Source organism: Citrobacter sp. Cc139, assembly GCF_030334645.1.
Classification (GTDB): domain Bacteria; phylum Pseudomonadota; class Gammaproteobacteria; order Enterobacterales; family Enterobacteriaceae; genus Citrobacter; species Citrobacter werkmanii.
Window position 1 is genome coordinate 401,935 of record NZ_JAOWDM010000069.1, and the last position, 49,679, is coordinate 451,613.

Sequence of the window (49,679 nt, forward strand, 5' to 3'; positions counted from 1 at the left end):
GAGCGCTTCGTCGATAGCGTTATCTACCACCTCGAATACCATGTGGTGCAGACCGGTGCCGTCATCCGTGTCGCCGATATACATACCCGGGCGCTTACGCACCGCATCCAGCCCTTTCAGGACTTTGATACTGGAGGAGTCATAAGAATTCGACATCAACGTTTCTCGCTCATTTTATCTTGGGTTAATCCGTTATTTTACCCTTTTCCACGGTAAACATCTTCGAATTTTCATCGGACATGTCTATAACGTGTTCAGCGCTGATTGCGCTGACAAAGACCTGAGATTGCGTGGCTTTTAAGCGGCTGGCCAGCAGCCCGCGACGCGCATCATCCAGTTCAGAGGCAAAATCATCTATCAGGTACAGGCAGCGCCGTCCGCTTTCACGGGTCAGGAACTCCCCTTGCGCCAGACGTAAGGCGCACATTAGCAGTTTTAGCTGCCCACGCGACAACGTGTCTTCTACCGGCGCACCGTCGGCACGAATGCGGAAATCCGCCTTATGCGGGCCGTGTGCGGTGTAGGTCAACATGCGATCGCGTTCAAAACTGCGTTCCAGCACCTCGGCATAATCTGTCTCTTTCTCCCAACCACGCTGGAAAGAGAACGAGAGAGAAAACTCGGGAAGAAACTGCTGGCAGGTATCCGCCATATCCTGCGCGATACCCGCGCTGTACTCCGCGCGCCAGGTGCTGATTTGTTCCGCCAGCGGAATAAGTTCTCTATCCCACGGGCGCAGTTGCTCATAACGACTCACCTGGCGCAGTGCCGCATTGCGCTGCTTGAGCAGTCGCTTCAGGTTGCTCCAGGCGGTGAAAAATCCGGCTTCATTGTGAAAGCATCCCCAGTCAAGAAATGCTCTTCTGTATTTGGGGCCGCCGTTGAGTAAAGTAAACCCCTCTGGCGTGATCAGCTGCATCGGCATCAGGTGCGCCAGTTCAGCGACCTTGTGCCCGTCAGTGCCGTCAATGCGCACTTTGCTGTCGCCCAGTTTGTCTTTCGTCAGACCAATCGATGTCTCGCGCTCTTCTCCCTGTAATCGTCCGTGTAAAACAAACGACTCCTGCTCGTGGCGAATCACGCGGCCAATCTGCAAACTGCGAAACGCCCGGCCATGGCCGAGCGTATAGATGGCTTCCAGCACACTGGTTTTGCCGCTGCCGTTCGCGCCAACCAGGAAGTTAAAGCCGGGGGATAAAGCGAGATCCGCATTTTCAATATTGCGGAAATCTTTGATTAGCAGTCGGGATAGCGACATATCAACTCATAACCAGGGCGTTATCGTCGCAGTTAGTCTGGTTACGGCCAGCGCACAGCAACCGGAGCGTACTGAAGTACGTGAGGATTGCTCGCTGCGCTCGCCCTTCGGGCCGTCCATAGGACGTCCAAAATACTTCGTATTTTGTGCGAGCACTGCCCGGAACCAGAATAACAAGTAAGATAGCCCGATATTCTTTACAAGCGCATAGGCATGACGACATAGGCTGCGGATTGGCTGGCCGCATCTTCAATCTGTACGCTCGATACGGAATCGGTCAGCAAAATACGCACGTTCTCGCACTTCAGCGCGTTCAGAACGTCAAGCACGTAGCTCACGTTAAAACCGATTTCCAGTTCTGTACCAGGATAGGAGACATCCAGAATTTCTTCTGCTTCTTCCTGCTCCGGGTTGTTGGCGGTGATTTTGAGCTGATTTTCGCTGACATACAGACGCACGCCGCGGAATTTCTCGTTTGAAAGAATTGCCGCACGGGCAAACGCCTGTTTAAGGATATCGCAACCGGCTTCCAGATGTTTGTCCGGATTCTTCGGCAATACGCGGCGATAATCCGGGAAACGGCCATCAACCAGCTTGGAGGTGAAGATGAAATCGCCCACGTGCGCACGAATGTTGTTGCTGCCAATCTGCACGCGCAGCGGGTTGTCACCGCCGTCGAGCATACGCATCAGTTCAATCACGCCTTTACGCGGTACGATCACCGAATGGCTGGGCAACGGCTGACCGACAGGCATTGAACAAACCGCCAGACGGTGACCGTCGGTCGCCACGGTACGCAGCTCTTCCCCTTCGGTTTCAAACAGCATGCCGTTTAAGTAGTAACGCACGTCCTGATGCGCCATCGAAAACTGCGTGGCTTCAATCAGGCGCTTCATCGTGGCCTGCGGCAGGGTGAATTCGACTTCGCTCTGCCAGTCATCCAGATTAGGGAAGTCGGCGGCAGGCAGCGTGGACAGCGAGAAACGGCTGCGACCAGAGCGTACCAGCATGCGGTCGCCTTCCAGTTGAACGGCAATTTCCGCGCCTTCCGGCAATCCGCGGCAAATGTCGAAGAATTTACGCGCCGGAACGGTAGTAGCACCAGGTTCATGAGGCTGGATCAACGCCACGCGCGCCACCATCTCCATTTCGAGATCGGTACCGGTCAGAGAAAGCGCACCGTCAGCGACCTGCAGCAGCAGGTTTCCGAGGATCGGCAGTGTAGGACGTCCACCCAGCGGGCCGCTGACCTGCTGAAGCGGTTTTAATAAATGTTCACGTTCAACGGTAAATTTCATAGCGTCACGAAGATAATGTTCTGATTAAATTGGAGAAATCTTCTTTAATATCATGGCTTTCTTCACGCAACTGCTCAATCTTGCGGCAGGCATGAAGCACGGTAGTATGGTCACGCCCACCAAACGCGTCGCCAATTTCCGGCAGACTGTGGTTAGTGAGCTCTTTTGCCAGCGCCATCGCCATCTGGCGCGGACGAGCTACCGAGCGAGATCGACGCTTTGACAGCAGATCCGCAATTTTGATTTTGTAATACTCCGCCACCGTCTTCTGAATATTGTCGATGGTGACCAGCTTTTCCTGCAAAGCCAGCAGATCGCGCAGCGCTTCGCGCACGAAATCGATGGTAATCGCCCGGCCGGTAAAATTGGCGTTGGCGATCACGCGGTTCAGTGCGCCTTCCAGTTCACGCACGTTAGAGCGTAGACGCTTGGCAATAAAGAACGCCACTTCACCTGGCAGACGAATGTCGTTTTCGTCAGCTTTTTTCATCAGGATCGCCACGCGGGTTTCCAGCTCAGGCGGTTCGATCGCAACAGTCAGCCCCCAGCCAAAGCGGGATTTCAGTCGATCTTCAACGCCATTGATCTCCTTCGGATAACGATCCGACGTCAGGATGATCTGCTGATTACCTTCCAGCAGGGCGTTGAAGGTGTGGAAGAATTCTTCCTGCGAGCGCTCTTTGTTGGCAAAGAACTGGATGTCATCGATCAGCAGCGCGTCGACGGAGCGGTAGTAGCGTTTAAACTCTTCGATCGCATTGTTTTGCAGAGCTTTAACCATGTCCTGCACAAAACGCTCGGAGTGCATATACACCACTTTCGCGTTCGGTTTACGCGCCATAATGCCGTTACCGACAGCATGCAACAGGTGGGTTTTACCCAGACCCGTACCACCATAAAGGAATAACGGATTGTAGGCGCCGCCAGGGTTGTCCGCCACCTGACGTGCCGCCGCGCGCGCCAGTTGGTTAGATTTACCTTCAACGAAATTATCAAACGTATGTTTGACGTTGACGTTAGAGCGGTAGGTAGGTTCTGCCGGAGCCGGGACGTTGTCCCAGCCTGGACGCGCCGCCGGAGCAGCACGTTGCGGTTGTACTTGTTGCGCCACATGGGCAGGCGCGACAACGTTGTTCACCGGCGTCTTCAGCGTTTGCGTGACGGGTTTAGTTCCGACCTCAAAACGCAGCTGTGGGGCATCCGCTCCGCAGAAGTTATTTAGTAATCCATTAATATTATTAAGGTATTTGTCCCTTACCCAATCGAGCACAAAACGGTTTGGCGCATACAAAGCCAGCGTGTTATCGCTCAGTTCCGCCTGCAACGGGCGTATCCACATACTGAATTCTGTGGCTGGTAACTCATCCTGCAATCGGGCAAGACACTGCTGCCAAAGCGAAAGTGACACGGCGGACTCCACTCGAACAAAAGTCGATAAATGACAAAGGCTGAAACATTCATGATTGTTGACGCACATCGACAAGACCCTATGCAAAGGGTGACGTGCGAATTGCTATCTGCAATTTTACCCGATCAGGATCCATTGAAACGATCGGGACCGCGGATCATAGCGTAAACTGAGAAAGAGATCTTCTGTTTCTCACAGATTCTTCCCGATTTATCCACAGGATGATCCTGAATCGGCTAAGTGTAAACGATCCTGGAGAAGTGCTGCAGGTTTTAGCGCGCATATTGAAAAAATTAATGAGTAAAGATGCTTTACTGCTTAAACGATCTAATAAAGATCCCGGGCGATCCTTGCGCTTTATCCACCAGCCCGTATAATTCTTACCCCCAGCGAGTAACGGTCGCCTTACGGCGTCAACGCTGCCTGTTTTTCACACAAAACCTTGTGGAAAAAAGCGGGAAATAAGGAAAGAGAATTGACTCCGGAGTGTACAATTATTACAATCCGGCCTCTTTAATCACCCACACTGTGGCGTAAGTCGTTCGAAACTCGTTCGGGTATACGCAAAAGTCAGTGAATTTATTCAAGTTTAGGTAGAAATCGCCATGAAACGCACTTTTCAACCGTCTGTACTGAAGCGCAACCGTTCTCACGGCTTCCGTGCTCGTATGGCTAATAAAAATGGTCGTCAGGTTCTGGCACGTCGTCGTGCTAAAGGCCGTTCTCGTCTGACCGTTTCTAAGTAATAAAAGCTAGCCCCTGAGTGGTTAAGCTCGCATTTCCCAGGGAGTTACGTTTGTTAACTCCCACTCATTTCACATTCGTCTTCCAGCAGCCACAACGGGCTGGCACGCCGCAAATCACCATCCTCGGCCGCCTGAATTCGCTGGGGCATCCCCGTATCGGTCTTACCGTCGCCAAGAAAAATGTTAAACGTGCGCATGAACGCAATCGGATTAAACGTCTGACGCGTGAAAGCTTCCGTTTACGTCAGCACGAACTTCCCGCAATGGATTTCGTGGTGGTGGCGAAAAAAGGGGTTGCTGACCTCGATAACCGTGCTCTCTCGGAAGCGTTGGAAAAATTATGGCGTCGCCATTGTCGCCTGGCTCGCGGGTCCTGATAGCCCTCATTCGGGTCTATCAACGCCTGATCAGTCCGCTGCTTGGGCCGCATTGCCGTTTCACTCCAACCTGTTCGAGCTACGGAATTGAGGCATTGCGCAGGTTTGGAGTGATAAAAGGCAGTTGGTTGACGGTGAAACGCGTATTAAAATGCCACCCTTTACACCCTGGTGGTGACGATCCCGTCCCGCCCGGACCATTTGATACCAGAGAACACTAACGATGGATTCGCAACGCAATCTTTTAGTCATCGCTTTGCTGTTCGTGTCTTTCATGATCTGGCAAGCCTGGGAGCAGGATAAAAACCCGCAACCTCAGGCCCAACAGACCACGCAGACAACGACCACCGCAGCGGGTAGCGCCGCAGACCAGGGCGTACCGGCCAGTGGCCAGGGGAAACTGATTACGGTTAAAACTGACGTGCTTGATCTGACCATCAACACCCGTGGTGGTGATGTGGAACAGGCTTCGCTGCCAGCTTACCCGAAAGAACTTGGTTCTACCGAACCGTTCCAGTTACTGGAAACCACGCCACAGTTCATCTACCAGGCACAGAGTGGCCTGACAGGTCGTGACGGCCCGGATAACCCGGCTAACGGCCCACGTCCGCTGTACAACGTCGAAAAAGACGCATTTGTACTGGCAGACGGTCAGAACGAACTGCAGATCCCGATGACCTATACTGACGCAGCGGGTAACACGTTCACTAAAACGTTTGTCCTCAAGCGTGGTGAATATGCTGTCAACGTTAACTACAGCGTGCAGAACGCCGGCGAGAAACCGCTGGAAATCTCCACCTTTGGTCAGCTGAAGCAATCCATCAATCTGCCATCTCATCGCGACACCGGTAGCAGCAACTTTGCGCTGCACACCTTCCGTGGCGCGGCGTACTCCACGCCGGATGAGAAGTATGAGAAATACAAATTCGACACCATTGCTGAAAACGAAAACCTGAACGTCAACGCTAAAGACGGTTGGGTCGCAATGCTGCAACAGTATTTCGCAACGGCATGGGTTCCGCGTAACGACGGCACCAACAACTTCTACACCGCTAACCTGGGTAACGGCATTGCCGCTATCGGCTATAAATCTCAGCCGGTACTGGTACAGCCAGGCCAGACTGGCGCGATGACCAGCACCCTGTGGGTCGGCCCGGAAATTCAGGACAAAATGGCGGCCGTTGCACCGCACCTGGATCTGACCGTGGATTACGGCTGGTTGTGGTTCATCTCTCAGCCGCTGTTTAAACTGCTGAAGTGGATCCATAGCTTCCTGGGTAACTGGGGCTTCTCCATCATCGTTATCACCTTTATCGTTCGTGGCATCATGTACCCGCTGACCAAAGCGCAGTACACCTCCATGGCGAAGATGCGTATGCTGCAGCCGAAGATTCAGGCTATGCGTGAGCGTCTGGGCGATGACAAACAGCGTCAGAGCCAGGAAATGATGGCCCTGTACAAAGCTGAGAAGGTTAACCCGCTGGGCGGCTGCTTCCCGCTGATCATCCAGATGCCAATCTTCCTGGCGTTGTACTACATGCTGATGGGCTCCATTGAACTGCGTCATGCGCCGTTCGCGCTGTGGATCCATGACCTGTCTGCACAGGACCCGTACTACATTCTGCCGATCCTGATGGGCGTGACGATGTTCTTCATTCAGAAGATGTCTCCGACCACCGTGACCGACCCGATGCAGCAGAAGATCATGACCTTTATGCCGGTCATCTTCACCGTGTTCTTCCTGTGGTTCCCGTCAGGTCTGGTGCTGTACTATATCGTCAGCAACCTGGTAACCATTATTCAGCAGCAGCTGATTTACCGTGGTCTGGAGAAGCGTGGGCTGCATAGCCGCGAGAAGAAAAACTCCTGATTCGGTGTAGGCCGGATTAGGCGAAACCGCCATCCGGCAAACGGAACATAACGTAAAGGGCGGTCATTAGACCGCCTTTTTTATTGCATCACAAAGAGACATATCATGAGCCATAACGACACCATCGTCGCTCAGGCCACCCCTCCGGGACGTGGTGGCGTGGGTATCCTGCGTATCTCCGGCCTGAAAGCGCGCGAGGTCGCAGAAACCGTGCTGGGCAAACTGCCAAAACCGCGTTATGCCGATTATCTGCCGTTTAAAGACACGGATGGCAGCGCGCTGGATCAAGGCATTGCCCTGTGGTTTCCCGGCCCAAACTCCTTTACCGGTGAAGACGTTTTAGAGCTGCAGGGTCACGGCGGTCCGGTGATTCTCGATCTGCTGCTCAAACGTATTCTGACCATTCCCGGGCTGCGCATTGCCAGACCCGGTGAATTCTCCGAGCGCGCATTTCTCAATGATAAGCTCGATTTAGCCCAGGCCGAGGCGATTGCCGACCTGATCGATGCCAGCTCGGAGCAAGCAGCTCGCTCGGCGCTGAACTCGTTGCAGGGCGCTTTTTCCGCACGGGTAAATCATCTTGTGGAAGCGCTCACTCACCTGCGCATCTACGTGGAAGCGGCGATTGATTTCCCGGATGAAGAAATCGACTTCCTGTCTGACGGCAAGATTGAAGCGCAGCTCAATAGCGTTATCAGCGATCTTGATGCCGTACGTGCCGAAGCGCGTCAGGGCAGCCTGCTGCGCGAAGGGATGAAGGTGGTGATTGCTGGTCGCCCGAACGCCGGGAAATCAAGCCTGCTAAACGCGCTGGCAGGCCGCGAAGCCGCCATTGTCACCGACATCGCCGGCACCACCCGCGACGTACTGCGTGAGCATATCCATATCGACGGCATGCCGCTGCACATTATCGACACCGCCGGTCTGCGCGATGCCAGCGATGAAGTGGAACGCATTGGGATCGAACGCGCATGGCAGGAAATCGAACAGGCCGATCGCGTACTGTTTATGGTTGATGGCACCACCACCGACGCCGTGGACCCGGCTGACATCTGGCCCGACTTTATTGCCCGTCTGCCCGCCAAACTGCCTATTACCGTGGTGCGTAACAAAGCGGATATTACCGGTGAAACGCTGGGCCTGAGTGAAGTAAATAGTCACTCACTGGTGCGCCTCTCCGCACGTACCGGTGAAGGCGTTGACGTGCTGCGCAACCATCTCAAGCAGAGCATGGGCTTTGAAACCAATATGGAAGGCGGCTTCCTGGCGCGTCGTCGTCACCTGCAGGCGCTGGCAGAAGCGGCGGAGCATCTCGAGCAGGGCAAAGCCCAACTGCTCGGAGCATGGGCCGGGGAATTGCTGGCAGAGGAGCTACGTCTGGCTCAGCAAAACCTCAGTGAGATTACCGGTGAATTTACCTCCGACGATCTGCTGGGACGGATTTTCTCCAGCTTCTGTATTGGTAAGTAACGTGTGTTGCCCGGTGGCGCGATGCCTACCGGGCCTACAGGCCCCGTCGTCTGGAGAAGGTGTTTACACTCCCGTCCTGCAACAATAATTTCCCATGAGGAAAATACTGTTGTCCAAATGGCAACTCGTGCAGTTGACTCTCTGCCCGTATCCTTAGCGCCACATTCCTTATGAGGTCGCTATGACACGCTTTCTAATCTGTAGTTTTGCCCTGGTTCTACTTTATCCCGCCGGTATTGATATGTATCTGGTGGGACTGCCTCGCATTGCGGCCGATCTACAGGCCAGCGAGGCGCAACTGCATATCGCGTTTTCGGTTTATCTGGCGGGAATGGCGACGGCGATGCTTTTCGCCGGAAAAGTCGCCGACCAGTCAGGACGTAAACCGGTCGCCATAGTCGGCGCCCTCATCTTTATTTTCGCCTCTGCGCTGTGTTCATTTGCCGAGAGCGGGACGCCATTCCTGGTAGGCCGTTTTATTCAGGGCGTGGGCGCAGGCTGCTGCTATGTGGTGGCCTTCGCTATTCTGCGCGATACGCTCGACGATCGCCGCCGGGCAAAAGTGCTGTCGCTGTTGAACGGAATCACCTGTATCGTACCGGTGCTGGCTCCGGTGATGGGGCATCTGATTATGCTCAAATACCCGTGGCAAAGCCTGTTCTACACGATGATCGGTATGGGTGTGGTCGTATGCCTGCTGTCGGTATTTATCCTGCGAGAATCGCGCCCAGCAACGCTAATGGCGACGACGGAAAAGAACCACACGACCGAATCGCTGGTGAACCGTTTTTTCTTAAGCCGCCTGGCCATTACCACCCTCAGCGTGTCGGTGATTCTGACCTTCGTGAATACCTCTCCGGTGTTGCTAATGGAAGTGATGGGCTTCGACCGTGGTGAGTATGCCACGACGATGGCCATGACCGCAGGTATCAGTATGGCGGTCTCTTTCTCGACGCCGTTCGCCCTCAGCGTTTTCAAGCCTCGCGTTCTGATGCTGACCTCTCAGGTACTGTTTCTGTCTGCAGGCGTGGTGTTAACTCTCGCCAGCTCGCATACGGTGACGCTGTTTGGGCTGACCTTAATCTGCGCCGGGTTCTCGGTTGGTTTTGGTGTCGCCATGAGTCAGGCGCTGGGGCCGTTCTCGCTGCGGGCAGGGGTTGCCAGCTCGGCGTTAGGTATTGCGCAGGTTTGTGGCTCATCGTTATGGATTTGGCTGGCAGCGGTCCTCGGCCTTGATGCGCTGAATATGCTGATCGGGATTCTGATTGGCTGTAGCATAGTGAGTATCATGCTGATTATCACTGTTGCCCCCAACCGGTCCGCGCCAACTCATGAAGAAATCCCTCAGCAGTCTCGATCTTAATTTGTTGCTGTGCCTGCAGTTATTGATGCAGGAACGCAGCGTTACCAAGACCGCCAAACGGATGAACGTCACACCGTCGGCGGTCAGTAAGTCGCTGTCGAAACTGCGGACCTGGTTTGACGACCCGTTGTTTGTAAACACCCCGCTGGGACTTACGCCGACGCCGTTAATGGTCAGCATGGAGCAGAATCTGGCAGAGTGGATGCAGATGAGCAATCAATTGCTGGATAAGCCGCACCATGAGGCTCCGCGCGGGTTGAAGTTTGATCTGGTGGCCGAAACGCCGCTGGTAATGATCATGTTCAACGCCCTCTCCCGGCAGATCTATCAGCGTTATCCCCAGGCGACAATCAAAATACGCAACTGGGACTATGATTCGCTGGATGCTATTATTCGCGGCGAGGTGGATATCGGCTTCACCGGTCGCGAAAGCCATCCGCGTTCGCGAGAACTGCTGAGCCTACTGCCGTTGTCGATCGACCATGAAGTGTTGTTTTCCGATCTCCCTTGCGTCTGGCTACGTGAAGATCATCCGGCATTGCAGGAAGAGTGGAGTCTGGACACATTTCTGCGCTATCCCCACATCAGTATTAGCTGGGAGCAAAGCGATACCTGGGCGCTGGACGATGTGCTTCAGGAGATGGGGCGCACACGCAATATCGCGTTATGCCTGCCAGGTTTTGAGCAGTCGCTGTTTATGGCCGCCCAGCCGGATCATGCGCTGATAGCCACCGCGCCGGTCTATTGTCAGCGTTATAACCAACTCCACCAGCTTCCACTAGTGGCGCGTCCTATGCCATTTGATGCTGCACAGTTAGAGAAAATGCGCGTACCGTTCACTCTCCTTTGGCATAAACGTAACAGCCATAATCCGAAGATCGTCTGGCTGAAAGACACGATCAAGGCGTTGTATCGCGATATGTCCTGACGATCCGCCGCCGGAGTGTTGCTTAAATGACCATTCTGGCAACAGAAATGTAAATGTCGCGTAATGTATTCCATTTCCGTTTATTTTTTAGCCCGTAAAACCTGCCTGAACGCCGTGTAAATGTTACTCTGGTAATAATAACGGACCATTAATCACGGAGCGAAAAATGGCGACACATTTTGCCAGAGGGATTCTTACGGAGGGACACCTGGTTTCAGTTCGTCTCCCTACTCCATGTCACATTGAAGCAAGAAATCTACCCGCTCACCGCCGAACGCGTTTCCTGGCCTCCCGAAGCCTTCTCGCAGAGCTGATGTTCATGCTTTACGGCACCAGCACGTTGCCTGAGATTGTTACTGAGGCGAAAGGTAAGCCCGTTTTTCGCGATAAAAACCTGCCGGGATTTTCGATTTCTTATGCTGGAAATATCGTTGGCGTTGCGCTGACAACAGAAGGTGTTTGCGGCCTGGATATGGAGCTTCAGCGAGCGACACGGGGTTTTCACAATCCGAATTCAACACAAACCTGGCGCTTCTCCAGTAACGAAAACCTGTGGATCAATAACCAAAACGACCCAAACGAAGCGCGTGCGCAGCTCATTACGTTGCGCCAGAGCGTTCTCAAACTCACCGGCGATGTGTGTAATGACGATCCGCGCGAACTGCAGCTCTTACCCGGCGCAGGACGTCTGAAATGTGCCCATGTTGCGCAGGTGGAAGCCATTTGCGATGCGGAAGATGTGCTGGTGTGGTCGGTTGCGGTTACGCCAACCATTGAAAAACTCAAGGTTTGGGAGTTTGATGGTAAACAGGACTGGAAAAGTTTGCCTGATATCCAGACTCGCGCCAATGAGCCAACGGGTCGTCTGATCCGGTTCTCTCAATTATGCGCAGCGAAAAGCCATACGCTTAACTGATTTAACCTTCATGATGAAACAGGAGTCACCATGTCTGAAACATTGAATGTTGTTACGTTACTGGGAAGTCTGCGCAAAGGTTCGTTTAACGGCATGGTTGCCCGCACGCTGCCTAAAATTGCGCCCGCAGGAATGGAAGTGAGCGCGTTACCGTCGATTGGTGATATCCCGCTGTACGATGCCGACCTCCAGCAGGAAGAAGGCTTCCCGGCCAGCGTAGAAGCGCTGGCAGAGCAAATAAGGAAAGCTGATGGTGTTGTTATTGTGACACCGGAATATAACTATTCTGTTCCTGGCGGACTGAAAAACGCCATCGACTGGCTGTCCCGCCTGCCCGATCAGCCATTATCTGGCAAGCCGGTGCTGATTCAGACCAGCTCTATGGGCGCTATTGGCGGCGCGCGCTGTCAGTACCATCTTCGTCAGATCCTGGTATTCCTCGACGCCATGGTGATGAACAAGCCGGAATTTATGGGCGGGGTCATTCAGAACAAGGTGGACCCGCAGACGGGTGAAGTAATCGACCAAAGCACGCTGGACCATCTGACCGGTCAACTGACCGCATTTGGCGACTACATTCAGCGCGTGAAAGCGTAAACGAAAAAGCCCGGCGATTTGCCGGGCTTGTCTTTCTAAAACCAAATAAACAGCGATCAGTGCGCGTCGATAAACACAATCTTCAGTACAAACAGCAGCGCGACAACGATGACGCACGGGCTGAGATCGCGCAAACGTCCGGTCCCGATTTTCATCACGCAGTAGGAAATAAAGCCCAGCGCGATACCTTCGGTAATCGAGAAGCTAAACGGCATCATCACGGCGGTAATAAACGCAGGAACCGCTTCTGTCAGGTCATCCCACTTCACGCGCGACAGGCTTGATGTCATCAGCACACCGACGTAAATCAGCGCACCGGCCGCGGCATAGCCCGGCACCATTCCCGCCAGCGGCGACAGGAAGATAACCAGCAGGAACAGCAGGCCAACGACCACGGCTGTCAGACCGGTACGTCCGCCGACAGAAACCCCGGAAGAAGATTCAATATACGCGGTAACGGAAGAAGTACCGATAAACGCGCCGGTAACAGATGACACGCTATCTACATACAACGCCTGCTTCATACGCGGGAACTTGCCCTTCGCATCCGCCAGACCGGCTTTATCCGTAACGCCAATCAGCGTACCGGAAGAGTCGAACAGGTTGACCAGCATGAATGAGAAAATCACCCCCGCCAGGCCAATATTAAACGAACCGGCCAGATCGACATGGCCAATAACGGACATCACGCTCGGTGGCGCAGAGACGATACCGTTGTAATGCACATCGCCCAGCATCCAGCCCAGTAACGTGGTCACAATGATGGAGATCAGCACCGCCGCATGAATGTTGCGTGACGCCAGAATCGCGATGATAAAGAAGCCCAGAATACCGAGCAGCACGCTGTGAGACGTCAGGTTGCCGATGGACACCAGCGTGTCTTTGTTCGCCACGATAACTCCAGCGTTTTTCAGCCCCATCATGCCGATGAACAGACCAATACCGCTGGTGATCCCCACGCGCAGGCTAACCGGGATATTTGCAATCATCCAATAACGTACGCGGAAAATTGTCAGCAGCAGCAAACCTACCGCGCCCCAGAAGATAGCGCCCATACCAATCTGCCAGGAGAGGCCCATCGCGCCGACGACCACGAAAGCAAAGAATGCGTTCAGGCCCATAGCAGGCGCAAGTGCGACCGGCAGGTTGGCAAACAGGCCCATCAGGATGCTACCAAAAGCAGCAATAAGACAGGTGGTAACAAAGACGGCGCTGGTATCCATGCCAGCTACGCCAAGAATTTGCGGGTTAACAAAAACGATATACACCATCGTCAGGAAGGTCGTTAAACCGGCGATCACTTCGGTCCGTGCCGTCGTGCCATGTTCGCGCAGTTTGAACACGCGTTCCAGCATCCCCTGGCCAGAAGCCTGGGTTGTGTGTTGTTGACTCATTATCAATTTCCGAACAAGGAGGGAAAATTCGTCGCTATCCTATACCAAAATGCGACAATAGGGTTGGGTTATGAGCAACTTTTTTCATTGATTTTGCTTATACGGCAACGATTGCGTGGCCCAATAATGCATTACGAAAACGTTAAACTTGTTAAAATGGAAATGACATGTCCCAGATAGAAGCCGTATTTTTTGACTGTGACGGTACACTTGTCGACAGTGAAGTGATTTGTTCTCGCGCGTATGTCAGCATGTTCCAGGCGTTCGGCATTACGCTCGATCTTGAAGAAATTTTTAAACGCTTCAAAGGGGTAAAGCTGTACGAGATCATCGACATTATCAACGAAGAGCACGGTGTCGAACTGGCAAGAGCTGATTTAGAACCGGTTTACCGCGCTGAGGTCGCACGTCTGTTCGATACGGAACTGGAGGTGATCGCTGGCGCTAATGCGCTACTGGACAGTATGACAGTGCCCATGTGCGTAGTCTCTAACGGTCCGGTCAGTAAAATGCAGCATTCGCTGGGTAAGCTGGGCATGTTGCACCATTTTCCTGATTTATTGTTCAGCGGTTACGATATCCAACGCTGGAAGCCCGATCCGGACCTGATGTTCCATGCGGCAACAGCGATGGACGTCAACGTTGAGAACTGCATTCTGGTCGATGATTCCAGTGCTGGCGCGCAGGCGGGGATTGCGGCGGGAATGGAAGTATTCTATTTCTGCGCCGATCCGCACAACAAACCGATCGATCATCCAAAAGTGACGACTTTTACCGATTTGGCCCAGTTGCCGGAATTGTGGAAAGCGCGCGGATGGGATATTACGCGTTAACTGAAATGCCGGATGGCGCTGACGCTCATCCGGCCTGTTTTCTACGTGTTTATTACTCTTTCGGATCTTTCCCCGCCAGCAGCTTATCCAGCTCATCACCACCTACATGACGGAAATCTTGTCCCTTCACGAAGTAGAAAATGTATTCGCAGATATTCTGGCAACGGTCACCGATACGCTCGATGGAACGGGCGCAAAACAGCGCGGTAAGCACGCTTGGGATAGTACGCGGGTCTTCCATCATATAGGTCATCAGCTGACGCACGATGCCTTCATATTCCTGGTCAACTTTCTTATCTTCACGATAAATACGTACCGCTTCGTCCAGATCCATACGCGCAAACGCATCCAGCACGTCATGCAGCATCTGCACAGTGTGGCGGCCCAGTGATTCCAGGCTGACCAGCAGCGGCTGATGCTGATGCGAGAATTTCTCCAGCGCGGTGCGACAAATTTTGTCCGCCACGTCGCCAATACGCTCCAGCTCAGCGATGGTTTTGATAATCGCCATCACCAGGCGCAGGTCGCTGGCGGTCGGCTGACGTTTGGCAATAATACGCACGCAGGCTTCGTCGATCGCCACTTCCATCATGTTGACGTTCTTATCGCCTTCAATGACGCGCTTCGCCAGCTCGCTGTCCTGGTTATGCATGGCGGTAATCGCATCAGAAAGCTGTTGCTCGACCATGCCGCCCATGGTCATCACCTGGGTACGGATGCTTTCCAGTTCGGCGTTGAACTGGCCGGAAATATGTTTATTTAGGTTAAGGTTATCCACAACAAGCTCCTGAATCAGCCGTAACGACCGGTGATGTAGTCTTCAGTTTGTTTCTTCGCGGGCTTGGTGAACAGATCGTCCGTGTTGCTGAACTCAATCAACTCGCCCAGGTACATAAATGCCGTGTGATCGGAACAACGTGCCGCCTGCTGCATGTTGTGGGTCACGATAACAACGGTGTAATCCTCTTTCAGCTCGGTGATCAGCTCTTCGATACGCCCGGTAGAGATCGGGTCGAGCGCTGAACATGGCTCATCCAGCAGAAGCACTTCCGGGCGAATGGCGATGCCACGCGCAATGCACAGACGCTGCTGCTGACCACCAGAGAGAGAGTACCCACTCTGGTGTAATTTATCTTTGGTTTCGTTCCACAATGCGGCCTTAGTCAATGCCCACTGCACACGCTCGTCCATATCCGCACGAGAGAGTTTCTCAAACAGACGTACGCCAAACGCGATGTTGTCGTAGATGGACATCGGGAACGGCGTCGGCTTCTGGAATACCATCCCCACTTTGGCACGCAGCAGCGCGATATCCTGGGTATTGGTGAGAATATTGTCGCCATCCAGCAGGATTTCACCTTCTGCACGCTGTTCCGGGTACAGCTCAAACATTTTGTTGAACGTACGAAGCAGCGTCGATTTACCACAGCCTGACGGCCCGATAAACGCCGTAACCTGGTTTTTAGCAATATCCAGGTTGATGTTCTTCAGGGCATGGAATTTGCCATAGTAGAAGTTCAAATCACGAACCTGAATCTTACCCGGGGCAGTATCAACCATACTCATTTCAATCTATTCCTCATCCGGCGCCGCATCAGCCACGCCGTAAAAATTAACCGTGTTTCTTCTTCGCGAAAATGACGCGCGCCAGAATGTTCAGCAGCAGTACGCACAGGGTAATAATCAGTACCCCAGCCCAGGCCAGTTGCTGCCACTCAGCAAACGGGCTCATCGCAAACTTAAAGATAGTGACCGGCAGGTTGGCGATAGGCTGCATCATGTCGGTGCTCCAGAACTGATTCGAGAGCGATGTAAACAGCAGCGGAGCCGTTTCACCGGCAATACGCGCAATAGCCAGCAGGACACCTGTAATAATGCCCGAGACAGATGCCTTCAGGGTGATCGCAGAAATCATCTTCCACTTCGGCGTACCCAGCGCATAGGCAGCTTCACGCAGGCTGTCCGGCACCAGTTTGAGCATGTTCTCTGTAGTACGAATAACAATGGGCACCTGCAGCAGCGCCAGCGCGATAACGCCCGCCCAGCCGGAGAAGTGCTCCATTTTTGCTACCACAATGGTGTAAACGAACAGACCGACCACGATTGATGGCGCAGAAAGCAGGATGTCATTGATAAAGCGGATGACCTCAGCCAACCAGGACTTACGTCCGTACTCAGCCAGGTAGATGCCCGCCATAATACCCAGCGGGGTACCAAACACGGTCGCCCACAGGATCAACAGTCCGCTACCGGCCAGAGCATTCGCCAGACCACCACCAGCCGTATTCGGCGGCGGCGTCATTTCGGTGAATAGCGCCAGCGACATACCGTCGATACCACGGGTAATCGTGGACATCAGGATCCAGATAAGCCAGAACAGACCGAACGCCATGGTCGCCATAGAGAGCGTCAGGGCGATACGGTTCTTCAGGCGGCGGCGCGCCTGCATTTTACGGCGGGATTCCGCAAGCGCAGTGGTGTTTTGCATTTCAAGCGTAGCCATTAGCGTGCCCCCTCGTTCTTCGCAAGGCGCATGATCATGAACTTAGACGCAGCCAGTACGATGAAGGTGATCACAAACAGAATCAGGCCCAACTCCATCAACGCGGCAACGTGCAGACCTGATTCCGCTTCGGCAAATTCATTCGCCAACGCAGAGGTAATACTGTTGCCCGGCATATACAGCGATGCACTGTCGAGCTGATAGGTGTTACCGATGATAAAGGTCACCGCCATGGTCTCGCCAAGTGCGCGACCCAGACCCAACATCACGCCGCCGATCACGCCATTTTTGGTGAACGGGAGGACGATGCGCCAGATAACTTCCCAGGTGGTACAACCGATGCCGTAGGCTGACTCTTTCATCAGCACCGGCGTTTGTTCGAACACATCGCGCATAACCGCCGCAATGTAAGGAATAATCATGATAGCGAGGATCACGCCCGCAGCCAGAATCCCAATACCAAACGCCGGACCAGCAAACAACGCGCCAACAAACGGAATGTTGGAAAGGATGTTACCGACCGGTTCCTGGAAATAAGTCGCAAACAACGGAGCAAAGATAAACAGGCCCCACATGCCGTACACGATACTTGGAATTGCCGCCAGCAGCTCAATAGCGATACCCAGCGGGCGACGCAGCCAGCCGGGCGCAAGTTCAGTCAGGAACAAAGCAATGCCGAAACTCACCGGAACGGCAATCAGCAGTGCGATAAGCGAAGTGACCAGCGTACCGTAAATCGGGACTAATGCACCGTAGATATCATTTGGCGCATCCCATTCTTTAGTCCACAGGAAGGAGAAACCAAATTTCTGAATGCTTGGCCAGGAGGAGATAACCAGAGAGACAATGATGCCACCCAACATCAATAGCACAATCAGCGCAGCCAGTTTTACCAGCGCGCTGAATATCATGTCACCCTTTTTACCCGGTGGGTTAAAAGCAGGCTTTGTTGCAGCCATAAATCACTCTTTAAGTTAAACGCGTTTACTAAGTTGCCCATGCCGGATAGCGCTACGCTTATCCGGCCTACACTCAGGGCCTACGGTAGAAACCGTAGGGCGGATAAGCGTAGCGCCATCCGCCAATTCGTCAAAGATATTCTATTAGTACAGCGCTTTACCGCTGCTGTCTTTCACGTTGGTTTTCCATGCAGCACGAACCTGCTCAACCACGCTGTCCGGCAGGCTGGCATAATCCAGGTCATTAGCCTGTTTGCCGCCATTTTTGTACGCCCAGTCGAAGAACTTCAGCACTTCAGCGCCCTGCTCAGGTTTCTTCTGCTCTTTATGCACCAGGATGAAGGTGGTGGAAGTGATTGGCCACGCATCGTCACCTTTCTGGTTGGTTAGATCCTGCGCGAAGGTTTTGCTCCAGTCAGCGCCTTTCGCGGCGTTAGCAAAGTTCTCTTCGGTCGGGCTTACCGGTTTGCCATCAGCAGAGACCAGCCTGGTGTACGCCAGATTGTTCTGCTTAGCGTAAGCGTACTCAACGTAGCCGATTGAACCAGGCAGACGTTGGACGAATGCGGCGATACCGTCGTTACCTTTACCGCCCAGACCGGTCGGCCAGTTAACGGTAGAACCGGAACCAATTTTAGATTTCCACTCTTCGTTCACTTTTGCCAGGTAGCTGGTGAAGACGAAGGAAGTACCGGAACCGTCAGCACGACGCACAACGGCGATGTTCTGCGAAGGCAGTTTCAGACCTGGGTTCAGTTTGGTGATGGCTTCATCATCCCACTTCTTAATTTTACCCAGGTAGATGTCGCCCAGCGTTTTACCGTCAAGCACCAGCTCGCCGGATTTCAGGCCAGGGATATTCACCGCCAGCACCACACCGCCGATCACGGTCGGGAACTGGAACAAGCCTTCTTGATTGAGTTTTTCGTCAGACAGCGGCGCATCTGAGGCACCGAAATCAACGGTATTCGCAGTGATTTGTTTTACACCACCGGAGGAGCCGATACCCTGGTAGTTTACTTTGCTACCAGTCTCTTTCTGATAGGTATCTGCCCATTTGGCATACACTGGCGCAGGAAAAGTTGCACCTGCACCTGTCAGGCTCGCTGCGGCAAAGGCAGAGAACGCGCTCATGGATAAGGTCGCGGCGACAACAGTTGCGACAGTGGTACGCATAACTTTCATAATGTCTCCTGCACGGTTTTCGTAAATTGTTGTTTGAGTTGCTACTGTGAGCAAAATAGGACAAACAGGTGACAGTTAAATGTACGAAATATGACAGTTTTATGACAGTGAAAAATAATGCGCCAGGAACAATTAAAAACAGTATAAAAACACAAGGTTAATTGATTATGTAACAATCATATTTCGGCAAAATTTTCTTTTTATGACACTGAAAACAGTAGCTGAAGATGACGGTTTGTCACATAAAACAGGCGGGATAATTGATTAAAAACAGAACAAGCATTAAAAAAATGCCCCGCTTTAAGCAGGGCATTTTCAGTTCAGCGGGGTTCGGCTTATTCCACGGTAACCGACTTCGCCAGGTTACGCGGCTGGTCCACGTCGGTACCTTTAATCAGCGCCACGTGATACGCCAGCAGCTGCAGCGGAACGGTGTAGAAGATCGGTGCAATCACCTCTTCCACATGCGGCATCTCGATGATGTGCATGTTTTCGCTACTGGTAAAGCCAGCATCCTGATCGGCAAAGACGTACAGCTGACCGCCGCGGGCACGAACTTCTTCAATGTTGGATTTCAGTTTTTCCAGCAGTTCGTTGTTCGGTGCGACCACGATAACCGGCATATCGGCATCGATCAGCGCCAGCGGACCGTGCTTCAGTTCGCCTGCTGCATAAGCTTCAGCGTGAATATAAGAGATCTCTTTCAGCTTCAGCGCGCCTTCCAGCGCAATCGGATACTGATCGCCACGGCCCAGGAATAGCGCATGGTGCTTATCAGAGAAACCTTCCGCCAGAGCGGCAATGCGTTTGTCCTGGGAGAGCATCTGCTCAATACGGCTCGGCAGCGCCTGCAGACCATGAACGATCTCTTGCTCAATAGACGCATCCAGACCTTTCAGACGAGATAGCTTAGCCACCAGCATCAGCAGAACGGTCAACTGAGTGGTAAAGGCTTTCGTGGAGGCCACACCGATTTCGGTACCGGCATTGGTCATCATCGCCAGGTCGGATTCACGCACCAGAGAGGACCCCGGTACGTTACAGATAGCCAGCGAGCCCAGATAGCCCAGCTCTTTAGACAAACGCAGACCTGCCAGGGTATCCGCCGTTTCACCAGACTGGGAAAGGGTGATCATCAGGCTGTTACGACGCACGGCAGATTTGCGATAGCGGAATTCAGAAGCGATTTCGACATCACAAGGAATACCGGCCAGCGACTCAAACCAGTAGCGGGACACCATACCGGAGTTGTATGACGTGCCACAGGCGATAATCTGGATATGCTCAACCTGAGACAGCAGCTCATTAGCACGCGAACCCAGCTCGCTTAAATCCACTTCACCGTGGCTAATGCGCCCGGTCAGTGTATTTTTAATCGCATTCGGTTGTTCGTAGATCTCTTTCTGCATGTAGTGGCGATAAATACCTTTTTCGCCCGCGTCATATTGCAGATTCGATTCGATATCCTGACGTTTCACTTCCGCGCCAGACTTGTCGAAAATAGAGACCGAACGACGGGTCACTTCCGCGATGTCACCCTCTTCCAGGAAGATAAAGCGACGGGTTACCGGCAGCAGCGCCAGCTGATCGGAAGCAATAAAGTTTTCACCCATACCCAGACCAATCACCAGCGGGCTACCAGAACGAGCCGCCAGCAGCGTTTCCGGGCTACGGGTATCCATGATCACCGTCCCGTAGGCACCGCGCAGTTGCGGAATAGTACGCAGTACGGCTTCACGCAGCGTACCACCCTGTTCCAGCTCCCAGTGCACCAGGTGAGCAATCACTTCGGTATCGGTTTCAGAAACAAAGGTGTAACCACGCGTTTTCAGCAGTTCACGCAGCGGTTCATGATTTTCAATGATGCCGTTATGCACCACGACAATGTGTTCAGAAACATGGGGATGCGCGTTCGCTTCTGAAGGTTCTCCGTGGGTCGCCCAACGGGTATGAGCGATACCGGTACCGCCATGCAGCGGATGTTCTTCCGCTGCAGCAGTCAGCATCTGCACTTTACCCAGACGACGCAGGCGAGTCATATTGCCTTCAGCATCGACAACGGCCAGACCAGCAGAGTCATAACCACGATATTCCAGACGGCGTAAACCTTCGAGAAGGATTTCAGCTACATCACGCTGCGCGATAGCGCCAACAATTCCACACATATTTTTTGATTCCGAATTTAGGCATTTGCCTGTCGTTGTCGCTGACCTGTATTTGCCCTTTCCGGGCGCCCCGAGCCTTGTAGAGAGTGGGGTTATTTTTATGGTACTGCTTGTTGAGCGGAGGATTATGTTATCCCCTCGTCTCTGGTCTGCCTGATGGCGCTCACGCTTATCAGGCCTACAGAACGTCACCGCACGCAGGCCGCCATCCGGCAAAAACTGAATTACTTTTTCTTCACCGGGCGCTGCCAGCCTTGTTTATGGACCTGAGGCACACGGCTTAATACCAGTTCGTTATCGGCAACATCGCGAGTTACGGTCGTCCCCGCCGCGATGGTGGCGCCTTTACCCACGGTGACAGGTGCCACCAGCTGAGTATCGGAACCGACAAACACATCATCGCCAATAATGGTTTTAAATTTATTCGCGCCATCGTAGTTGCAGGTGATCGTACCGGCGCCGATGTTTACGTTATCGCCAATTTCCGCATCGCCCAGATAGGTCAGGTGACCCGCTTTTGAGCCTTTACCCAGACGCGCTTTTTTCATTTCGACGAAGTTACCCACGTGTGCGCCTTCCTGCAGCTCTGCACCCGGGCGCAGACGCGCGAAAGGACCGATGGTGCATGCTGCTTCCAGATGCGCATCTTCCACCACGCTGTACGGACTTAGCTCACAACCATCACCAATCACGCTGTTTTTGATGATGCAGCCAGCGCCAATCTTGACGCGATCCCCAACGGTTACGTTACCTTCAATGATAACGTTAGTATCAATTTCGACATCGCGCCCGTGAATAAGCGTACCGCGAAGATCAAAACGTGCCGGATCGCGCAGCATCACGCCCGCCAACAGCAGTTTTTCTGCCTGCTCGGACTGATAAACACGCTCCAGACGAGAGAGCTGAAGACGGTTGTTCACCCCTTCCGTTTCACTGATTCGTGCCGGATGTACCGCAGCAATTTCGCGCCCTTCCTGATATGCCATCGCAATGATATCGGTGATGTAGTATTCACCCTGCACGTTGTTGTTGGTCAGTTTGGACAGCCAGCGCTTCAGGTCTGCGCCGTTGGCAATCAGGATGCCGGTGTTGATTTCCTGGATTTGACGCTGCTCGTCAGTGGCATCCTTATGTTCAACAATGCCTGTGACTTTACCGTTATCACGCGTAATTCGCCCATAACCCGATGGGTCGTCCAGGTTTACCGTTAACAAGCCGATTCCACCCTGCGGTTTAGCATCACGCAGGCGACGTAGTGTTTCGGTGGAGATCAGCGGCACATCGCCATAGAGCATTAAAATGTCTTCGTCATCACTAAAGAATGGTGCCGCCTGTTGCATTGCATGACCGGTACCCAACTGCTCGGCCTGCAGTACCCAGTTCAGGTTGCCATCTTTCAGCGTCTGCTTAAGCAAATCACCACCGTGTCCGTAGACCAGATGTACGTGAGTCGCGCCTAATTCATTAGCGGCATCAATGACATGCTGCACCATCGGTTTTCCTGCGAGGGTATGCAGCACTTTAGGGAGATCGGAATACATACGCGTGCCTTTGCCTGCGGCAAGGATCACGACGCTCATAGCATTATTCAACATACACGTCCTGACTGTAATTTGAGAACGAATTTATACCGTTTCACATTGAAAATACTACATTTTTTTCATCGTGAAATGGACCGAAGATAAAACGTTCAATCGGGGAAATTCCCCATCTGATAACTGTCTATTTTCGTCTATATCTACGTGTTTTGTCTCCCCAAAACCAGCTGTCTGCTCTTATTAAAGCCTTAGGTGGATGTTTTTGCTATTTTTTTGCCGCATAAATAAAGAATGACATTAGCGAAGGTATGATTTTAGGCATGCAATTCAGTGGGAAGCAGAAAAGGTAAACACGACAATACAATGTGAAAGAAAAGAGCAGGAGGGGGGGAATTTAACAAATGGCGCTAGCTGATAAACTGCATTACGCATCGCGCCACAGAACAGGCAGGGAAGACTAAAAACTCATATTGCTGAACAGGGCGATGATTTTGTTGATCAATTTCATGTTGGTATCTCTTTTTTATCTGAGTTTATTATGTGATATACATCACAAAAAAGAGTCTACGCCTCAATTTTTGACCAATCAATATTTTTTTGATCTAAATCACGAAATAATAAAACTGCTTTTTATTTACATTTTTCCTGAAACAAAGCGAAAAAAAAGCCAGCCTGGAAACCAGACTGGCCTTGTGTTTTCAAGCCGGTGTTACATCGCTTTTTTGGTCAACTCGATAACGCGTAGTTTCGCGATCGCTTTGGCCAGTTCCGCAGATGCCTGAGCGTAATCCACGTCACCATGAGAGCTCTTGATATGCTCTTCAGCCTTACGCTTCGCTTCCAGGGCTCTCGCTTCATCGAGATCCTGTCCGCGAATCGCGGTGTCAGCCAGTACGGTCACGCTGCCAGGCTGCACTTCGAGAATGCCGCCGGACAGGTAGATAAACTCTTCATGACCGAACTGTTTAACGATGCGGATCATACCAGGCTTAATGGCGGTGAGCAGCGGAGCGTGACCCGGGAAAATACCCAGTTCACCTTCACTACCCGTTACCTGGATTTTTTCGACCAGACCAGAGAACATTTGTTGCTCTGCGCTGACGACGTCCAGGTGGTAAGTCATTGCCATATCACCCTCCGATTAAGGCGTTAAAGTTTTTTGGCTTTTTCCACAGCTTCTTCGATGGAACCAACCATGTAGAACGCCTGCTCTGGCAGGTGGTCGTATTCGCCTTCCATGATGCCTTTAAAGCCACGGATGGTGTCTTTCAGGGAAACGTATTTACCTGGAGAACCGGTGAATACTTCCGCAACGAAGAACGGCTGGGACAGGAAGCGCTGGATCTTACGCGCACGTGCTACCACCAGTTTATCTTCTTCAGACAATTCATCCATACCCAGGATGGCGATGATGTCTTTCAGTTCCTGATAACGCTGCAGCAGGGACTGTACGCCACGCGCGGTGTCGTAGTGTTCCTGACCAACAACCAGCGGATCCAGCTGACGGCTGGTGGAATCCAGCGGGTCAACGGCCGGGTAGATACCCAGGGATGCGATCTGACGGCTCAGTACCACGGTTGCATCCAGGTGAGCAAAGGTGGTTGCTGGGGATGGGTCAGTCAAGTCATCCGCAGGTACGTATACCGCCTGAACGGAGGTGATAGAACCGGTTTTGGTAGAGGTGATACGTTCCTGCAGAACACCCATCTCTTCCGCCAGGGTCGGCTGGTAGCCTACCGCTGATGGCATACGACCCAGCAGTGCAGATACTTCAGTACCGGCCAGGGTGTAACGGTAGATGTTATCAACGAACAGCAGAACGTCACGACCTTCGTCACGGAACTTCTCAGCCATGGTCAGACCGGTCAGAGCAACGCGCAGACGGTTTCCCGGCGGCTCGTTCATCTGGCCATATACCAGGGATACTTTGTCCAGAACGTTGGAGTCGGTCATTTCGTGGTAGAAGTCGTTACCCTCACGAGTACGTTCACCAACGCCCGCAAACACTGAGTAACCGGAGTGTTCGATCGCGATGTTACGGATCAGCTCCATCATGTTTACGGTTTTACCTACACCCGCACCACCGAACAGACCAACTTTACCGCCCTTCGCGAACGGACACATCAGGTCGATAACTTTGATGCCGGTTTCCAGCAGTTCCTGAGAACTGGACAGTTCTTCATAGGTAGGCGCTGCGCGGTGGATAGCCCAACGCTCTTCTTCACCGATATCGCCTTTCATGTCGATCGGGTGACCCAGGACGTTCATGATACGACCCAGGGTTGCTTTACCTACCGGGACTTCGATCGGGTGCTCAAGGTCTTTAACTTCCAGACCACGACGCAGACCGTCGGAAGAACCCATGGCGATGGTACGTACGATACCGCCGCCGAGCTGCTGCTGAACTTCCAGCACCAGGCTCTCTTTACCATTCATAACCTCAAGAGCATCGTACACGCGCGGTACGGCATCCTGAGGGAATTCGACGTCAACCACGGCGCCGATTACCTGGACAATTTTTCCAGTAGCCATCTTGAATCCTCTACGAATTAACCTGGTTATACCGCGGATGCACCACCGACGATCTCGGTGAGTTCCTGAGTAATGCTGGCCTGACGAGCTTTGTTGTATACCAACTGCAGCTCTTTAATCAGGCTGCCGCCATTGTCGGTCGCGGCTTTCATCGCCACCATACGTGCGGCCTGCTCGCTGGCCAGGTTTTCTACCACGCCCTGATAAACCTGAGACTCGACATAACGACGCAGCAGGGTATCCAGCAGCGCTTTCGGGTCTGGCTCATACAGGTAATCCCAGGATTTACGCTTCAATTCATCATCATCTGATGCCGGCAAAGGCAGCAGTTGGGTGATGGTTGGCGTCTGAGACATGGTGTTAATAAATTTGTTGCTGACAACGTACAGTTTGTCCAGACGACCTTCGTCGTAGGCCTGCAGCATCACTTTAACCGGACCGATCAGTTCGGACAGGGAAGGGTTATCCCCCATGCCGGTTACCTGAGCAATCACATTACCGCCAACGGAGTTAAAGAAAGACACGCCCTTAGAGCCGATCATTGCGATATCGCACTGAACGCCTTTATCGGACCATGTTTTCATATCCGCCAGCAGCTTTTTGAACAGGTTAATGTTCAAGCCACCGCACAGACCACGGTCGGTCGACACCACCAGGTAGCCCACGCGTTTAACGTCGCGTTCTTCCAGGTAAGGGTGCTTATATTCCAGATTACCATTCGCAAGGTGACCAATCACTTTGCGCATGGTCTCTGCATAAGGACGGCTGGCCGCCATGCGATCCTGCGATTTACGCATTTTGGAAGCGGCGACCATCTCCATCGCTTTAGTGATCTTCTGCGTGTTCTGGACGCTTGCGATCTTACTACGTATCTCTTTTGCGCCGGCCATGAGCTTCTCCTCAATGCCTTGCGGTCCGTCCTAAGACAGACCGCCAGACGTTACCAGGACTGGGTTGCCTTGAAGGAATCGAGGATAGCTTTCAGCTTGCCTTCGATTTCATCGTTATAGCCACCGGACTGGTTGATCTCTTGCATCAGCGGAGCGTGGTCACGGTCGACGTAAGCCAGCAGAGCGGCTTCGAAGCTACCGATTTTCGCCAGTTCCACATCTTCGAGGTAACCGCGTTCAGCCGCAAACAGCACCACACCCTGCTGTGCAACAGACATTGGCGCATACTGTTTCTGCTTCAGCAGTTCAGTTACTTTCTGACCGTGGCTCAGCTGCTTACGCGTAGCTTCATCCAGGTCGGAAGCGAACTGAGAAAACGCGGCCAGTTCACGATACTGCGCCAGCGCGGTACGAATACCACCGGACAGTTTCTTGATGATCTTGGTCTGCGCTGCGCCACCTACACGAGATACGGAGATACCCGGGTTAACTGCCGGACGAATACCGGAGTTGAACAGGTTGGTTTCCAGGAAGATCTGACCATCGGTAATAGAAATTACGTTGGTCGGAACGAACGCAGAAACGTCACCCGCCTGGGTTTCGATAATCGGCAGAGCGGTCAGGGAACCGGTTTTACCTTTAACTTCACCATTGGTGAACTTCTCAACATATTCCGCGTTAACGCGGGATGCGCGTTCCAGCAGACGGGAGTGGAGGTAAAATACGTCGCCCGGGAATGCTTCACGTCCTGGCGGACGACGGAGCAGCAGGGAAACCTGACGGTAAGCAACAGCCTGTTTAGACAGGTCATCGTAAACGATCAGTGCATCTTCACCGCGGTCACGGAAGTATTCGCCCATTGCGCAACCGGCATATGGCGCCAGGTATTGCAGTGCAGCAGATTCAGACGCGGTCGCCACCACAACGATGGTGTTGGACAGTGCGCCGTGTTCTTCCAGTTTACGAACCACGTTAGAAATGGTGGACGCTTTCTGGCCGATAGCCACGTACACACATTTGATGCCGGAATCACGCTGGTTGATGATGGCATCGATAGCCATCGCGGTTTTACCGGTCTGACGGTCACCGATGATCAGCTCACGCTGGCCACGTCCGATTGGGATCATGGCATCAACAGATTTATAACCGGTCTGCACTGGCTGGTCGACGGACTGACGTTCGATTACGCCCGGTGCGATAACTTCGATTGGCGAGAAGCCATCGTTATCAACCGGACCTTTACCGTCAATCGGGGAACCCAGAGTGTTCACCACACGACCCAGCAGGCCACGGCCAACCGGAACTTCCAGAATACGACCCGTACACTTAACCTTCATGCCTTCGGCGAGGTCAGCGTATGGACCCATCACAACAGCACCTACGGAGTCGCGCTCCAGGTTCAGTGCGATAGCGTAACGGTTACCCGGCAGGGAAATCATCTCACCCTGCATACAATCGGCCAGGCCGTGAATGCGGATAACACCGTCACTTACAGAAACAATAGTACCTTCGTTGTGAGCTTCGCTCACAACATTGAACTGAGCAATGCGCTGCTTGATCAGTTCGCTGATTTCGGTGGAATTCAGTTGCATGCTCCAGTCCCCTTAAGACTGCAAGACGTCTGCAAGGCGCTCAAGACGGCCGCGTACGCTGCCATCAATGACCATATCACCCGCTCGGATGATTACGCCTGCCATTACAGACTTATCGATTTTGCAATTCAGCTTAACTTTGCGTGACAGACGTTTTTCCATCGCTGCACTAATCTTCGTAAGCTGTTCATCACTCAGTGCATTGGCAGAAGTGACTTCTACCTCAGAGATAGCCTCACTGGCTGCACGCAGATGAATAAACTGCTCAAGAACATCCGGGAGCGCATTCAGACGGTTATTTTCAGCCATTACCCTAATCAGGTTTTGGCCGCTTTCGTCCAGCTGCTCACCGCACACGGCGATAAACGACTCAGCGAGCGTTTCTGGCGCCAATGCGCCAGAGAGAAGCTCTGCCATTTGTTCGTTTTTCGTCACCTCAGCGGCGAAAGTCAGCATATCCTGCCAACGGTCTACGCTTTGGTGCTCAACGGCAAAGTCAAAAGCTGCTTTGGCGTAGGGGCGAGCTACCGTAATAAATTCAGACATCAGCCCCTCCCTCCTTACAGTTCAGCGACAAGTTTGTCCACGATGTCGCTATTAGCAGCTTCATCCACGGAACGTTCGATGATCTTCTCGGCGCCAGCAACAGCCAGGATAGCAACTTGCTTACGCAGCTCTTCGCGAGCACGTTTACGCTCGGCTTCAATTTCCGCCTGCGCCTGTGCCACGATTTTAGTACGTTCCTGCTCTGCTTCAGTTTTAGCTTCGTCCAGGATCTGAGCACGACGTTTGTTCGCCTGCTCGATGATTACCTGAGCTTCCGCCTTCGCTTTTTTCAGCTGGTCGGTCGCGCTGGCCTTTGCAAGGTCAAGATCCTTATGTGCTCGTTCTGCAGAAGCAAGGCCGTCAGCAATTTCTTTTTGACGTTTTTCGATGGCAGCCATTAACGGCGGCCATACGTACTTCATGCAGAACAGAACGAACAGGACAAACGCGATGGCCTGGCCGAGGATTGTTGCGTTAAGATTCACAGCACAATGCCTCTATCTAGTTAACGTTCTGATATTGCTCTTAATTCAAGCAACGCTTACTACGCGACAGCAAACATCACGTACAGACCCAGACCTACAGCGATCATTGGGATTGCATCCACCAGACCCATAACGATAAAGAACTGAGTACGCAGCAGAGGAATCAGATCCGGTTGACGCGCTGCGCCTTCCAGGAATTTACCCCCGAGGATGCCGATACCGATCGCAGCACCGATTGCCGCCAGACCCATCATCACAGCGGCAGCAATGTACAGCAGATCCATATTCAGGTTTTCCATGACAGTCTCCAGTTTGTTTCAGTTAAAACGTAGTAGTGTTGGTAAATTAATGCTCTTCAGATGCCATCGACAGATAGACAATCGTCAGAACCATAAATATGAAGGCTTGCAGCGTGATAATCAGTATGTGGAAAATGGCCCACGGCACATTCAGAATCCACTGTGACCACCACGGCAACAGACCAGCAATCAGAATGAAAATCAGCTCACCAGCGTACATGTTACCGAACAGTCGCAGACCAAGAGAGATTGGTTTGGACAGCAGGCTTACCCCTTCAAGGATTAAGTTGATAGGGATGAACGCCCAGTGATTGAACGGCTGCAGCGTCAACTCTTTCGCGAAGCCACCGATGCCTTTCATTTTGATGCTGTAGAACAGAATGAGGATAAATACGCCCAGCGCCATCGACAGGGTGATGTTCACGTCAGCGGACGGAACCACACGCAGAGCCGGCAGGCCAAAGATATGCTCACCGATGTACGGCAGCAGGTCGATAGGCAGCAAATCCATAAAGTTCATCAGGAATACCCAGACGAAAATCGTCAGGGCCAGCGGAGCAATCAGCTTGCTTTTGCCATGGTACATGTCTTTCACGCTGCCATGCACAAAGCCGATTACCAGCTCAATCGCGGTCTGAAATTTACCTGGAACGCCGCTGGTCGCCTTTTTGGCAACGCTACGGAACATTAACAGGAACAACAGACCCAGAACCACCGAGAAGAAAATGGAGTCAATATTGAGCGTCCAGAAGGTGGCTGGGGGGTTGTGCGGATCCACCAGCGAGAATGTACGTAGGTCCAACTGAAGGTTATTCAGATGGTGTCCTATGTAATCCTGCGGCGTCATATTTTCTGAAGCCATGATGCCTTTACCCTTTGTTGTTAATTACAGCCGGCGCCAGTATCTGAACCACCAGCACCAAAACCCACGTAACGATCAGCGGCACGAATACCGCTTTCAAAACAGCCAACGCCACAACCAGCAACACCAGCATCGCTAACACCTTGAAGGCTTCGCCGAAAGCGAACGTCCAGGCTACCCGACCTTTCGCTGGTGTATGCACCTGGTGACGCCAGGCGAATATCATAAACAACACATTGGGCAGTAACACTGCCAATCCCCCGCACAGTGCGGAGATGCCCCAGAAGGGGTCTTTGAGGCTAAACAGCAATCCACTTGCTATTACCGCCAGAAGCTGTGTGAGCAAAAGCTTACGAGCAACGTTTCGACTCAAGAGCGACATAGACATCACGTGTTTACTCCTGCTCCCTTCGAGGTATGCCGCGTGTCGTATAAAACGTTCTTTATGGCTTAGAGTCAAGCATCAAAAAGCGGACAAATTATACGGTGCGCCTTCGTGATTTCAAACAATAAGTAGCTAAAAAGTGAATAAATGTTTAAATATTTTTCGTTGTCCCACATTTATTACTTTTTGGCAAACTGTGAACGATCATGCAAAACTGCAAATGCCGCGAAAACACTGGCGTTAAAGCGTGCACCAGATCACATATTGAACATATTCCCCTTCGCATAATTTATTTACGTGGCAAATGGTGCCATTTCATCTTTTTGATATTTAAGCGTAAAAAGCGCCACTATTTCAAAAACAACGCCTAACAACAAAAGAACCATCGATTGACATTTATAATAAAAAATTAACACAAGCGGTGTTTCTTAGGTTCTATTTTTAGCAGACTGATATTTTCACAGTTGACTTGTTTCGCTTTTAACAAAAAACGGTACGTTATAGTTATGATGCAAAACCGTAAGGTAGAGGTGAAATGCAACAGCATTTCACCTCACTACTCTCTATAACTTTTAACACCGGGGTAGCCGTTTTTTCTCTATTTTTTTTGATAAAAATTAAATTTTGTTTGGTTTAATAACCACCAAATGACGTTCACCATCCAGTTGTGGAACGCGTAATTTTTCGACTGACTCGACGCTGAATTCTGCAGGCAACGAGGCGATTTCCTCTTCAGGCAATTGACCTTTGAGCGCATAAAAGCGTCCGTTCTGGCCCGGCAAGTGATGACACCAGCTCACCATATCATTGAGGGACGCGAATGCACGGCTGATCACCCCATCAAATGGCGGCTCTGAAGGAAATTCTTCAACCCGACTTTGCACAGGCGTAATGTTAGTAAGACCAAGCTCATGCTGCACCTGACGTAAGAAACGGATGCGTTTTCCCAGGCTATCCAACAGTGTGAAATGCGCTTCAGGCCGCACGATAGAAAGTGGAATTCCCGGCAGACCCGGTCCCGTGCCAACATCAATAAAGCGCCCGCCCTTCAGATAAGGCGCGACAACAATGCTGTCCAGAATATGGCGCACCAACATTTCGTTGGGATCCCGCACCGACGTCAGGTTGTATGCTTTATTCCATTTGTGCAGCATATCGACATACGCAATCAGCTGATTTTTCTGGTGATCGGTAAGAGAAATACCGGCATCAGCCAGCAGACGAGAGAGTTTGTTGAGCACGGTCGTTACCTGTTAATAATCAAATGCCCGATGCGCTATCGCTTATCGGGCCTACAAATTTGTAGGGCGGACAAGCGAAGCGCTCCCGCCAAATTAGTGTTATCAAGCGCTGCGGCGCAGCATACCTTGTTTTTTCAGCCATACCAGCAGAATGGAGATGGCGGCAGGCGTTACGCCAGAAATGCGCGATGCCTGGCCAATCGATACCGGTTTGTGATCGTTCAGTTTGGCGATGACTTCATTCGACAATCCCGAGACCTGGCGATAATCCAGCGTTGCAGGCAACAGGGTATTCTCATTACGCTGTTGCCTTTCGATTTCTTCCTGCTGACGAGCGATATATCCTTCGTATTTCACCTGAATCTCAACCTGTTCCGCGGCCTGAGCATCATCTAGCGCCGGCGCGAATGCAGATAAAGAGGTCAACTGAGCATAGGTCATATCCGGGCGACGCAGGAGATCTTCACCGCTGGCCTCACGAGATAAAGGTGTTGCCAGGTGAGCGTTCACTTCGGCTGCAGATTCCGCTAACGGGTTTACCCAGGTTGATTTGAGACGCTGACGTTCCTGTTCAATGCGCTCAAGCTTTTCGTTGAAGCGAGCCCAACGCTCATCGTCCACCAGACCCAGTTCACGCCCAATTTCGGTCAGACGCAGGTCGGCGTTATCTTCACGCAGCATCAAGCGGTATTCAGCACGTGAGGTAAACATGCGGTACGGTTCTTTGGTTCCCAGCGTGCACAGATCGTCGACCAGCACGCCAAGGTAAGCCTGATCGCGACGCGGTGCCCAGCCGTCTTTATCAGCAGACAAGCGTGCGGCGTTGAGACCTGCCAGCATCCCTTGGGCGGCGGCTTCTTCGTAACCGGTTGTACCGTTAATCTGGCCTGCAAAGAACAGGCCCTGGATGAATTTGCTTTCCAGAGTAGGTTTCAGGTCGCGCGGATCGAAGAAATCGTACTCAATCGCATAGCCAGGGCGAACGATACGGGCGTTTTCCATCCCCTGCATGGATCGGACAATTTGCATCTGTACATCGAACGGCAGGCTGGTGGAGATGCCGTTCGGGTAAATTTCGTTAGAGGTCAGTCCTTCCGGTTCGAGGAAGATCTGATGCTGGTTGCGATCGGCAAAGCGCATCACTTTGTCTTCGATCGACGGGCAGTAGCGCGGGCCGATACCTTCGATTACGCCGGCATACATTGGGCTACGATCGAGGTTATTGCGGATCACGTCATGGGTTTTCTCATTGGTATGCGTGATGTAACACGGCATCTGGCGCGGATGCTGGGAAGCGTCGCCCAGGAATGAGAAGACCGGCATCGGGTTGTCGCTGTTTTGTTGACCCAGTACGCTGAAATCGATAGTACGTGCATCAATACGCGGTGGCGTACCGGTTTTCAGGCGGCTGACGCGCAGCGGTAGTTCACGCAGACGGCGTGACAGCGGAATAGACGGCGGATCGCCAGCACGGCCGCCGCTGTAGTTGTCCAGACCAATATGGATTTTGCCGTCGAGGAAAGTCCCCACGGTTAATACGACCGCTTTGGCACGGAACTTCAGTCCCATTTGGGTTACGGCACCCACGACACGATCGTTTTCAACAATCAGATCTTCAACCGCCTGCTGGAAGATCATCAGGTTGGGTTGATTCTCCAGCGCGGTGCGTACTGCCTGACGATAGAGCACACGATCGGCCTGAGCTCGGGTAGCGCGAACGGCTGGCCCTTTGCTTGCGTTTAGTATCCTAAACTGGATACCTGCGTGGTCGATCGCTTTTGCCATCAATCCACCAAGCGCATCCACTTCTTTTACCAGGTGTCCCTTCCCAATACCGCCAATCGCCGGGTTGCAGCTCATCTGCCCCAGTGTGTCGATATTGTGTGTCAAAAGCAGGGTCTGTTGTCCCATTCGCGCCGCGGCCATTGCGGCCTCGGTGCCTGCATGACCCCCGCCAATGATGATGACGTCAAAAGGATCCTGATAAAACATGGTAATTGCCTCGCATAACGCGGTGTGAAAATGGATTGAAGCCCGGGCCGTGGATTCTACTCAACTTTAGTCGATCGAGAAAGACCTGGGATCCTGGGTATTAAAAAGAAGATCTTTTTATTTAGAGATCTGTTTTATTGTGATCTCTTATTAGGATCGCCACTCTCTGTGGATAAGGACGATCCTTTGAATAAGATCAACAGGTTGCTGAGGATCATTAGCTGTGAATGATCGGTGATCCTGGTCCGTATAAGCTGGGATCAGAATGAAGGGTTATACACAACTCAAAAACTGAACAGCCGTTATTCTTTGGATAACTACCGGTTGATCCAAGCTTTTAACCAGAGTTATCCACATAAAAAAGCATGATCTTTACAAATCTCTGAGCAATGGATGCCAGGATCCCAGCCAAATTTCAGCCGGATCTTCCGGAATTTCATGTTCCAGCACGTTGATCTTAAGCGTTTCGCCGATCTGTTTTGCCCCACAGGCTTTCAGTTCTGCTTCCAGCTTGTCGATTGCGCCGCAAAAGGTGTCATATTCACGACTGCCGATGCCGATTGCGCCGAAGTTTACTTGCGACAGGTCCGGTTTTTGTTCGCGTAACGCATCATATAAAGGCTGCAGGTTGTCAGGAATGTCTCCAGCACCGTGTGTGGAGCTGATAATCAGCCAGATCCCTTCAGCCGGAACCTCATCCAGCATTGGTCCATGCAGTATTTCGCTGGAAAAACCGGCGTCGTCCAGCTTTTCAGCCAGATGTTCTGCTACATATTCCGCACTGCCAAGCGTGCTGCCGCTGATAAGAGTGATGTCTGCCATGCTCGCCCACCTTTATAAAGAAGGCGCATTGTACGCTGTGAGCGAGCTGGGATCTACCTGTGGAAAAATGTGGGATTAAAAAAAATGATCATGGCTTGATGGTACGCATGATCGGGTTCTGCAGGACGATCAGGGTTTCAGTGGACTGAATTTCATCAATTGTTTGGATCTTGTTGATAAGTACCTGTTGCAGCGCGTCGATCGACTTGCACATCACCTTAATAAAGATGCTGTAGTGGCCGGTGGTGTAATAGGCTTCGGTCACTTCGTCAAGGCTTTCCAGTCTGGCCAGCGCTGACGGATAGTCCTTCGCGCTTTTCAGAATGATGCCGATAAAGCAGCCGACGTCATAACCCAACTGTTTGGGACTGACATCAATACGCGCACCGGTGATGATCCCGGCCTGCTTCATCTTTTCTACGCGAACGTGAATTGTCCCCGGACTAACGCCAAACTGTTTGGCCAATTCTGCGTAGGCGGTGCGAGCATTTTCCATCAGGGCATCAAGAATGCCGCGGTCCAGATTGTCGATCTGATAATTTTCCATAGGTTTTTCTTATGTAGATTAATGATTCTTTTTATTTTAGACGTTATTTTTAACGAATCAAAATCGAAGTCGGCTTTTTGTTTGTTGATTATTGAATATTACCTCCATTCTGTTGCTTAATCATAGGCAACAGGACACAGGAGTACACATAATGAAAACCGCTTACATTGCCAAACAACGTCAAATTAGCTTCGTAAAATCTCATTTTTCTCGTCAGCTGGAAGAGCGTTTAGGTCTGATCGAAGTTCAGGCTCCGATCCTCAGCCGCGTAGGAGATGGCACGCAAGATAACTTGTCGGGCTGTGAAAAAGCGGTGCAGGTGAAGGTTAAAGCATTGCCGGACGCTCAATTCGAAGTGGTTCATTCACTGGCGAAGTGGAAGCGTCAAACGTTAGGACAACACGACTTTAGCGCAGGCGAAGGGTTGTACACGCACATGAAGGCCCTGCGTCCCGATGAAGATCGCCTCTCCCCACTGCACTCAGTGTATGTTGACCAGTGGGACTGGGAGCGCGTGATGGGCGACGGCGAGCGTCAATTCTCCACTCTGAAAAGCACGGTAGAGGCTATCTGGGCGGGAATTAAGGCCACCGAGGCTGCGGTTAGTAAAGAGTTTGGTCTGGCACCGTTCCTGCCAGAGCAGATCCACTTTGTTCATAGCCAGGAGCTGTTATCTCGTTATCCGGATCTTGACGCGAAAGGTCGTGAACGTGCGATCGCGAAAGAACTGGGCGCAGTATTCCTGGTAGGGATCGGCGGCAAGCTCAGTGACGGTCACCGTCACGATGTACGCGCGCCGGATTATGATGACTGGAGCTCAGCGTCTGAGCTGGGTCACGCCGGTCTGAACGGTGATATTCTGGTGTGGAACCCGGTTCTGGAAGATGCGTTTGAGCTGTCTTCGATGGGGATCCGTGTGGATGCCGACACCCTTAAACACCAGCTTTCATTGACCGGTGATGAAGATCGTCTGAGTCTGGAATGGCACCAGGCGCTGCTGCGTGGTGAAATGCCGCAGACAATCGGTGGCGGCATTGGACAGTCGCGTTTGACCATGCTGCTGCTGCAATTACCGCACATTGGTCAGGTGCAGTGTGGCGTGTGGCCGGCACAGGTACGTGAAAGCGTTTCTTCCCTGCTGTAATAATTAACGCCGCCAGCGTCTGAGCAGGCGGCTTCGCATCCCGGTATCAAAGCGCCAGATATGATCGAAAATGCGCATGATGCCGGGTTTGCCGTGTGCTGACATCGCCACCGCATGAAAACGATGCTGGTGCACCCGCTGTAATTCACCCACTTTATTGACGACCTCATCGGGCAATCGCTGAGCGATAAAATCAGAGATCACCACCGCATCGGCATCAAACCATTCCCGGCCCTGCATGCGCTCAATAATGGCGCGAAAGCAGCTGGCAATATCGGTACCGCCGCGAAAACGCTGGCTTAAAAAACGGATCGCTTGTTCAATGCCTTCCGGACCAGACAGCTCATAGCGCACCACTTCTGTTGAAAACAGCATAATGAAACAGCGCCGGTTATCGGCCAGGGCGACGCGCATTAGCGCCAGGCAAAAGGCTTTTGCACATTGCTCATTAAAACCGCCCATTGATCCCGACGTATCAACGCAAACAATAAACGGTCCGCGTGGCTGCTCGTCAAAATCCTGATGCACCACCGGACGTTCCGTTACTTTCTCGCGCCATGCCTCGCCGTGCAGACGATAGGTCAACAGCTGCTTTTCCACCAGCCGTCGGTAGAACTCGTATTCCAGTTCAGTAATGCCCAGTGTGGCCAGTTCCGGCGGCAACAGGCGCAGGATGTCGTCACTTTGCTGGATGCCATCCACCTGTTCCGGGACGGTGGCGGGTTCCCGCACAAAGGTACGGAAGGTCTCCATGGGCGCATCTTTACGCGGCACAGATTTGGCCTCTCTGGAACGGCCTAACTGTTCAGCCAGACGCTGGAGTTCGGGTTGTTGCGTCAGGAATTCGCCATATTTCACCATCAGTTGATAATCGCCGCGCTTGATTTGACCTGCGCTCATATCCCATAACCGGCCTGCGGCGTTGTCGTTTTCTGCCAGAACGGGTTCCAGTTGCCCGCTGAGGGTCATCCGTTCCTGAACTTCACTAAGTAAATGTTCACGCTCATCTTCCAGCAGTTGCTGATTCAGCGTTGTAGTTTGTACCACCAGACTCAGGCGCCAGCGCTGGAGAAAAAGCGTATGCAGGGCGGGCGTAAAGGTACTGTTGTCATCAACCAGTTGCTGCGCTTGCCCGGCCCACGGCGAATGTAGGCGGTGTAATAGCGCCAATATTTGCGGGAGCTGGACCATAAACTGCGCATGAGAGAGGAGCTGGCTTTGTTGGTAACAAATGACCTCTTCCGTCAACTCCGGCGGTACATGGGTATCTTTGAGGCGGCTGCGCAGTGACTCGCGCCAGCGGGGAATATCGTCAGTAATCGCTTTTTTAAGGCGAGGAAACTTTTTAAAAAACACCACCATCTTTGGAGAAGCCAGCAGGGCGACGATCATCTCTTCGATCATCGCCTCTTCACTGACTGCCAGCATGATATTGAGCGTATCAAGGGTTAGCATTGTTGCGCCTGGCGGATTTGTGCCCCGACATCCTGCAGGCTGGCCTCAATGCGGCCTAACCAGTCGCTATGAATAAACAGACATTTTTGCTGTTCGCTGAATGCACTGTGCTGCTGGTGCCACTCGTTATCAAGTGCTTCAAGCTGCTGTTTTATCTCATCAGGCATACTCTCTTGCGATGCACCGGGCAGCGCCAGACGAGAGCCTTGCAAACTGACGTCGCGCACAACCAGGTGCTGTGCGCTATCGACTTCCATGTTCAGCGTTTGGGCGAAGCCGATCCCGTTTAATTTTCCGCGGATCTCACCGCCTTTGGTTAGCCACTGTTCCAGCGCTCCCCGTTCGAAAGCAATATGGATAACTTCCATATCATGCAGTTTTAAGGGTTTTTGCAGCAGTAATGTCACGACTGAAGAAGTGGCTTCCGGCGGTAAATCATAATGAGGACGACGGCTGAACATGCCGCCCTGACGGATCACCGTGAATGCCGTTTTGTCGCTTTGCTGCTGCTGGAGCTGGATACGGCGCTGCACAATGCTGGCCAGACGCGTCAGCATGGCTTGCTGCTGCCAGGCGTGTCCGGTCATCAAAATTTCAAGCTGCTGTTGCATCAGATTCAGGCTTTGCGCGTCGTACCACAGGCAATCTTTCAACAGGATCAGGTCGATAGGCACGACCGCATCACGTCCGCTGAAGAAGGCGCTGGCCTGGAGTAAGCGGATAGCTTTTTTCCAGCGGCGATCGGATACATAGGGGGCATTCGGTAATGCGTCTAGCTGTTGGCGCAGTGTGAAAATAAGCTCAAAGACGCGATCGGGAAGCTTGATGGCGCCAATGTCCTTTTGCCACTGGTAATACTCTTCATCCGTCACCTGTAACGACGCCGGGACCGGGTTGTCACTTTCATCCTGCTGGCTTAACAGCATGGAGCGGAAGTTGGCCTTGTCCTGAACTTTATCCAGCCACAGGCGGATCAGCATACGGTCGTACAGGGCTTCCAGGCTGCTGTCTGCTTCAGGCAGTTCGTTGGAGGCTGCCACCAGCAGACGCATCGGGATTTTCTCTTCATGCGCGCCGTTACGAAAATGCCGTTCGTTAATAGCGGTCAACAGGGTGTTGAGAATGGCCGGGCCTGCTTTCCAGATTTCATCGAGAAAGACAATTTCAGCTTCGGGTAAATAGCCCGCCGTTAAGCGTTCATAGCGACCTTCGTCTTTCAGCGCCTGGATAGACAGCGGCCCAAACACCTCTTCCGGCGTAGAGAAGCGCGTCATCAGGTATTCGAAAGCGCGGGCGTTTTGAAAAGCAAACTTCAGTCGACGGGCAATTAAGCTTTTTGCGATCCCTGGAGGACCTAATAAGAATACGCTCTCGCCGCTTAGAGCAGCCAGCAGGCAAAGGCGAATGGCGTGGCTACGTTCATAAAGTCCCTTTTCCAGCGCATTGCTCAGACGGGAAATTCTTTCCGCTAATAAATGTGGGTGAGCCATAATGAAGTGGCGTCCTTTCGCCAAATGTGCTGCATAAACTGCGAGTATAGATGCTTCACACCAGTGCAGTAATAGACTGAAGGTGCGCTTATTTTTCTTTGAGCCAGATTAATCTGGTCTCATTTAGGGGTACGATTTTATGATTAATCGTGCATACTGTGCGCCTTTTTGTGGGCCAAGGGACGACGCACACATTTCTTATATATACACCATATCAATCATACTGCACCAAGGCGGCAATGGAGTTTTCTTCTGGGATGGGGGGAATAACGAATGCAACCCACACGGAGTGGCTTGAATGATGATGTGTATAAACGAAAGACGAGTCTATGAGCACTGATAATAAACAATCATTGTCTGCGATTACCCTTGCGGCCATTGGGGTTGTCTACGGTGATATTGGTACCAGCCCACTTTATACGCTTCGTGAATGTTTGTCTGGCCAGTTTGGTTTTGGCGTTGAACGTGATGCTGTGTTTGGTTTTCTCTCGCTGATTTTCTGGCTGCTGATCTTTGTTGTCTCCATTAAATATCTGACGTTTGTCATGCGTGCGGATAACGCCGGGGAAGGTGGGATCCTGACGTTGATGTCATTGGCCGGGCGCAATACCTCGGCGCGAACAACCTCGATGCTGGTCATCATGGGGTTGATTGGCGGCAGCTTCTTCTATGGTGAAGTGGTGATTACGCCAGCCATTTCAGTGATGTCGGCGATTGAAGGTCTGGAGATTGTTGCACCGCAGCTGGATACCTGGATTGTTCCGCTCTCGATTATCGTGCTGACCCTGCTGTTTATGATTCAAAAACACGGTACCGGCATGGTTGGTAAACTGTTTGCGCCGATTATGCTGCTGTGGTTCCTGACGCTCGCGGTATTAGGCGTGCGCAGTATTATTGGTAACCCGGAGGTACTGCAGGCGCTAAATCCGTACTGGGCGGTGCATTTCTTCCTCGAATTCAAAACGTTGTCCTTTATTGCGCTGGGCGCTGTAGTGCTGTCGATTACCGGTGTTGAAGCGCTGTATGCGGATATGGGGCACTTCGGTAAGTTGCCGATTAGACTGGCATGGTTCTCGGTGGTATTGCCTTCGCTGGTGCTGAACTATTTTGGTCAGGGGGCGCTGCTGTTAAAGCATCCTGAAGCGATCAAAAACCCGTTTTTCCTGCTGGCGCCGGACTGGGCATTGATACCACTCCTGATCCTTGCCGCGCTGGCAACGGTTATCGCTTCGCAGGCGGTAATTTCCGGTGTCTTCTCGCTGACGCGTCAGGCCGTGCGTCTGGGGTATTTGTCGCCGATGCGGATCATTCATACTTCGGAAATGGAATCGGGTCAGATCTACATTCCTTTCGTTAACTGGATGCTCTATTTTGCGGTGGTTATCGTGATTGTGAGCTTTGAACACTCCAGTAATCTGGCCGCGGCGTACGGGATTGCGGTAACGGGGACAATGGTACTGACATCTATTCTGTCTACCACCGTGGCGCGCAAAAACTGGCACTGGAATAAATACTTCGTCTTCCTGATCCTGGTGGCGTTCTTGTGCGTCGATGTTCCGTTGTTCTCCGCGAACCTCGATAAACTGATTTCCGGCGGTTGGCTGCCTCTGACGCTGGGTCTGGTGATGTTCACCATCATGACTACGTGGAAAAGCGAGCGTTTCCGTCTGCTGCGTCGCATGCATGAGCACGGCAACTCTCTGGAGGCGATGATTGCCTCTCTGGAGAAATCCCCACCGGTACGCGTGCCGGGAACGGCGGTATATATGTCGCGTGCGCTGAACGTCATCCCGTTTGCGCTTCTGCATAACCTCAAGCATAACAAGGTGCTGCATGAACGCGTGATTCTGCTGACGCTGCGTACGGAAGATGCGCCATACGTGCACAACGTGCGTAGGGTGCAGATTGAGCAGTTATCGCCCACCTTCTGGCGCGTAGTGGCCAGCTACGGCTGGCGTGAAACGCCGAACGTTGAGGAAGTGTTCCATCGCTGCGGTCTGGAAGGCTTAAGCTGTCGGATGATGGAAACCTCCTTCTTTATGTCGCACGAGTCGCTGATTGTCGGCAAACGGCCATGGTATTTGCGTCTGCGCGGCAAGCTATATCTGCTGCTACAGCGCAATGCGCTGCGCGCGCCGGACCAGTTTGAAATCCCACCAAACCGGGTTATTGAGCTCGGTACTCAGGTAGAGATTTAAGGCAATCGACGCCCTCTTTCATCGCGAAAGGGGGCGTTTTGTTTTGTCCCTCCCAGTTTTCATTTCATCAAATGATAATCCTTGCGAAACGTTTCGATGGCGATCACATTTTCGTAACGTCGCGGTGGTTTTCTGTCCATTCTTCGCACTACACTTATCTTCAGCGAAACGTTTCGCTAGTGGGGAAAGAAAATGAAGAAAGGCACGGTACTCAACTCTGAAATTTCAACGGTGATCTCCCGTCTGGGACATACCGATACGCTGGTGGTGTGTGATGCCGGTTTACCCATCCCGAATAGCACAACGCGTATTGATATGGCATTAACCCAGGGCGTACCTTCTTTTATGCAGGTACTGGATGTGGTTACACGTGAAATGCAGGTCGAGGCGGCCATTCTCGCGACGGAAATTAAACAACATAATCCGCAACTCCACGAAACGTTGCTCAGCCACATTGAGCAACTGCAACAACACCAGGGAAACACCATAGAAATTCGTTACACCACGCATGAACAATTCAAAAAACAAACCGCAGACAGTCAGGCGGTAATTCGCAGCGGAGAGTGTTCTCCGTATGCGAATATCATTCTCTGTGCTGGCGTCACGTTCTGAGGCCATCATGAACGCATTACTGCAACTCAAAGGGATCGATAAAGCGTTCCCGGGCGTAAAAGCGCTATCCGGCGCTGCGCTGAATGTCTATCCAGGCCGCGTAATGGCGCTGGTGGGCGAAAACGGCGCGGGCAAATCCACCATGATGAAAGTGCTGACCGGGATCTACACCCGTGATGCTGGCTCTTTATTGTGGCTGGGGAAAGAGACCACCTTTAATGGCCCGAAATCCTCTCAGGAAGCCGGAATCGGTATCATCCACCAGGAATTGAACCTGATTCCGCAACTCACTATCGCTGAGAACATTTTTCTTGGCCGTGAGTTTGTGAATCGCTTTGGCAAAATTGACTGGAAGAAGATGTACGCCGAAGCCGATCTGCTGCTCGCCAAACTCAATCTGCGCTTTAAAAGCGACAGGCTGGTCGGTGAGTTGTCGATTGGCGATCAGCAAATGGTCGAAATTGCTAAAGTGCTGAGCTTTGAGTCGAAGGTCATCATTATGGATGAGCCGACGGATGCGCTCACCGATACCGAAACCGAATCCCTGTTCCGCGTTATCCGCGAGCTGAAATCGCAGGGGCGCGGCATTGTCTATATCTCCCACCGTATGAAAGAGATCTTCGAAATCTGTGATGACGTGACCGTCTTCCGTGACGGGCAATTCATTGCCGAGCGTGAAGTCGCAACGCTGACCGAAGACTCACTGATTGAAATGATGGTGGGACGTAAGCTGGAAGATCAGTACCCGCGTCTGGAAAAAGCGCCGGGCGATATTCGCCTGAAGGTCGATAATCTGTGCGGCCCAGGGGTAAACGATGTTTCGTTCACGCTGCGTAAAGGCGAGATCCTTGGCGTATCGGGGCTGATGGGCGCCGGACGTACCGAGCTGATGAAAGTGTTGTATGGCGCATTGCCGCGCACCAGCGGCTACGTCACGCTTGATGGGCATGAAGTTGTCACCCGTTCGCCACAGGATGGCCTTGCAAACGGCATCGTCTATATTTCTGAAGACCGTAAACGTGATGGCTTAGTGCTGGGCATGTCGGTGAAAGAGAACATGTCACTGACCGCGCTGCGCTATTTCAGCCGCGCAGGTGGAAGCCTGAAGCATAAAGATGAGCAGCAGGCGGTAGGTGATTTTATTCGTCTGTTCAATGTTAAAACGCCATCGATGGAACAGGCTATCGGCCTGCTCTCGGGCGGTAACCAGCAGAAAGTGGCCATTGCGCGCGGTCTGATGACCCGACCAAAAGTCCTGATCCTCGATGAACCAACACGCGGCGTCGACGTTGGGGCTAAGAAAGAAATTTATCAGCTTATCAACCAGTTTAAGGCCGATGGGCTGAGCATCATTCTGGTCTCCTCTGAGATGCCAGAAGTATTGGGCATGAGCGATCGTATTATCGTTATGCATGAAGGGCATCTCGGCGGTGAATTCACTCGCGAGCAGGCCACTCAGGAAGTATTAATGGCTGCCGCTGTGGGCAAGCTTAATCGCGTGAATCAGGAGTAAAAAAGATGACTACCCAGGCTGTTTCTGGTCGCCGTTATTTCACTAAAGCATGGCTTCTGGAGCAAAAGTCGCTCATCGCTCTGTTAGTGCTGATCGCGATTGTTTCCACCATGAGCCCCAACTTTTTTACCGTTAATAATCTGTTCAACATTCTCCAGCAAACGTCGGTAAACGCCATCATGGCCGTCGGCATGACGTTGGTCATCCTGACGTCGGGTATCGATCTGTCCGTCGGTTCCTTGCTGGCGCTTACCGGTGCGGTGGCAGCGTCCATTGTCGGTATTGAAGTCAATGCGCTGGTGGCCGTTGCCGCTGCTTTGGCGCTCGGCGCTGCCATTGGCGCAGTAACCGGGGTCATTGTCGCGAAAGGCCGCGTGCAGGCGTTTATCGCCACGTTGGTGATGATGCTGCTGCTGCGCGGTGTGACCATGGTGTACACCAACGGCAGTCCGGTAAATACCGGGTTTACTGACAATGCCGATCTGTTTGGTTGGTTTGGTATTGGTCGTCCGTTAGGCGTGCCTACGCCTGTGTGGATCATGGGGATTGTCTTCCTGGCGGCGTGGTACATGCTGCACCATACGCGTCTGGGGCGTTACATCTATGCGCTGGGCGGTAACGAAGCGGCGACGCGTCTGTCCGGTATCAGCGTGAGTAAAATCAAAATTATCGTTTACTCCCTGTGCGGTCTGCTGGCATCGCTGGCGGGCATCATTGAAGTGGCTCGTCTCTCCTCTGCGCAGCCGACGGCAGGTACTGGCTATGAGCTGGATGCTATCGCTGCGGTGGTGTTAGGCGGTACCAGCCTGGCGGGCGGTAAAGGACGTATTGTTGGGACGCTGATCGGCGCATTAATTCTCGGTTTCCTCAATAATGGTTTGAATTTGTTAGGTGTATCCTCCTATTACCAGATGATCGTCAAAGCGGTGGTGATTTTGCTGGCGGTACTGGTAGACAACAAAAAGCAGTAACAACGATTACAGGACATCTTAAATATGAACATGAAAAAACTGGCTACCCTGGTTTCTGCTGTTGCGCTGAGCGCCACCGTGAGCGCGAATGCGATGGCGAAAGATACCATTGCGCTGGTGGTCTCCACCCTCAATAACCCGTTCTTTGTGTCTCTGAAGGATGGCGCGCAAAAAGAGGCGGATAAGCTGGGCTATAACCTGGTGATTCTGGATTCACAGAACAACCCGGCGAAAGAGCTGGCTAACGTTCAGGACTTAACGGTTCGTGGAACTAAAATTCTGCTGATTAACCCGACTGACTCTGATGCCGTTGGTAACGCTGTTAAGATGGCTAACCAGGCGAAGATCCCGGTTATTACCCTGGATCGTCAGGCGACAAAAGGTGATGTGGTCAGCCACATTGCGTCTGATAACGTGCTGGGCGGTAAAATTGCGGGTGATTACATCGCGAAGAAAGCAGGTGAAGGCGCGAAAGTTATCGAACTGCAGGGGATTGCCGGTACTTCAGCGGCGCGTGAGCGTGGCGAAGGTTTCCAGCAAGCCGTTGCGGCACACAAATTTAACGTACTGGCCAGCCAGCCGGCAGACTTCGACCGCACTAAGGGTCTGAACGTCATGCAGAACCTGCTGACTGCACATCCTGACGTGCAGGCCGTATTTGCCCAGAACGATGAAATGGCGCTGGGTGCGCTGCGCGCACTGCAAACCGCGGGTAAATCTGATGTGATGGTGGTTGGATTTGACGGCACGCCAGATGGCGAAAAAGCAGTAAATGATGGCAAACTGGCTGCGACCATTGCTCAGTTGCCGGATCAGATCGGCGCGAAAGGCGTGGAAACTGCGGATAAGGTTCTGAAAGGCGAGAAGGTTCAGGCTAAATATCCGGTTGATCTGAAGCTGGTCATCAAGCAGTAACACCGATTCAGGTCGCTCGCGACCTGATGGAGACATAAATACGCCATCCCAGGGCCTGGTTCTGAAGATGAAAGCGTAAAAAGAAAAGCAGGGCACGCGCCACCCTAACCCGGTGGCGCACTTTACTGGACACTCCGAACATGAAAACCGCAGGCAACCTCGTTGTTCTTGGCAGCATCAATGCCGATCACATCCTCAACCTCAAATCTTTCCCAACGCCTGGTGAAACCGTAACCGGTAGCCATTATCAGGTCGCATTTGGCGGAAAAGGCGCTAATCAGGCTGTTGCTGCGGGTCGTAGTGGCGCGAACATCGCGTTTATTGCCTGTACGGGTGACGACGATATTGGCGAAAGTGTGCGTAAACAGTTGGCCAAAGATAATATCGATATTGCGCCGATCAGCGTCATTTCGGGGGAATCGACCGGCGTGGCACTGATTTTTGTGAATGGTGATGGCGAGAACGTTATTGGCATTCACGCCGGAGCGAACGCAGCCCTTTCTCCTGCACTGGTGGAAGCGCAGCGCGACCGGATTGCGCATGCCTCCGCCTTACTGATGCAGTTAGAGTCGCCGATCGAAAGCGTGCTGGCTGCGGCAAAAATTGCGCAGCAAAATAAGACCACGGTCGCCCTTAACCCGGCTCCGGCGCGTGAACTTTCTGACGAACTGCTGGCGCTGGTAGATATTATTACCCCGAATGAAACCGAGGCTGAGAAGCTGACGGGGATCCGTGTTGAAAACGATGAAGATGCGGCCAAAGCGGCGCAGGCATTACACGCGAAAGGGATCCATACTGTATTGATTACTTTAGGTAGTCGCGGAGTGTGGGCCAGCGTGAATGGTGAAGGTCACCGAGTGCCTGGTTTTAAAGTGGACGCCGTTGATACCATCGCTGCCGGGGATACCTTTAACGGCGCGTTAATTACAGCGTTACTGGAAGAGACACCGCTGCCTGAAGCGATCCGTTTTGCCCATGCAGCTGCGGCGATTGCGGTTACCCGTAAAGGTGCGCAGCCTTCCGTTCCATGGCGCGAAGAAATAGAAGCGTTTTTAAGTCAACAGAGGTAACGCTTGGCTACAATGAAGGACGTCGCCCGCCTGGCGGGTGTTTCTACGTCGACGGTTTCTCACGTCATTAATAAAGATCGCTTTGTCAGTGAGTCTGTCACTGACAAAGTTGAAGCGGCAATTAAAGAGCTTAACTATGCGCCCTCCGCACTGGCGCGCAGTCTCAAGCTAAACCAGACCCGCACCATTGGCATGTTAATCACTGCCAGTACCAATCCTTTTTATTCCGAGCTGGTTCGTGGCGTTGAACGTAGCTGTTTTGAACGCGGTTACAGCCTGGTGTTATGCAATACCGAAGGCGATGAACAGCGAATGAACCGCAATCTGGAAACGCTGATGCAAAAACGGGTGGATGGCTTGCTGCTGCTCTGCACCGAAACGCACCAGCCTTCCAGAGAGATAATGCAACGCTATCCTTCTATTCCTACCGTAATGATGGACTGGTCGCCCTTTGATGGCGAAAGCGATTTGATTCAGGATAACTCTCTGTTAGGCGGGGACTTAGCCACTCAGCATCTTATCGATAAAGGTTTTACGCGCATTGCCTGTATTACCGGGCCGCTGGATAAAACACCGGCGCGTTTACGTCTGGAAGGATATCGGGCGGCCATGAAGCGAGCGGGCTTGCCGGTCCCGGAAGGTTACGAGATCACCGGTGACTTTGAGTTCGGCGGTGGTTTTGAAGCTATGCAAACGTTGTTGTCACATAAACAGCGACCGCAGGCCGTTTTCACCGGGAACGACGCAATGGCCGTCGGAGCGTATCAGGCATTGTATCAGTCAGGATTGCGCATTCCGCAGGATATGGCGGTGGTGGGTTATGATGATATCGAACTGGCACGCTATATGACGCCGCCGCTGACGACCATCCATCAACCCAAAGATGAATTGGGCGAGCTGGCCATCGATGTGTTAATCCACCGGATGGCGCAGCCCGCATTGCAGCAACAACGCCTGCAACTTACTCCTGTTTTGATGGCGCGGGGGTCGGTTTAGGCTTGTGCCGATCTTTGATCAGGTTACGTCCGTCTTTGGCTTTTAGCAGCATAAACATCAGCGCAGAGACAATAGTGATCGCGCCCATGGTTATAAAGGTGTAATGGAACTGTTCAACCGTATTAGTACCTTCCATACCTTCATAGATACGCAGGACGGCTGCGCTGATAGCGACCCCTAAACTGATCGACAGTTGCTGCGTAACGGCCAGCACGCTGTTACCGCTGCTGGCGTTCTCATCGGTCAGGTCCGCCAGAGTGATGGTATTCATTGAGGTAAACTGGGTGGACATCGCCATACCTAAAATAAACAACGGTAGGATCAGCATCCAGACCGGCATAGCAGGGGATTGCAAAGCGAATTGCGCAATCAACAGGCCGATAAACACCGTAACACCCACCAGTGTCGTTCTGTAGCCGAGTCGGCGTAGCACCTGCGTCACCATTGATTTTGCCAGTATTGATCCCAGCGCCGTTGGCGCCATCATGCAACCCGCAATTAACGCCGGATATCCAAAGCCTACCTGTAGCATCAGCGGCATTAAGAACGGCACACATCCTGTACCCAGACGCGTGGCAAGGTTTCCAGCGATCCCAACGGAAAAGGTTCTGGTCTTAAATATGGGAAGCGATATCAGCGGCGTTGGGTGACGACGCGCGTGACGAATGTAGGCAAGCAGCAACAGAATACTGGTCACAATAATGCTGAGTGCGACCCAGGTAGCGACAAGCTTCTCACCAAACAGCTCAACACCACTGGAAAACAACACCAGGCTCAGGCCAAAGAGGAAGAAACCTGTCATATCAAAGCCGCGGCGCGGCGTGGTGAAGTTCGGCATATATTTGCGTGCATAGAAGATACCCGCCACGCCAATGGGAATGTTAATCAGGAAAATCCAGTGCCAACTGGCCCACGTGACCAGAACCCCGCCCAATACCGGACCTAAAATCGGGCCCACAAGCCCAGGCATGGTCACGAAGTTAAGCACAGGGAGTAATTCGCTGCGCGGGTAAGCTCGCAATAAAGCCAGACGGGCTACAGGCATCATCATCGCGCCGCCGATGCCCTGAATGACGCGGAAAACCACCAATTCACTTAAGGAACTGGATAGCGCACAAGCCAGTGAGCCCAGCGTAAACAGGCTTACGGCAATCATAAAGACGCGTCGGGTACCGAACCTGTCTGCCAGCCATCCACTCACCGGGATCAGCATGGCGACCGTCAGGGTATAACTGATAATAGCCGACTGCATGGCGAGTGGAGAGCGGTTAAGGCTGTGCGCTATTGCGGGTAAAGCGGTATTGAGGATAGTGGCGTCTAATGCCTGCATAAAAAAGGCCATGGCTGCTATCCACGGCAGCCCGGCCATACTGCGAGATTTCTTTTCTGACATATTATTTATCCGGTAGCACGTTCGGTGCTATCAGCAATGCCTGACAGGCGGTGAAGGCGCGATCGCCATCGCTATCCTCTATTGCATCGACAATAGCCTGGTGCAAATCCAGCTTCACCACATCGTTATAGGTAATAGAGGTAAAGTAGGTCTGGTAGACGGAATGGAACAGTGATGCAAAGGAGATAAGGAACGGATTCGCACTCATTTCATAGATGTGCTCATGCCAGGCGATATCAACTTCTATCCAACGCTCGCGCCGGAAATTTCTTTTCAGCTCGACCATCTCTTCCATCAGTGTATTGAGATGCGCTTTTTGTTCTGCCGTACCGATAGTCGCCGCCAGTAAACAGGCCTGAGGCTCCAGACTGATGCGCATCACCAGAAAATGTTTTATGACCTGAGGGAAATTATCTTCCGTCATCCACCAGGTAAGCAGCTCCTGGTCGAGGAAGTTCCAGTTTGCCTGAGGCATGACGCGAGTGCCAATACGCGGGCGCGGTAATACCATACCTTTTGCCGTTAACGTTTTTACCGCTTCTCTTACTGCGGTACGACTCACGCCAAACTGATCGCCCAGCTCTATTTCACCGGGCAGGATAGCTCCCGGCGCATATTCACCTTTTAAGATTCGCTGAGCTAACTTTTCGGCCAGAACGTAGGACAGATTCTTCTGTGCGGCTAGCTGTTGGGCATTTAAAGGCATGAATGTTATTCCTTACTCTTTCTCTTATTCATTAGTATGCCACCAGGTAGTGTGATTGCGGCTGCAAAAACGGCAAATTGCTTATTTTATGGCATGTTAATGGTTGTTTTGGTGAAAAAATGTGCATTCGGAAAGTTATTTTGAATTTCCCCTTGTCAGCCTGAAATAACTCCCTATAATGCGCCTCCACTGACACGGAACAACGGATTACACGC

General features: G+C 52.3%; 48 protein-coding genes (1 of these 48 running past the window's edge). 19 read left to right on the plus strand and 29 right to left on the minus strand.

What is annotated here, in order from left to right; all coding sequences use genetic code 11:
* From gyrB to dnaA, 4 genes are all read right to left on the minus strand, one after another.
* On the minus strand, positions 1-156 hold the 5' portion of the coding sequence (gene gyrB, locus OGV69_RS06575; RefSeq protein ID WP_006687741.1) for a DNA topoisomerase (ATP-hydrolyzing) subunit B. Its footprint begins 2,259 nt before the window's first position; the window shows 156 of its 2,415 coding nt (coding positions 1-156); its start codon is at positions 154-156; the stop codon falls past the left edge of the window.
* 28 nt (positions 157-184) lie between these two features.
* Positions 185-1,258, minus strand: coding sequence for a DNA replication/repair protein RecF (gene recF, locus OGV69_RS06580; protein WP_069323651.1), 1,074 nt, complete (start codon positions 1,256-1,258; stop codon positions 185-187).
* A 197-nt stretch (positions 1,259-1,455) separates the two neighbouring features.
* Positions 1,456-2,556 carry a DNA polymerase III subunit beta gene (gene dnaN, locus OGV69_RS06585; RefSeq protein ID WP_005121477.1) on the minus strand — a complete coding sequence of 367 codons (1,101 nt, stop codon included), beginning with the start codon at positions 2,554-2,556 and terminating at the stop codon, positions 1,456-1,458.
* A gap of 4 nt (positions 2,557-2,560) precedes the next feature.
* Positions 2,561-3,964, minus strand: coding sequence for a chromosomal replication initiator protein DnaA (gene dnaA, locus OGV69_RS06590; RefSeq protein WP_003827078.1), 1,404 nt, complete (start codon positions 3,962-3,964; stop codon positions 2,561-2,563).
* A 296-nt stretch (positions 3,965-4,260) separates the two neighbouring features.
* Here dnaA and OGV69_RS25300 point away from each other — a divergent pair, with 296 nt between their 5' ends.
* From OGV69_RS25300 to OGV69_RS06635, 10 genes are all read left to right on the plus strand, one after another.
* Complete coding sequence (locus tag OGV69_RS25300; RefSeq protein WP_420867109.1) at positions 4,261-4,341, plus strand: hypothetical protein; 81 nt, start codon at positions 4,261-4,263, stop codon at positions 4,339-4,341.
* 228 nt (positions 4,342-4,569) lie between these two features.
* Complete coding sequence (rpmH, locus tag OGV69_RS06595) at positions 4,570-4,710, plus strand: 50S ribosomal protein L34 (protein ID WP_003023858.1); 141 nt, start codon at positions 4,570-4,572, stop codon at positions 4,708-4,710.
* Between the two features lie 17 nt (positions 4,711-4,727).
* On the plus strand, positions 4,728-5,087 hold the full coding sequence (rnpA, locus tag OGV69_RS06600) for a ribonuclease P protein component (protein ID WP_003844432.1): 360 nt from the start codon (positions 4,728-4,730) through the stop codon (positions 5,085-5,087).
* Positions 5,051-5,308 (plus strand): membrane protein insertion efficiency factor YidD, encoded by a 258-nt coding sequence (yidD, locus tag OGV69_RS06605; protein ID WP_003023846.1) that lies wholly within the window; start codon positions 5,051-5,053, stop codon positions 5,306-5,308. The genes rnpA and yidD overlap by 37 nt, the downstream gene beginning before the upstream one ends.
* Before the next feature lie 2 nt (positions 5,309-5,310).
* The gene (yidC, locus tag OGV69_RS06610) at positions 5,311-6,957 is read left to right on the plus strand and encodes a membrane protein insertase YidC (protein WP_006687746.1); all 1,647 of its coding nucleotides are present in this window, start codon (positions 5,311-5,313) and stop codon (positions 6,955-6,957) included.
* Positions 6,958-7,062: 105 nt separating this feature from the next.
* Positions 7,063-8,427, plus strand: coding sequence for a tRNA uridine-5-carboxymethylaminomethyl(34) synthesis GTPase MnmE (gene mnmE, locus OGV69_RS06615; RefSeq protein ID WP_069323650.1), 1,365 nt, complete (start codon positions 7,063-7,065; stop codon positions 8,425-8,427).
* Between the two features lie 181 nt (positions 8,428-8,608).
* Positions 8,609-9,790, plus strand: coding sequence for an MFS transporter (locus OGV69_RS06620; RefSeq protein ID WP_069323649.1), 1,182 nt, complete (start codon positions 8,609-8,611; stop codon positions 9,788-9,790).
* Positions 9,759-10,718, plus strand: coding sequence for an HTH-type transcriptional regulator YidZ (gene yidZ, locus OGV69_RS06625; RefSeq protein WP_038635741.1), 960 nt, complete (start codon positions 9,759-9,761; stop codon positions 10,716-10,718). The genes OGV69_RS06620 and yidZ overlap by 32 nt, the downstream gene beginning before the upstream one ends.
* A gap of 166 nt (positions 10,719-10,884) precedes the next feature.
* Positions 10,885-11,634 (plus strand): 4'-phosphopantetheinyl transferase family protein, encoded by a 750-nt coding sequence (locus OGV69_RS06630; protein WP_069323648.1) that lies wholly within the window; start codon positions 10,885-10,887, stop codon positions 11,632-11,634.
* A 30-nt stretch (positions 11,635-11,664) separates the two neighbouring features.
* On the plus strand, positions 11,665-12,231 hold the full coding sequence (locus OGV69_RS06635) for an NADPH-dependent FMN reductase (RefSeq protein WP_003023832.1): 567 nt from the start codon (positions 11,665-11,667) through the stop codon (positions 12,229-12,231).
* Positions 12,232-12,287: 56 nt separating this feature from the next.
* On the opposite strand, the gene adeP is transcribed toward OGV69_RS06635, so the two are convergent.
* Positions 12,288-13,625 (minus strand): adenine permease AdeP, encoded by a 1,338-nt coding sequence (gene adeP / locus OGV69_RS06640; protein ID WP_006687753.1) that lies wholly within the window; start codon positions 13,623-13,625, stop codon positions 12,288-12,290.
* Between the two features lie 167 nt (positions 13,626-13,792).
* Here adeP and yieH point away from each other — a divergent pair, with 167 nt between their 5' ends.
* Positions 13,793-14,458 carry a 6-phosphogluconate phosphatase gene (gene yieH / locus OGV69_RS06645; RefSeq protein ID WP_069323647.1) on the plus strand — a complete coding sequence of 222 codons (666 nt, stop codon included), beginning with the start codon at positions 13,793-13,795 and terminating at the stop codon, positions 14,456-14,458.
* Positions 14,459-14,510: 52 nt separating this feature from the next.
* Here the strand turns inward: yieH and phoU are convergent, their stop codons facing one another.
* The 20 genes from phoU to asnC all read right to left on the minus strand — a co-directional run bounded on the left by phoU (position 14,511) and on the right by asnC (position 35,001).
* Positions 14,511-15,236, minus strand: a complete 726-nt coding sequence (gene phoU / locus OGV69_RS06650) for a phosphate signaling complex protein PhoU (RefSeq protein ID WP_038635754.1) — start codon at positions 15,234-15,236, stop codon at positions 14,511-14,513.
* Positions 15,237-15,250: 14 nt separating this feature from the next.
* Positions 15,251-16,024 (minus strand): phosphate ABC transporter ATP-binding protein PstB, encoded by a 774-nt coding sequence (gene pstB / locus OGV69_RS06655; RefSeq protein ID WP_003023821.1) that lies wholly within the window; start codon positions 16,022-16,024, stop codon positions 15,251-15,253.
* A gap of 46 nt (positions 16,025-16,070) precedes the next feature.
* Positions 16,071-16,961, minus strand: a complete 891-nt coding sequence (gene pstA, locus OGV69_RS06660) for a phosphate ABC transporter permease PstA (RefSeq protein WP_003827037.1) — start codon at positions 16,959-16,961, stop codon at positions 16,071-16,073.
* A complete protein-coding gene (pstC, locus tag OGV69_RS06665) occupies positions 16,961-17,920 on the minus strand; it encodes a phosphate ABC transporter permease PstC (RefSeq protein WP_038635761.1) in 960 nt (319 codons plus the stop codon). Before pstC ends, pstA begins: the two co-directional genes overlap by 1 nt.
* Before the next feature lie 144 nt (positions 17,921-18,064).
* Entirely contained in the window at positions 18,065-19,105 is a 1,041-nt protein-coding gene (pstS, locus tag OGV69_RS06670; RefSeq protein WP_038635764.1) for a phosphate ABC transporter substrate-binding protein PstS, read from the minus strand.
* 335 nt (positions 19,106-19,440) lie between these two features.
* Positions 19,441-21,270 carry a glutamine--fructose-6-phosphate transaminase (isomerizing) gene (gene glmS, locus OGV69_RS06675; protein WP_038635767.1) on the minus strand — a complete coding sequence of 610 codons (1,830 nt, stop codon included), beginning with the start codon at positions 21,268-21,270 and terminating at the stop codon, positions 19,441-19,443.
* Between the two features lie 224 nt (positions 21,271-21,494).
* A complete protein-coding gene (gene glmU / locus OGV69_RS06680) occupies positions 21,495-22,865 on the minus strand; it encodes a bifunctional UDP-N-acetylglucosamine diphosphorylase/glucosamine-1-phosphate N-acetyltransferase GlmU (RefSeq protein WP_038635769.1) in 1,371 nt (456 codons plus the stop codon).
* A 652-nt stretch (positions 22,866-23,517) separates the two neighbouring features.
* Positions 23,518-23,937 carry a F0F1 ATP synthase subunit epsilon gene (locus OGV69_RS06685; RefSeq protein ID WP_003023809.1) on the minus strand — a complete coding sequence of 140 codons (420 nt, stop codon included), beginning with the start codon at positions 23,935-23,937 and terminating at the stop codon, positions 23,518-23,520.
* A 20-nt stretch (positions 23,938-23,957) separates the two neighbouring features.
* The gene (atpD, locus tag OGV69_RS06690; RefSeq protein WP_006687764.1) at positions 23,958-25,340 is read right to left on the minus strand and encodes a F0F1 ATP synthase subunit beta; all 1,383 of its coding nucleotides are present in this window, start codon (positions 25,338-25,340) and stop codon (positions 23,958-23,960) included.
* 26 nt (positions 25,341-25,366) lie between these two features.
* A complete protein-coding gene (atpG, locus tag OGV69_RS06695) occupies positions 25,367-26,230 on the minus strand; it encodes a F0F1 ATP synthase subunit gamma (protein ID WP_006687765.1) in 864 nt (287 codons plus the stop codon).
* Positions 26,231-26,280: 50 nt separating this feature from the next.
* Positions 26,281-27,822 carry a F0F1 ATP synthase subunit alpha gene (gene atpA / locus OGV69_RS06700; RefSeq protein WP_003023802.1) on the minus strand — a complete coding sequence of 514 codons (1,542 nt, stop codon included), beginning with the start codon at positions 27,820-27,822 and terminating at the stop codon, positions 26,281-26,283.
* A gap of 12 nt (positions 27,823-27,834) precedes the next feature.
* Complete coding sequence (gene atpH / locus OGV69_RS06705; protein ID WP_006687767.1) at positions 27,835-28,368, minus strand: F0F1 ATP synthase subunit delta; 534 nt, start codon at positions 28,366-28,368, stop codon at positions 27,835-27,837.
* 14 nt (positions 28,369-28,382) lie between these two features.
* The gene (gene atpF, locus OGV69_RS06710; RefSeq protein WP_003023796.1) at positions 28,383-28,853 is read right to left on the minus strand and encodes a F0F1 ATP synthase subunit B; all 471 of its coding nucleotides are present in this window, start codon (positions 28,851-28,853) and stop codon (positions 28,383-28,385) included.
* A 59-nt stretch (positions 28,854-28,912) separates the two neighbouring features.
* Positions 28,913-29,152, minus strand: a complete 240-nt coding sequence (gene atpE / locus OGV69_RS06715; protein ID WP_003023794.1) for a F0F1 ATP synthase subunit C — start codon at positions 29,150-29,152, stop codon at positions 28,913-28,915.
* Between the two features lie 46 nt (positions 29,153-29,198).
* Positions 29,199-30,014, minus strand: a complete 816-nt coding sequence (atpB, locus tag OGV69_RS06720; protein WP_006687768.1) for a F0F1 ATP synthase subunit A — start codon at positions 30,012-30,014, stop codon at positions 29,199-29,201.
* A gap of 7 nt (positions 30,015-30,021) precedes the next feature.
* A complete protein-coding gene (gene atpI, locus OGV69_RS06725) occupies positions 30,022-30,402 on the minus strand; it encodes a F0F1 ATP synthase subunit I (protein ID WP_042311402.1) in 381 nt (126 codons plus the stop codon).
* Positions 30,403-31,016: 614 nt separating this feature from the next.
* Positions 31,017-31,640, minus strand: a complete 624-nt coding sequence (gene rsmG, locus OGV69_RS06730; protein WP_069323646.1) for a 16S rRNA (guanine(527)-N(7))-methyltransferase RsmG — start codon at positions 31,638-31,640, stop codon at positions 31,017-31,019.
* A gap of 102 nt (positions 31,641-31,742) precedes the next feature.
* The gene (gene mnmG, locus OGV69_RS06735) at positions 31,743-33,632 is read right to left on the minus strand and encodes a tRNA uridine-5-carboxymethylaminomethyl(34) synthesis enzyme MnmG (RefSeq protein WP_003023784.1); all 1,890 of its coding nucleotides are present in this window, start codon (positions 33,630-33,632) and stop codon (positions 31,743-31,745) included.
* Positions 33,633-34,004: 372 nt separating this feature from the next.
* Entirely contained in the window at positions 34,005-34,454 is a 450-nt protein-coding gene (mioC, locus tag OGV69_RS06740) for an FMN-binding protein MioC (protein WP_038635783.1), read from the minus strand.
* A gap of 88 nt (positions 34,455-34,542) precedes the next feature.
* Complete coding sequence (gene asnC, locus OGV69_RS06745) at positions 34,543-35,001, minus strand: transcriptional regulator AsnC (protein ID WP_003023780.1); 459 nt, start codon at positions 34,999-35,001, stop codon at positions 34,543-34,545.
* Between the two features lie 151 nt (positions 35,002-35,152).
* Between asnC and asnA the strand changes: the two genes are divergently transcribed.
* Positions 35,153-36,145 carry an aspartate--ammonia ligase gene (gene asnA, locus OGV69_RS06750; RefSeq protein ID WP_069323645.1) on the plus strand — a complete coding sequence of 331 codons (993 nt, stop codon included), beginning with the start codon at positions 35,153-35,155 and terminating at the stop codon, positions 36,143-36,145.
* Positions 36,146-36,148: 3 nt separating this feature from the next.
* Here asnA and viaA read toward each other — a convergent pair whose 3' ends face one another.
* Together viaA and ravA are read right to left on the minus strand one after the other, a co-directional pair.
* Positions 36,149-37,600, minus strand: coding sequence for an ATPase RavA stimulator ViaA (gene viaA / locus OGV69_RS06755; protein WP_069323644.1), 1,452 nt, complete (start codon positions 37,598-37,600; stop codon positions 36,149-36,151).
* A complete protein-coding gene (ravA, locus tag OGV69_RS06760; RefSeq protein ID WP_038635792.1) occupies positions 37,594-39,090 on the minus strand; it encodes an ATPase RavA in 1,497 nt (498 codons plus the stop codon). The genes viaA and ravA overlap by 7 nt, the downstream gene beginning before the upstream one ends.
* Before the next feature lie 329 nt (positions 39,091-39,419).
* On the opposite strand from ravA, the gene kup reads away from it, so the two are divergent.
* The 7 genes from kup to rbsR all read left to right on the plus strand — a co-directional run bounded on the left by kup (position 39,420) and on the right by rbsR (position 47,365).
* Entirely contained in the window at positions 39,420-41,288 is a 1,869-nt protein-coding gene (kup, locus tag OGV69_RS06765) for a low affinity potassium transporter Kup (protein WP_042311390.1), read from the plus strand.
* Between the two features lie 192 nt (positions 41,289-41,480).
* Complete coding sequence (gene rbsD, locus OGV69_RS06770; RefSeq protein ID WP_038635798.1) at positions 41,481-41,900, plus strand: D-ribose pyranase; 420 nt, start codon at positions 41,481-41,483, stop codon at positions 41,898-41,900.
* Between the two features lie 7 nt (positions 41,901-41,907).
* Positions 41,908-43,413: a ribose ABC transporter ATP-binding protein RbsA gene (rbsA, locus tag OGV69_RS06775; RefSeq protein WP_016157825.1), complete on the plus strand. Its 1,506-nt coding sequence runs from the start codon at positions 41,908-41,910 to the stop codon at positions 43,411-43,413.
* A gap of 5 nt (positions 43,414-43,418) precedes the next feature.
* Positions 43,419-44,384, plus strand: coding sequence for a ribose ABC transporter permease (gene rbsC / locus OGV69_RS06780; RefSeq protein WP_003023762.1), 966 nt, complete (start codon positions 43,419-43,421; stop codon positions 44,382-44,384).
* Between the two features lie 24 nt (positions 44,385-44,408).
* Complete coding sequence (rbsB, locus tag OGV69_RS06785) at positions 44,409-45,299, plus strand: ribose ABC transporter substrate-binding protein RbsB (RefSeq protein ID WP_006687780.1); 891 nt, start codon at positions 44,409-44,411, stop codon at positions 45,297-45,299.
* Between the two features lie 140 nt (positions 45,300-45,439).
* Entirely contained in the window at positions 45,440-46,369 is a 930-nt protein-coding gene (rbsK, locus tag OGV69_RS06790) for a ribokinase (protein WP_038635803.1), read from the plus strand.
* 3 nt (positions 46,370-46,372) lie between these two features.
* A complete protein-coding gene (gene rbsR, locus OGV69_RS06795) occupies positions 46,373-47,365 on the plus strand; it encodes a ribose operon transcriptional repressor RbsR (protein WP_087857265.1) in 993 nt (330 codons plus the stop codon).
* Here rbsR and mdtD read toward each other — a convergent pair.
* A complete protein-coding gene (mdtD, locus tag OGV69_RS06800) occupies positions 47,331-48,758 on the minus strand; it encodes a multidrug transporter subunit MdtD (RefSeq protein ID WP_069323643.1) in 1,428 nt (475 codons plus the stop codon). The genes rbsR and mdtD overlap by 35 nt on opposite strands.
* Before the next feature lies 1 nt (position 48,759).
* Entirely contained in the window at positions 48,760-49,464 is a 705-nt protein-coding gene (locus OGV69_RS06805; protein WP_038635812.1) for a FadR/GntR family transcriptional regulator, read from the minus strand.
* Between the last annotated feature and the right edge of the window lie 215 nt (positions 49,465-49,679).

What these genes read in the sequence shown, in the direction of transcription:
- atpH (WP_006687767.1), bottom strand. Translation starts at nt 28,368, where the DNA reads ATGTCTGAATTTATTACGGTAGCTCGCCCCTACGCCAAAGCAGCTTTT.
- OGV69_RS06685 (WP_003023809.1), bottom strand. Translation starts at nt 23,937, where the DNA reads ATGGCAATGACTTACCACCTGGACGTCGTCAGCGCAGAGCAACAAATG.
- OGV69_RS06630 (WP_069323648.1), top strand. Translation starts at nt 10,885, where the DNA reads ATGGCGACACATTTTGCCAGAGGGATTCTTACGGAGGGACACCTGGTT.
- dnaN (WP_005121477.1), bottom strand. Translation starts at nt 2,556, where the DNA reads ATGAAATTTACCGTTGAACGTGAACATTTATTAAAACCGCTTCAGCAG.
- OGV69_RS06635 (WP_003023832.1), top strand. Translation starts at nt 11,665, where the DNA reads ATGTCTGAAACATTGAATGTTGTTACGTTACTGGGAAGTCTGCGCAAA.
- rbsD (WP_038635798.1), top strand. Translation starts at nt 41,481, where the DNA reads ATGAAGAAAGGCACGGTACTCAACTCTGAAATTTCAACGGTGATCTCC.
- OGV69_RS06805 (WP_038635812.1), bottom strand. Translation starts at nt 49,464, where the DNA reads ATGCCTTTAAATGCCCAACAGCTAGCCGCACAGAAGAATCTGTCCTAC.
- pstC (WP_038635761.1), bottom strand. Translation starts at nt 17,920, where the DNA reads ATGGCTGCAACAAAGCCTGCTTTTAACCCACCGGGTAAAAAGGGTGAC.
- pstS (WP_038635764.1), bottom strand. Translation starts at nt 19,105, where the DNA reads ATGAAAGTTATGCGTACCACTGTCGCAACTGTTGTCGCCGCGACCTTA.
- rbsK (WP_038635803.1), top strand. Translation starts at nt 45,440, where the DNA reads ATGAAAACCGCAGGCAACCTCGTTGTTCTTGGCAGCATCAATGCCGAT.
- atpG (WP_006687765.1), bottom strand. Translation starts at nt 26,230, where the DNA reads ATGGCCGGCGCAAAAGAGATACGTAGTAAGATCGCAAGCGTCCAGAAC.
- asnC (WP_003023780.1), bottom strand. Translation starts at nt 35,001, where the DNA reads ATGGAAAATTATCAGATCGACAATCTGGACCGCGGCATTCTTGATGCC.
- mdtD (WP_069323643.1), bottom strand. Translation starts at nt 48,758, where the DNA reads ATGTCAGAAAAGAAATCTCGCAGTATGGCCGGGCTGCCGTGGATAGCA.
- adeP (WP_006687753.1), bottom strand. Translation starts at nt 13,625, where the DNA reads ATGAGTCAACAACACACAACCCAGGCTTCTGGCCAGGGGATGCTGGAA.
- glmS (WP_038635767.1), bottom strand. Translation starts at nt 21,270, where the DNA reads ATGTGTGGAATTGTTGGCGCTATCGCGCAGCGTGATGTAGCTGAAATC.
- kup (WP_042311390.1), top strand. Translation starts at nt 39,420, where the DNA reads ATGAGCACTGATAATAAACAATCATTGTCTGCGATTACCCTTGCGGCC.
- rbsC (WP_003023762.1), top strand. Translation starts at nt 43,419, where the DNA reads ATGACTACCCAGGCTGTTTCTGGTCGCCGTTATTTCACTAAAGCATGG.
- mioC (WP_038635783.1), bottom strand. Translation starts at nt 34,454, where the DNA reads ATGGCAGACATCACTCTTATCAGCGGCAGCACGCTTGGCAGTGCGGAA.
- OGV69_RS25300 (WP_420867109.1), top strand. Translation starts at nt 4,261, where the DNA reads ATGAGTAAAGATGCTTTACTGCTTAAACGATCTAATAAAGATCCCGGG.
- atpI (WP_042311402.1), bottom strand. Translation starts at nt 30,402, where the DNA reads ATGTCTATGTCGCTCTTGAGTCGAAACGTTGCTCGTAAGCTTTTGCTC.
- glmU (WP_038635769.1), bottom strand. Translation starts at nt 22,865, where the DNA reads ATGTTGAATAATGCTATGAGCGTCGTGATCCTTGCCGCAGGCAAAGGC.
- yidZ (WP_038635741.1), top strand. Translation starts at nt 9,759, where the DNA reads ATGAAGAAATCCCTCAGCAGTCTCGATCTTAATTTGTTGCTGTGCCTG.
- mnmE (WP_069323650.1), top strand. Translation starts at nt 7,063, where the DNA reads ATGAGCCATAACGACACCATCGTCGCTCAGGCCACCCCTCCGGGACGT.
- atpA (WP_003023802.1), bottom strand. Translation starts at nt 27,822, where the DNA reads ATGCAACTGAATTCCACCGAAATCAGCGAACTGATCAAGCAGCGCATT.
- atpB (WP_006687768.1), bottom strand. Translation starts at nt 30,014, where the DNA reads ATGGCTTCAGAAAATATGACGCCGCAGGATTACATAGGACACCATCTG.
- mnmG (WP_003023784.1), bottom strand. Translation starts at nt 33,632, where the DNA reads ATGTTTTATCAGGATCCTTTTGACGTCATCATCATTGGCGGGGGTCAT.
- recF (WP_069323651.1), bottom strand. Translation starts at nt 1,258, where the DNA reads ATGTCGCTATCCCGACTGCTAATCAAAGATTTCCGCAATATTGAAAAT.
- pstA (WP_003827037.1), bottom strand. Translation starts at nt 16,961, where the DNA reads ATGGCTACGCTTGAAATGCAAAACACCACTGCGCTTGCGGAATCCCGC.
- ravA (WP_038635792.1), bottom strand. Translation starts at nt 39,090, where the DNA reads ATGGCTCACCCACATTTATTAGCGGAAAGAATTTCCCGTCTGAGCAAT.
- rbsB (WP_006687780.1), top strand. Translation starts at nt 44,409, where the DNA reads ATGAACATGAAAAAACTGGCTACCCTGGTTTCTGCTGTTGCGCTGAGC.
- asnA (WP_069323645.1), top strand. Translation starts at nt 35,153, where the DNA reads ATGAAAACCGCTTACATTGCCAAACAACGTCAAATTAGCTTCGTAAAA.
- rbsA (WP_016157825.1), top strand. Translation starts at nt 41,908, where the DNA reads ATGAACGCATTACTGCAACTCAAAGGGATCGATAAAGCGTTCCCGGGC.
- rpmH (WP_003023858.1), top strand. Translation starts at nt 4,570, where the DNA reads ATGAAACGCACTTTTCAACCGTCTGTACTGAAGCGCAACCGTTCTCAC.
- pstB (WP_003023821.1), bottom strand. Translation starts at nt 16,024, where the DNA reads ATGAGTATGGTTGATACTGCCCCGGGTAAGATTCAGGTTCGTGATTTG.
- OGV69_RS06620 (WP_069323649.1), top strand. Translation starts at nt 8,609, where the DNA reads ATGACACGCTTTCTAATCTGTAGTTTTGCCCTGGTTCTACTTTATCCC.
- atpE (WP_003023794.1), bottom strand. Translation starts at nt 29,152, where the DNA reads ATGGAAAACCTGAATATGGATCTGCTGTACATTGCTGCCGCTGTGATG.
- atpD (WP_006687764.1), bottom strand. Translation starts at nt 25,340, where the DNA reads ATGGCTACTGGAAAAATTGTCCAGGTAATCGGCGCCGTGGTTGACGTC.
- yidC (WP_006687746.1), top strand. Translation starts at nt 5,311, where the DNA reads ATGGATTCGCAACGCAATCTTTTAGTCATCGCTTTGCTGTTCGTGTCT.
- yieH (WP_069323647.1), top strand. Translation starts at nt 13,793, where the DNA reads ATGTCCCAGATAGAAGCCGTATTTTTTGACTGTGACGGTACACTTGTC.
- viaA (WP_069323644.1), bottom strand. Translation starts at nt 37,600, where the DNA reads ATGCTAACCCTTGATACGCTCAATATCATGCTGGCAGTCAGTGAAGAG.
- yidD (WP_003023846.1), top strand. Translation starts at nt 5,051, where the DNA reads ATGGCGTCGCCATTGTCGCCTGGCTCGCGGGTCCTGATAGCCCTCATT.